The 52,049-nt window shown below is 58.2% G+C and carries 53 protein-coding genes, 2 tRNA genes, 1 pseudogene and 1 riboswitch; of the genes and pseudogenes, 19 read left to right on the top strand and 37 right to left on the bottom strand.

The window, feature by feature from the left end; translation table 11 throughout:
* Positions 1-153: 153 nt before the first annotated feature.
* The 3 genes from ADN00_RS03025 to ADN00_RS03015 form a co-directional block, all read right to left on the bottom strand.
* Entirely contained in the window at positions 154-1,161 is a 1,008-nt protein-coding gene (locus tag ADN00_RS03025) for an NAD-dependent epimerase/dehydratase family protein (protein ID WP_075061469.1), read from the bottom strand.
* A gap of 123 nt (positions 1,162-1,284) precedes the next feature.
* A complete protein-coding gene (locus ADN00_RS03020) occupies positions 1,285-2,997 on the bottom strand; it encodes a sensor domain-containing diguanylate cyclase (RefSeq protein WP_152966238.1) in 1,713 nt (570 codons plus the stop codon).
* A gap of 215 nt (positions 2,998-3,212) precedes the next feature.
* Positions 3,213-3,410 carry a hypothetical protein gene (locus tag ADN00_RS03015; RefSeq protein WP_075061467.1) on the bottom strand — a complete coding sequence of 66 codons (198 nt, stop codon included), beginning with the start codon at positions 3,408-3,410 and terminating at the stop codon, positions 3,213-3,215.
* A gap of 104 nt (positions 3,411-3,514) precedes the next feature.
* Between ADN00_RS03015 and ADN00_RS03010 the strand changes: the two genes are divergently transcribed.
* Positions 3,515-4,345 (top strand): CPBP family intramembrane glutamic endopeptidase, encoded by an 831-nt coding sequence (locus ADN00_RS03010; RefSeq protein ID WP_075061466.1) that lies wholly within the window; start codon positions 3,515-3,517, stop codon positions 4,343-4,345.
* Here the strand turns inward: ADN00_RS03010 and ADN00_RS03005 are convergent.
* From ADN00_RS03005 to ADN00_RS02995, 4 genes are all read right to left on the bottom strand, one after another.
* Positions 4,336-4,971 (bottom strand): HAD hydrolase-like protein, encoded by a 636-nt coding sequence (locus ADN00_RS03005; protein ID WP_075061465.1) that lies wholly within the window; start codon positions 4,969-4,971, stop codon positions 4,336-4,338. The two genes, ADN00_RS03010 and ADN00_RS03005, sit on opposite strands and share 10 nt — an antisense overlap.
* A gap of 228 nt (positions 4,972-5,199) precedes the next feature.
* Complete coding sequence (locus ADN00_RS19670) at positions 5,200-5,484, bottom strand: hypothetical protein (RefSeq protein WP_152966237.1); 285 nt, start codon at positions 5,482-5,484, stop codon at positions 5,200-5,202.
* Between the two features lie 70 nt (positions 5,485-5,554).
* The gene (locus tag ADN00_RS03000; RefSeq protein ID WP_075061464.1) at positions 5,555-6,016 is read right to left on the bottom strand and encodes a YcgN family cysteine cluster protein; all 462 of its coding nucleotides are present in this window, start codon (positions 6,014-6,016) and stop codon (positions 5,555-5,557) included.
* Positions 6,017-6,076: 60 nt separating this feature from the next.
* Positions 6,077-7,327, bottom strand: a complete 1,251-nt coding sequence (locus ADN00_RS02995; RefSeq protein ID WP_075061463.1) for an LCP family protein — start codon at positions 7,325-7,327, stop codon at positions 6,077-6,079.
* Positions 7,328-7,452: 125 nt separating this feature from the next.
* Between ADN00_RS02995 and ADN00_RS02990 the strand changes: the two genes are divergently transcribed.
* The gene (locus ADN00_RS02990) at positions 7,453-8,400 is read left to right on the top strand and encodes a DUF6498-containing protein (protein WP_075061462.1); all 948 of its coding nucleotides are present in this window, start codon (positions 7,453-7,455) and stop codon (positions 8,398-8,400) included.
* Between the two features lie 9 nt (positions 8,401-8,409).
* Here ADN00_RS02990 and ADN00_RS02985 read toward each other — a convergent pair whose 3' ends face one another.
* Together ADN00_RS02985 and ADN00_RS02980 are read right to left on the bottom strand one after the other, a co-directional pair.
* Positions 8,410-9,069: a nucleoside/nucleotide kinase family protein gene (locus ADN00_RS02985; RefSeq protein ID WP_075061461.1), complete on the bottom strand. Its 660-nt coding sequence runs from the start codon at positions 9,067-9,069 to the stop codon at positions 8,410-8,412.
* A gap of 23 nt (positions 9,070-9,092) precedes the next feature.
* Positions 9,093-9,620, bottom strand: coding sequence for a prolyl-tRNA synthetase associated domain-containing protein (locus ADN00_RS02980; RefSeq protein WP_082389838.1), 528 nt, complete (start codon positions 9,618-9,620; stop codon positions 9,093-9,095).
* Positions 9,621-9,828: 208 nt separating this feature from the next.
* Here ADN00_RS02980 and ADN00_RS02975 point away from each other — a divergent pair, with 208 nt between their 5' ends.
* Both ADN00_RS02975 and ADN00_RS02970 read left to right on the top strand, forming a co-directional pair.
* Positions 9,829-10,227, top strand: coding sequence for a DUF2177 family protein (locus tag ADN00_RS02975; protein ID WP_075061460.1), 399 nt, complete (start codon positions 9,829-9,831; stop codon positions 10,225-10,227).
* An 89-nt stretch (positions 10,228-10,316) separates the two neighbouring features.
* On the top strand, positions 10,317-11,018 hold the full coding sequence (locus ADN00_RS02970; RefSeq protein WP_082389837.1) for an SGNH/GDSL hydrolase family protein: 702 nt from the start codon (positions 10,317-10,319) through the stop codon (positions 11,016-11,018).
* A gap of 1 nt (position 11,019) precedes the next feature.
* On the opposite strand, the gene ADN00_RS02965 is transcribed toward ADN00_RS02970, so the two are convergent.
* From ADN00_RS02965 to ADN00_RS02955, 3 genes are all read right to left on the bottom strand, one after another.
* Positions 11,020-11,472 (bottom strand): GNAT family N-acetyltransferase, encoded by a 453-nt coding sequence (locus ADN00_RS02965; protein ID WP_075061459.1) that lies wholly within the window; start codon positions 11,470-11,472, stop codon positions 11,020-11,022.
* Positions 11,473-11,539: 67 nt separating this feature from the next.
* Positions 11,540-12,058: a pyridoxamine 5'-phosphate oxidase family protein gene (locus ADN00_RS02960; RefSeq protein ID WP_075061458.1), complete on the bottom strand. Its 519-nt coding sequence runs from the start codon at positions 12,056-12,058 to the stop codon at positions 11,540-11,542.
* Between the two features lie 42 nt (positions 12,059-12,100).
* On the bottom strand, positions 12,101-12,886 hold the full coding sequence (locus ADN00_RS02955; RefSeq protein WP_075061474.1) for a nitroreductase family protein: 786 nt from the start codon (positions 12,884-12,886) through the stop codon (positions 12,101-12,103).
* A 182-nt stretch (positions 12,887-13,068) separates the two neighbouring features.
* Between ADN00_RS02955 and ADN00_RS02950 the strand changes: the two genes are divergently transcribed.
* Complete coding sequence (locus ADN00_RS02950; RefSeq protein ID WP_075061457.1) at positions 13,069-13,782, top strand: lysophospholipid acyltransferase family protein; 714 nt, start codon at positions 13,069-13,071, stop codon at positions 13,780-13,782.
* Here the strand turns inward: ADN00_RS02950 and ADN00_RS02945 are convergent.
* Positions 13,779-14,408: a hypothetical protein gene (locus tag ADN00_RS02945; RefSeq protein WP_075061456.1), complete on the bottom strand. Its 630-nt coding sequence runs from the start codon at positions 14,406-14,408 to the stop codon at positions 13,779-13,781. The two genes, ADN00_RS02950 and ADN00_RS02945, sit on opposite strands and share 4 nt — an antisense overlap.
* A gap of 212 nt (positions 14,409-14,620) precedes the next feature.
* Positions 14,621-16,129 carry a thioredoxin domain-containing protein gene (locus ADN00_RS02940; RefSeq protein ID WP_082389836.1) on the bottom strand — a complete coding sequence of 503 codons (1,509 nt, stop codon included), beginning with the start codon at positions 16,127-16,129 and terminating at the stop codon, positions 14,621-14,623.
* Between the two features lie 230 nt (positions 16,130-16,359).
* Between ADN00_RS02940 and ADN00_RS02935 the strand changes: the two genes are divergently transcribed.
* Both ADN00_RS02935 and ADN00_RS02930 read left to right on the top strand, forming a co-directional pair.
* Positions 16,360-16,719 carry a DUF4180 domain-containing protein gene (locus ADN00_RS02935; protein ID WP_075061455.1) on the top strand — a complete coding sequence of 120 codons (360 nt, stop codon included), beginning with the start codon at positions 16,360-16,362 and terminating at the stop codon, positions 16,717-16,719.
* Between the two features lie 16 nt (positions 16,720-16,735).
* Complete coding sequence (locus ADN00_RS02930) at positions 16,736-17,581, top strand: alpha/beta fold hydrolase (RefSeq protein ID WP_075061454.1); 846 nt, start codon at positions 16,736-16,738, stop codon at positions 17,579-17,581.
* A 153-nt stretch (positions 17,582-17,734) separates the two neighbouring features.
* Here ADN00_RS02930 and ADN00_RS02925 read toward each other — a convergent pair.
* From ADN00_RS02925 to ADN00_RS02915, 3 genes are all read right to left on the bottom strand, one after another.
* Positions 17,735-17,821, bottom strand: a tRNA-Ser gene (locus ADN00_RS02925).
* A 33-nt stretch (positions 17,822-17,854) separates the two neighbouring features.
* Positions 17,855-19,249, bottom strand: coding sequence for an MBL fold metallo-hydrolase (locus ADN00_RS02920; RefSeq protein ID WP_075061453.1), 1,395 nt, complete (start codon positions 19,247-19,249; stop codon positions 17,855-17,857).
* Between the two features lies 1 nt (position 19,250).
* Positions 19,251-20,393 (bottom strand): ribonuclease D, encoded by a 1,143-nt coding sequence (locus ADN00_RS02915; RefSeq protein ID WP_075061452.1) that lies wholly within the window; start codon positions 20,391-20,393, stop codon positions 19,251-19,253.
* 234 nt (positions 20,394-20,627) lie between these two features.
* Here ADN00_RS02915 and ADN00_RS02910 point away from each other — a divergent pair, with 234 nt between their 5' ends.
* On the top strand, positions 20,628-21,305 hold the full coding sequence (locus ADN00_RS02910) for a response regulator transcription factor (RefSeq protein ID WP_075061451.1): 678 nt from the start codon (positions 20,628-20,630) through the stop codon (positions 21,303-21,305).
* Positions 21,306-21,312: 7 nt separating this feature from the next.
* Entirely contained in the window at positions 21,313-22,689 is a 1,377-nt protein-coding gene (locus tag ADN00_RS02905) for a sensor histidine kinase (protein ID WP_075061450.1), read from the top strand.
* A 74-nt stretch (positions 22,690-22,763) separates the two neighbouring features.
* Here ADN00_RS02905 and ADN00_RS02900 read toward each other — a convergent pair whose 3' ends face one another.
* Positions 22,764-23,564, bottom strand: coding sequence for a hypothetical protein (locus tag ADN00_RS02900; RefSeq protein ID WP_075061449.1), 801 nt, complete (start codon positions 23,562-23,564; stop codon positions 22,764-22,766).
* A 350-nt stretch (positions 23,565-23,914) separates the two neighbouring features.
* Positions 23,915-24,970: a P-loop NTPase gene (locus ADN00_RS02895; protein ID WP_075061448.1), complete on the bottom strand. Its 1,056-nt coding sequence runs from the start codon at positions 24,968-24,970 to the stop codon at positions 23,915-23,917.
* Between the two features lie 680 nt (positions 24,971-25,650).
* Here ADN00_RS02895 and ADN00_RS02890 point away from each other — a divergent pair.
* A tRNA-Arg gene (locus tag ADN00_RS02890) sits at positions 25,651-25,727 on the top strand.
* Positions 25,728-26,301: 574 nt separating this feature from the next.
* Here the strand turns inward: ADN00_RS02890 and ADN00_RS02885 are convergent.
* Complete coding sequence (locus ADN00_RS02885) at positions 26,302-26,547, bottom strand: SWIM zinc finger family protein (protein WP_075061447.1); 246 nt, start codon at positions 26,545-26,547, stop codon at positions 26,302-26,304.
* A gap of 280 nt (positions 26,548-26,827) precedes the next feature.
* Between ADN00_RS02885 and ADN00_RS02880 the strand changes: the two genes are divergently transcribed.
* Entirely contained in the window at positions 26,828-27,157 is a 330-nt protein-coding gene (locus ADN00_RS02880; RefSeq protein ID WP_075061446.1) for a DHCW motif cupin fold protein, read from the top strand.
* Between the two features lie 10 nt (positions 27,158-27,167).
* Here ADN00_RS02880 and ADN00_RS02875 read toward each other — a convergent pair whose 3' ends face one another.
* Both ADN00_RS02875 and ADN00_RS02870 read right to left on the bottom strand, forming a co-directional pair.
* Positions 27,168-27,848 carry a DUF4332 domain-containing protein gene (locus ADN00_RS02875; protein WP_075061445.1) on the bottom strand — a complete coding sequence of 227 codons (681 nt, stop codon included), beginning with the start codon at positions 27,846-27,848 and terminating at the stop codon, positions 27,168-27,170.
* Positions 27,845-28,750, bottom strand: coding sequence for an SDR family NAD(P)-dependent oxidoreductase (locus tag ADN00_RS02870; RefSeq protein WP_082389834.1), 906 nt, complete (start codon positions 28,748-28,750; stop codon positions 27,845-27,847). Before ADN00_RS02870 ends, ADN00_RS02875 begins: the two co-directional genes overlap by 4 nt.
* 110 nt (positions 28,751-28,860) lie before the next feature.
* On the opposite strand from ADN00_RS02870, the gene ADN00_RS20400 reads away from it, so the two are divergent.
* The 5 genes from ADN00_RS20400 (at position 28,861) to ADN00_RS02845 (ending at position 33,648) form a co-directional block, all read left to right on the top strand.
* The gene (locus tag ADN00_RS20400) at positions 28,861-29,685 is read left to right on the top strand and encodes an SDR family NAD(P)-dependent oxidoreductase (RefSeq protein WP_075061444.1); all 825 of its coding nucleotides are present in this window, start codon (positions 28,861-28,863) and stop codon (positions 29,683-29,685) included.
* A gap of 317 nt (positions 29,686-30,002) precedes the next feature.
* A complete protein-coding gene (locus ADN00_RS02860) occupies positions 30,003-31,760 on the top strand; it encodes an aldehyde ferredoxin oxidoreductase C-terminal domain-containing protein (protein WP_075061443.1) in 1,758 nt (585 codons plus the stop codon).
* A gap of 70 nt (positions 31,761-31,830) precedes the next feature.
* On the top strand, positions 31,831-33,018 hold the full coding sequence (locus tag ADN00_RS02855) for a tungsten cofactor oxidoreductase radical SAM maturase (protein WP_075061442.1): 1,188 nt from the start codon (positions 31,831-31,833) through the stop codon (positions 33,016-33,018).
* A gap of 10 nt (positions 33,019-33,028) precedes the next feature.
* Positions 33,029-33,271 carry a MoaD/ThiS family protein gene (locus ADN00_RS02850; protein WP_075061441.1) on the top strand — a complete coding sequence of 81 codons (243 nt, stop codon included), beginning with the start codon at positions 33,029-33,031 and terminating at the stop codon, positions 33,269-33,271.
* 8 nt (positions 33,272-33,279) lie between these two features.
* Positions 33,280-33,648 carry a MoaD/ThiS family protein gene (locus ADN00_RS02845; protein ID WP_236691466.1) on the top strand — a complete coding sequence of 123 codons (369 nt, stop codon included), beginning with the start codon at positions 33,280-33,282 and terminating at the stop codon, positions 33,646-33,648.
* A gap of 63 nt (positions 33,649-33,711) precedes the next feature.
* Here the strand turns inward: ADN00_RS02845 and ADN00_RS02840 are convergent.
* A pseudogene (locus ADN00_RS02840) lies at positions 33,712-34,092 on the bottom strand (YbaN family protein); the annotation flags it as partial.
* Here ADN00_RS02840 and ADN00_RS19665 point away from each other — a divergent pair.
* Positions 34,091-34,270, top strand: coding sequence for a hypothetical protein (locus ADN00_RS19665; RefSeq protein ID WP_152966236.1), 180 nt, complete (start codon positions 34,091-34,093; stop codon positions 34,268-34,270). The pseudogene ADN00_RS02840 and the gene ADN00_RS19665 sit on opposite strands and share 2 nt — an antisense overlap.
* On the opposite strand, the gene ADN00_RS02835 is transcribed toward ADN00_RS19665, so the two are convergent.
* From ADN00_RS02835 to msrA, 14 genes are all read right to left on the bottom strand, one after another.
* Positions 34,260-35,363: an aminopeptidase gene (locus tag ADN00_RS02835; protein WP_075061439.1), complete on the bottom strand. Its 1,104-nt coding sequence runs from the start codon at positions 35,361-35,363 to the stop codon at positions 34,260-34,262. The two genes, ADN00_RS19665 and ADN00_RS02835, sit on opposite strands and share 11 nt — an antisense overlap.
* Positions 35,364-35,434: 71 nt before the next feature.
* Positions 35,435-36,205 (bottom strand): sulfite exporter TauE/SafE family protein, encoded by a 771-nt coding sequence (locus tag ADN00_RS02830; RefSeq protein WP_075061438.1) that lies wholly within the window; start codon positions 36,203-36,205, stop codon positions 35,435-35,437.
* An 88-nt stretch (positions 36,206-36,293) separates the two neighbouring features.
* Entirely contained in the window at positions 36,294-36,656 is a 363-nt protein-coding gene (locus tag ADN00_RS02825) for a hypothetical protein (RefSeq protein ID WP_075061437.1), read from the bottom strand.
* Positions 36,657-37,035: 379 nt separating this feature from the next.
* On the bottom strand, positions 37,036-38,037 hold the full coding sequence (locus ADN00_RS02815; protein ID WP_075061470.1) for a response regulator: 1,002 nt from the start codon (positions 38,035-38,037) through the stop codon (positions 37,036-37,038).
* Between the two features lie 20 nt (positions 38,038-38,057).
* Positions 38,058-42,038: a histidine kinase N-terminal 7TM domain-containing protein gene (locus ADN00_RS02810; RefSeq protein ID WP_075061435.1), complete on the bottom strand. Its 3,981-nt coding sequence runs from the start codon at positions 42,036-42,038 to the stop codon at positions 38,058-38,060.
* Between the two features lie 98 nt (positions 42,039-42,136).
* Positions 42,137-42,478, bottom strand: a complete 342-nt coding sequence (locus tag ADN00_RS02805; protein ID WP_075061434.1) for a DUF190 domain-containing protein — start codon at positions 42,476-42,478, stop codon at positions 42,137-42,139.
* A 2-nt stretch (positions 42,479-42,480) separates the two neighbouring features.
* Complete coding sequence (crcB, locus tag ADN00_RS02800; protein WP_075061433.1) at positions 42,481-42,861, bottom strand: fluoride efflux transporter CrcB; 381 nt, start codon at positions 42,859-42,861, stop codon at positions 42,481-42,483.
* Positions 42,862-42,881: 20 nt separating this feature from the next.
* A riboswitch (Fluoride riboswitch) is annotated at positions 42,882-42,942 on the bottom strand.
* Between the two features lie 40 nt (positions 42,943-42,982).
* Positions 42,983-43,639, bottom strand: a complete 657-nt coding sequence (locus tag ADN00_RS02795; protein WP_075061432.1) for a class I SAM-dependent methyltransferase — start codon at positions 43,637-43,639, stop codon at positions 42,983-42,985.
* A gap of 22 nt (positions 43,640-43,661) precedes the next feature.
* Complete coding sequence (locus tag ADN00_RS02790; RefSeq protein ID WP_075061431.1) at positions 43,662-44,906, bottom strand: MDR family MFS transporter; 1,245 nt, start codon at positions 44,904-44,906, stop codon at positions 43,662-43,664.
* 117 nt (positions 44,907-45,023) lie between these two features.
* Positions 45,024-45,674, bottom strand: a complete 651-nt coding sequence (locus ADN00_RS02785) for a hypothetical protein (RefSeq protein WP_075061430.1) — start codon at positions 45,672-45,674, stop codon at positions 45,024-45,026.
* Positions 45,675-45,692: 18 nt separating this feature from the next.
* Positions 45,693-46,667, bottom strand: a complete 975-nt coding sequence (locus tag ADN00_RS02780) for a DMT family transporter (protein WP_075061429.1) — start codon at positions 46,665-46,667, stop codon at positions 45,693-45,695.
* 114 nt (positions 46,668-46,781) lie between these two features.
* Positions 46,782-47,411, bottom strand: a complete 630-nt coding sequence (locus ADN00_RS02775; protein WP_075061428.1) for an HAD hydrolase-like protein — start codon at positions 47,409-47,411, stop codon at positions 46,782-46,784.
* A gap of 36 nt (positions 47,412-47,447) precedes the next feature.
* The gene (locus ADN00_RS02770) at positions 47,448-47,864 is read right to left on the bottom strand and encodes a DUF1801 domain-containing protein (RefSeq protein WP_075061427.1); all 417 of its coding nucleotides are present in this window, start codon (positions 47,862-47,864) and stop codon (positions 47,448-47,450) included.
* Between the two features lie 21 nt (positions 47,865-47,885).
* Entirely contained in the window at positions 47,886-48,434 is a 549-nt protein-coding gene (gene msrA / locus ADN00_RS02765; RefSeq protein WP_075061426.1) for a peptide-methionine (S)-S-oxide reductase MsrA, read from the bottom strand.
* Between the two features lie 721 nt (positions 48,435-49,155).
* On the opposite strand from msrA, the gene ADN00_RS02760 reads away from it, so the two are divergent.
* Together ADN00_RS02760 and ADN00_RS02755 are read left to right on the top strand one after the other, a co-directional pair.
* A complete protein-coding gene (locus tag ADN00_RS02760; RefSeq protein WP_075061425.1) occupies positions 49,156-50,370 on the top strand; it encodes an MFS transporter in 1,215 nt (404 codons plus the stop codon).
* A 194-nt stretch (positions 50,371-50,564) separates the two neighbouring features.
* Entirely contained in the window at positions 50,565-52,004 is a 1,440-nt protein-coding gene (locus ADN00_RS02755; protein WP_075061424.1) for a histidine kinase N-terminal 7TM domain-containing diguanylate cyclase, read from the top strand.
* Positions 52,005-52,049 lie beyond the last annotated feature (45 nt).

The raw sequence follows: 52,049 nt of genomic DNA, 5'->3' as shown, positions 1-52,049 counted from the left end.
TGATCAGTATTGCCCATAATATGCGAAAATTGGCAGCCAGGTAGGCTACCAATTTTTTGTTTTTTCGTTTTTATTCGATTTGCAGCTAATTTTTGGGGCTGTTTCCAAATTCTTTAGAGACAGCCCCAGGCAGTTATCGAAATACCTTATTGATCAGGCGCTGGCCTGAAAATCTCGCCAGGCCTGCAAAAGCTCTTCCTCGCGCTGCGGGGTGAGGCCGGCGCGCCAGGCATGGTCAGCGGGCAGGGTTTGGCTCCAGGCGAGGGTGTCGGCCACCGTCTCGCGCAGGGGGCGGAAGGTAAGCCCGGCGGCCAGGGCTTTGCGGTTATCAATCTGGAAATAGCCGGGGTACGACGCGTCCCAGGTGGGCAGCCAGAAAGGCAGCTCGCGCCAGTGGGAGACTTTGTGGGTTTTGAAGAAGTCTTCGCTCACCCAGGTGAAGCGGGCGTCGCTGCCGCTGATCTCGCGCGCGGCGTTGAGCGTGTCGCCCAGCGTAACCGGCTCTTCCAGCCCGGCGGCGTTGAAGGTGCCGGTTTGGCCGTTTTCCAGCAGGCGCACAGCCCAGGCGGCCAGGTCGCGGGCATCGATGATCTGGAAAGGAGCTTCGGGGCCGCCTGGGACGAACATCTCGCCGCCCTGAGCGGCGCGGTGCAGCCACCAGGTGAAGCGGTCGGTGTTGTCGTGAGGGCCCACCACAATGCAGGGGCGTAAAATCACATTTCTGTCGGGCAGAATGCGGTTGATTTCGCGCTCGCACAAGGCCTTGAGCGGACCGTAGGTTTTCAGGTTAACCACCTCGACACTTTCATCGTCCAGGCGGCCCACTTCTGACCCTTCGTGCAGACCGCTCTGCTTGAAATCCGCGTACACGGCGATCGAAGATACGAATAAATACAGGCCAATCGAGTCTTTCAGCAAGTCGGCAGAGGCCGCAGCGTGGCGCGGGAAGTAGGCGCTGGTGTCGATCACCGCGTCCCAGGTGCGGCCCTGTAGCGCCGAAAGATCCCCGCCACGGTCGCCGGTCAGTTTTTCCGCCTGGGTGAACAGGTGCGGGTTCGACTGTCCGCGATTGAAGAGGGTTACCTGGTGCCCAGCATCGATGGCCGCTTGGGCCATCCAACGCCCCACAAATTGAGTTCCTCCGAGAATTAAAATCCGCATACCGGCTCTCCTTCTCTCCCGCGCTGGGCGCGGGCAGCGTAGCTATGAAATGCAAAACAAAACCTGGTCTTATTTTAACCACAAAGCGAGGCCTGACCAGACCATTGTAGGGGGAATGAGGGATTAATGGAGGGAATCGCCGCCCGGCAAGCGGTTGGCCTGCGGCTGCGCTTTGGGCTGAGCGTTACTGGCGGTGTCCTGCCAGACCAGCACGCGGTTGCGCCCGGCGCGTTTGGCGGTCATCAGCGCCTGGTCGGCCTTTTCCAGCAGATCATCGATCTTGCTGGGTGGCTGGTCGACCACGCCGGCCACGCCAAAACTGGCGGTGATGGAAAAACGCCGCGCGGCTACTTCAAATGCCTGCGAGCGCAGGGCTTTGCGCAGGCGCTCGGCCAGGTAGGCGGCCTTGTCGGTATTCGTCTCGGGCAGCAGCACCACAAACTCTTCGCCGCCGTAGCGCGCCAGCACATCCACGCTGCGCAGGCAGCCCTGGGCGCACTTCACCACTGCCGTCAGCACCTCATCGCCTACCAGATGACCATACTGGTCGTTGACTTCTTTGAAATGATCGAGGTCAAAGATGATAATCGAGAGGGCGTGCGGGTAGCGCGCCATGCGCTCCAGCTCTTTTTGGGCCAGCTCATACCAGTAGCGGCGGTTAAAACAGCCGGTGAGGTCATCGGTGATGGCGCGCTTCTTCAGCTCCAATTCAATGCGCTTGCGCTCTTCAATCTCTTCGCGCAGCTTCACATTGCGAAGCTGGTAAATTTCAGCTTCTTTGCGCGCGCTTTCCAGCCCGTGCGAGCTTTGCATGGCTTGCAGGCGCGCTTCCGATTCGTCTTGAAAGAGGTTTTCTTCAAGGGAGTGGTGGCGCTCAAAGTGCAGCAAGGCGGTGCGAAAATCGCCCACCTGCTTGTAGGTCTCGGCCAGCGCCTGGTGGATCTGGCACTGCAGCCCCAGCAGCTTTTTCTCTTCGGCCTGGTTGAGCACCTCTACCAGGCTGGCGAGCGCGTCTTGCGGATTACCCCGGGCGGCGGTGATCTGCGCCAGGCGCAGGCGGGCGGGCAGCTCGATGTGGCGGGCATCCACCTCACGGGTGATCTCCACACAGGCCTGGTAAAACCGCTCGGCCTGCTGGTGGTCTCCCAACGAAAAATGGACTTCGCCAATGCGCAGCAAGGCGGCGGCCTCTCCGCGCCGGCAGCCCAGCGTCTCGTAGATCTGCAAGGCGCGCATTCCGGCTTCCACCGCGGCGGCGGCGTCTTGCAGGGCGGTGTAGGCCTGGCAGGCGCTGTCGTAGGTGGAGGCGATGCCGGCCTGGTTGCCCAGCTCGACAAAAATGCGCCGCGCCGATTCAAACTGGCTGAACGATTCCGCCGCTGAACCGGTTTCCACCAGAATGTTGCCAATTCCGTTGTTAATTACCGCCTGCAGTTCTTCCATCTGCAGGGTGCGGCTTAAGTCACGCGCTTCCTGGAAGAGCTGCAGCGCGCTGGACAGGTCATTCAGGCAGTAATCGATCTGGGCCAGCAGCGCCATTGAACGCGCGCGGCCGTGCGAATCTCCGGCCTGTTCAAAGTCGTTCAGGGCTTTGAGGGCTTCGTCAAGAGCCAGATTGAAGTTGGTGAGGTGGGTAAGCAGACAGGCGCGGGTGTAATGGGTGTCGGCCCAGGCGCGCAGATGGGCATCGGGGTGTTGCACCTGGGGGCAGAGGCGGGCAGCCTGTTCGCAAAACTCCAAGGCGCGCCGGGGATCACACTCTCCCAACGCGCTGGCGTGCGCATTTAATGCACGAATTTGTTCCTCTAACCCGCCATGAACGGGTTGAGCAACCACAGTTACCCCCACTTCTTCCCAATCCTTCTCTAAATCGCCACCTCAGGCAGCCCCCTCTGGGTTCCAGCGGCGTTCCCACAGGTTGCAATGGGTCTCTCTTTGAAGAAAAGAAAACACCACACGGGTGGCTAATGCAACACGGTGTTAAAAATGTACCACAATTTCAAAAAATATAAGCGTTTTTTAATCTTTCTTATCAAAATACCCGCCTGCAATCAGAACCCAATTTCCAACCAGTTGGTTCCGAAAATCACCGAACCGGCCAGCAGAAGAAAGATCACCAGCAGAATCACGCCACAGCCGCAGCCCATGCAGCCACGCCCAAAACCAAAGCGTTCTTGCAGCCAGTCAAACAATTTATCCAGCAGAAAGAGCTTGAGAAGCCCCGATAAGCATCCAGGTCGGTTGTCCATCGCTATCTCCTTTTGAGGTTTGATTAATTCTCTATTGATCATACGCAAAACGCGGGCAAAAGTTTTGCGTATATAAAGTGATTTTATCGCAACGGAGGCAGGCTATGCAGCGCGAATCGTTTTTGAAAAGACCCCTGGCTTATTTTTTGCTCACCCTCGCACTATCTTGGGGGTGCCTGTTCGCCGCGATTGCCAGCGGCCAACCGATGGGGGCCAGCCCCACAACCTTTTTGTTTTACCTGGGCGCGGGCGGGCCTCTGATTGTGGGAGCCAGCCTGGCGCTGTTTGCGCAAGGAAAAGCCTACCGGCAGGCGTATTTGCGGCGCGTGGTAGACGTGAAACGCATTCGCGGCGCGTGGTGGCTGGCGGTTGTGCTGCTCTTCCCGGCGATTAACCTGTCAGCGATGGGCCTGGCGCAGCTCAGCGGCCTGGCGCGCGCCGATTTCAGCGCCGCGCTCGGTCTGCTGGCCGATCCGCTGGGGCTGCTTTCCAGCGCCTTGTTCTTGTTTTTCTTCGGGCCGCTGCCCGAAGAGCTGGGCTGGCGCGGCTACGCCCAGGAGCGGCTTAACCGGCGCGTATCGCCGCTGGCGGCCAGCCTGATCACCGGCGCGGTGTGGGCGGCCTGGCATGTGCCCATGTATTTGATCCCCGGTACATTCCAGCACCAATGGGGTTTTCTCAGCAGCATTTTCTGGATTCGCAGCGTCAGCATTGTGTTGGAGGCGGTGATTCTGGGCTGGGTTTTCACTCAAACGGACAGCAGCACTCTCTCCGCGATTCTGATGCACTTCGCGGTCAACTTCAGCGGAGAACTGCTGGATCTGCCGCTGGCAGCCGAATGGATGCGCCTGTGGCTGGTGGCCATGGTGGTGATTCTGGTTGTTGCGCGTTGGGAAGCCGGAAGAAGAAAACCGACGCGGGCGGCTCAACCCTGATGCCGCTCCAGCAAGGGCGGCAGGTCGCGAAAATCGGTAACGAAAAAGTCGGCGCGGGTTTCAAACGGGTCTGACCCAAAGGCGCAGGTGTAACGAACCCCGGCCGCCAGCGCGGCTTGCAGGTCCAGATCGCGGTCGCCAAGCGCCAGAGCGGTTGCGGGTTGCAGATCAAAGCGCTGAAGGGCGGCCAGAAAGCTGGCCGGGTTGGGCTTGCGCGGAAAGCCCATGTCGCCTGTTACCCAACCGGCGAACAGGCCGCGCAGGTTGAAGCCTTCCAGCAGGCGCAGGCTGGTCGACTCGGCGCGGTGGGTAACAATCACGTTCCTGCCGCCGCGCGCCACCGTCCAGCGGCATAACTCCGGCGCGCCGGGGAAGGGCGGCTGAGTCTTGAGGGGGATTTGCAAATAGGCCTGGTCGAACAGCTGCATGATCCGCGCCGCGTCCAGCCCGTGCGCGCTGGCCACCACGTTGGCGCAGTTGCGGTAGCTGACGCGGGTGAGGCTCAGCACCTGCTCATCGGGCAGATCAATATGGTAAGCGCGAAAAACGGATTGAAAAGCGCGCACCACTGCAGGGTAGGTGTCGAAAAGTGTACCGTCCAGGTCCCAGATAAGATCTTTGATCAATTTTTCCTCGTGAGTATTGCATGGCCTACGGGCCCTACCCCAAGTATTGGCTTGTGTTGGTGGGATTCGGGCGGATCATTCCGCTGGTTTACCTTTGCATGGGTTAATCCGCCCTGCTCCCACCCTGCTTGCCTGGGCTGGCGATCAAATGGTGCGTTGGCTGCGCGCCATTGGTAAGCCAGCAATCTGTTTGCACCATTGCCGACTCGGTCCGCAGCCAACGGCACCCTACAGGAAACCAGGCATGGTCGAGAATCGGCTTGTGTTGGTGGGGTTTGGGCGGGTGGGCGCGCCGGTTTGCCATTGAACAGGCTGCCCCGCCCTGCTCCCACCCTGCTTGCCTGGGCTGGCGATCAAATGGTGCGTTGGCTGCGCGCCATTGGTAAGCCAGCAATCTGTTTGCACCATTGCCGACTCGGTCCGCAGCCAACGGCACCCTACAGGAAACCAGGCATGGTCGAGAATCGGCTTGTGTTGGTGGGGTTTGGGCGGGTGGGCGCGCCGGTTTGCCATTGAACAGGCTGCCCCGCCCTGCTCCCACCCTACCGGATATGCTGTATTGTTTTCTGCGAAAATACGCCCGCTACCCCACCCAGTAGCCGATGTGGTCTTCCAGCTTGTCGGGGTCGACGGTTTTCTCATGCACCACTTTTCCGCGCACAGAGATGCCGGCTTTATGCACGCTCTCCGGGTCGCCGGAGACGAGGGGGTGCCAGTCGGGGAGCGGCTGGCCGAGGGCCAGCAGGCGATAGGCGCAGGTCTCAGGGATCCAGTCCAGATCGCGGCATAACTGCGGGTTGAGCACCAGGCAGGTTGGCACCAGGGTGGAGCGGTTCTGATAATTTGTGCATTTACAGTCCAGCAGGTGCAGCAGGTCGCACACCACGTTGGTGTAAAAGACCTCGTCGCTGTCTTCGTCTTGCAGCTTGATGATGCAGCAGCGCGCGCAGCCGTCGCACAGCGATTCCCATTCCTCGCGGGTCATTTCTTCAAGGGTTTTGGTTTCCCAGAAACGTTCAGACACGGGCAAACTCCATAACAACATATTCAGGCAGCGTCAGTGGCTGCCCGGTGTGCGAATTATACCCGTCTTTTGCCTGCCGCGTTATGGATAGGGCACCGGGGTGGTGCTGGTGGCGGTGGGGGTGATGGTGCGCGTGCGCGTGGCGGTGCGGGTGGGGGTGATGGTGCGCGTGCGCGTTACCGTACGGGTGGGGGTAATGGTGCGGGTTGGCGACGGGGTGAAGGTGGGCGTGTTGGTGGGCGTGGGTGAGACAGTCAGCTCGTATTGCAAGGTGGCCACATATTCGTTGGGCTCGGCCTCTTGCGAGACGAACTCTGCCGCTTCGGATATCATTTCAATCAGCCCCTCGCGGTCGGGCAGCAGCACCACTGCCGGTGCCGGGCCGGGCAGCTGCCAGGGCGTCAGGTCCTGATCCACCAGCGAGTAATACTGCACGCGCTCTTCCACGCCCAGGTTGAGCAGCAGCGGGATTGAATCGAGCAGGCTGGGCAGTTCCAGGCTGGTATCCACGCGCGGGGCGTACTTCTCAAACAATTCGGGCAGGCGGTTGAGCGTGCCGCCCTGCACCAGTTGGATCAGCAGGCGGCGCAGCGCCTCGTGTTGGCGGCGGTTGCGGCTGCTTTCATCCGGCCCGGTGCGGTAGCTGACATAGCACAGCGCACTGCTGCCGTTAAGCTTGCGGAAGCCTTCCTTCAGCCCGCCGCAGATCTCTTCATCTTCCTTTTGAATGTTCACAAATAAACCGCCCAGGTCATCCACCAGGCCGGAGAAATCGTCCAGGTGCAGCAGCACCCAATCGTCAGGGCGAATGCCAAAATTGTATTCGAGGGTCTGCGCCATCAGGTCAAAGCCGCCCAAGGCGTAGGCCACCTGCAGGCGCTGCATAGTCTGGCCGGGAATGTACACCATCAGGTCGGGCGGCAGGGAGATGACGCTGGCGCGCGAATGGGCCGGGTCATGCAGCACCAGCACTACCGCGTCGGTGCGCCCCACGTAGGGGGAGTTGCGGTCGGTGCCCAGCAACAGGATGGCATTGATGCCTTGAGGCAGTTGAATGCCCTGAATGGGCGGTGGGATGGGGGTAACCGGGTCCAGGCTGGGCGGGGGGAAGCTGCCCCACACGGCGGGGGGCGGGGTAATGGTGGGGGTGAGGGTGATGGTGGGCGTGTTGGACGGCGTGGCCGAGAGGGTGGGGCTGGCGCTGGGCGAAAGCTCTGCCGCGGGCGTGGCGGCAGGCGAGCAGCCGGCGGCCAGCAGCAAGCCAAAGATTCCCAGGGCGGTCATCCCCACCAGGAGCCACTGCCAGAAAGGACGGAAAGCGCGTGTTTTCATACGGTATGCGCATTATAGCATGAGCACGCCAGGCACAGAGACGGTAAAACTGCGGCCAATTTCTAGTCTGCTTGTTGTGGCGATCAATCGTTTCCGTTCCATGAACTTTTCGATACAATATCTCTATGCCCGCGAAAAAACTGCCGCCCCAATACCAATCTCTGGTCTACCAGGTGAAACGCGACCCGGCCAACGCCGACGCGTGGGAAGCGCTGGGCGATCGGCTGTCTGAAGCCGGGGACACCCGGCGCGCGGAGGAGTGCTACCGGCGCGTGCTGGCGCTGCGCCCCGATGATCTGGAAGCGCGCATCAGTTACCAGCACCTGCAAACAGGCGGCGCGGGCGACTCGCTCAACGGGGTGGACGCGCTGGTGAGCGGCCTTGAAAAGCTCTCGCTGGACCACCTGCCGCTGTGGTTTCAGGTTTTTCTGGCGTTTTTCAGTTTTCTGGTAACGCTGATGCTGGCCCGCCTGCAGAACTGGCAGACCACCGACCTGGTATGGAGCCTGTGGATCTCCAGCCTGACGCTGGGTTATGCCTATCTGCTGACCGGCATCGCGGCCAAGGCGCTGAGAGGCGGTATGGGGCTGGATGCTTCACCCGGCGGCAAGGTGATTCAAGAGCTGGCCCCCGCGCCCCTGCGCTGGTCGCTTTCCATCGGCGGCGCGCTCTTCACGCTGGCCTTTTTCACCATTCACTTTGGCATGTTTCACCTGGTGCATTCTGTGTTTCTCAACCAGTTCTTTCCGCTGGTGCGCGAAAGCGGCGGTTTCCCCAATGTGTTCGAGTTCATCCGCGTGTGTATAGTGAATTACTGGCCGGTGATTTTGCTCAGCGCGCTCTCGCAGCTCCCCAACTTTATCCGCGCCGCTGAAACTCAGCAAGACCGCATGTTAATGATGCCGTATCTCAATGTGGTGAAAATGCACCTCAGCATTTTTGTGTTTGCCGGGCTGAGCGCGCTGCAGGTGAGCAGCGCCGCCCTGGCGTACCTGCTGGTGCTGTACTTCTTCCCCTTTGGCGCGCTGGCCACGCTCTTCAAGCGGCCCAAGCCCGCGCCCGAAAATGCCTGATTTCCCTCTTTACTCCCGAATTTCCAGACTGGGGTTGGCCAGGTCATCATTGATGATGACCACGTTGGCCGTCTCGCGCGGGTGGCAGCCAGCCAGGTAGGCCTGCTGCGCCGGAATGTAGCGCTGCAGGTAGCGCTGGCGCACCGCGTCGCCCAGGTGGGCGCGGTCGCGGAGTTCGGCGCGCGCCAGGCAGGTCTCAAAATCGATGTGCACAAAAACGCGCAGATCAAACGCCCCGGCCAGTTCCGGGCGCGCCAGAAAAATGCCGTCAAACAGCAGCACGCAGTTGGCAGGCACTTTCACTTCGGGGGCCTGCACTTCGCGTTCCTGGCGCACGTTGTAGCTGGCTGTGCGCACCAGCCGACGGCCGCCCGGCCCCAGCGGATTGAGCAGCAGACCGCGCGCGGCTTCCAGGTCAAACGAATCGGCGAAGTAGCCCTCCGGTGATCCGGCCCCCTGGCGGTAGCGCACCTCTCGCGGGTTGTGAAAGCCGTCTATTGAGGCGCGCAACACCGGCCGCCCGGCCGCTTCGACCAGCGGTTTCAGCTCATCGGCCAGGCTGGTTTTGCCGGCGGTGTCGATGCCGTCGATTCCCACGCGCAGCGGGTGATCGAGACGATGGCGCAAAAGGTACTGCGCCAGCTCTTCCAACAGGTCTTCTCGGCGCATGCTCTTTCTCCTTTTTGTTCTGCTCAGGCGTCCGCTTCGGGCGCGGATGGCTCGCCCGCGCTCAGTTCGGGCAGGGGCACAATCAGCGGGGTGTGCCCGGTGAGGGCGAAGAAGCGCTCCAGGTCGGCGCGTGCCAGAATGAGCGTGGCGGTGTTGACCAGCGGGTGGCTGCGAATGGCCTCATTGCGCCACAAATCGGCGTCAATCACCAGCTCCACTTTGCTCTCCACATCATTGATTACCGCCAGCGCGTCCACCGCTCCAGGGGTTACCCCCAGGCGCTCCGCCAGACGCTCTTCCGAGGCAAACTTCAGCTTCGGCGCGCCCAGCAGATCGCCCAGCGCCTTCAAATCCACGCGCTTGCGCTCCAGCGACAGCACCAGGAAGGTGCGCCGGCCTTTTTTATCGGTCAAAAAGAGGTTCTTGCCCTCTTCGCCCGGCGCGTTTTGCAGGTAAAAACCCGACTCGGCTGAGGTATACACGGGCGGGTGCTCCACGCGCTGGTAGGGAATGGCGTGCTCGCGCAGGAATGCGATCATTTTTTCTTCCATAAAATCATTCTTCTCCGCCGCGAATTTCCCTCGATTATAGACGGATTCAAAAAATTCTGCCGGAGGTAAGCGCGCCTTAATACCATTGCAAAGGATATACGGAGGGTGGAAGAATACATCGCGAAGCGCATAAAATGAAAGGAGAAGCGCGGTGAAAAGCGCGCGCCTGGCGTTTTCTTGTTACCTGAATCGGCTTGGGAGGTCTGTTATGCTCATCTTGCTGCGCAATTTCCTCATCACCCTGGTTTCCTTTTTCGCTGTTGATATTCTTTGGCTTGGGTTGGTGGCCCGCACTTTCTACCGCAACCAGATTGGCTTTTTGCTGGCCCCGCGGACCAACTGGCTGGCGGCCGGGTTGTTTTATTTGTTTTACCTGGTCGGGCTGTCTTACTTTGTGTTGTATCCCGCGCTGGCGCAAGGAAGCTGGCAGGCCGTTCTGCTGAATGGCTGCATTTTTGGGTTTATGGCTTACATGACGTACGACCTCACCAACCTGGCCACGCTGAAAGACTGGCCGGCGCTGCTCGCCGTGGTGGATATCGCCTGGGGCACCGTGCTGACCGGCGTTACCGCGCTGCTCAGTTATTGGGTGATCGGTCTGTTTTAAGCCTTTATCCGATTTTCGGGGAAAGATCCCGGCATTGAGATTCAGCGGTCCTCAGTAAGAATGGGGAGCGCTTCCCTAATAAGGACGTGATGAAGCCAGGTTATTTGCGACTCTTTGGGGTGCTTTTGATGGCGGCCTTGCTGTCTGCCTGTGCCGCGCCAACCCCGCCCGATGATGATGCCGCGCGGCTGCTGGCGCTGGGCGATTCGTACACGGTGGGCGAAGGGCTGCCGGCTGAACAAAGCTGGCCCGCGCAGCTTTCGCGCGCGTTGGAAGCGGAAGATATAGCGGTGGGTGAGCTGCGGGTCATCGCGCGCACTGGCTGGACCTCGGAGGCGCTGCTTTCCGCGCTGCAAGAAGCCGATCCGCAGGGGACTTACGACCTGGTGACGGTGATGGTGGGGGTGAATGACCAGTTCAACAGCCTGTCGATTGACGCGTACCGCGCCAATTTGCGCGCGCTGATCGAGCGGGCGGTGATACTGGCCGGCGGCGATGCGGCGCGCGTGATCGTTTTGTCCATCCCCGATTGGTCCGCCAGCCCGGCGGGGGCGCAGTTTGCCGCGCAGCGCGTTCCGGTTGAGGTGGCGCGCTTTAACCAGGTATGCCAGGAAGAGGCGCAGCGCGCCGGAACGCGGTATGTGGATGTAACCCCGCTCTCGCTACAGATGAGTGAGCGCGAAGATTACAGCGCGCCCGACGGACTGCATCCCTCCGGGGAGCAGTACCGCGCCCGGGTGGATTTGATTCTGCCTGAAGCGCGGGCGGCGCTGGGCGGTTTGGATGAATGAATTAAGTGTGGAGAATTTTCTCGTAGACCTGGGCGTCTTCACCGCTGTGATAATAGTGCCGCCAGATGTCGATGGCGCGGTAACCGCTGCTTTCGTAAAGGTGTTGGGCGGCCAGGTTTGAGCGCCGCACGCACAGGCGCACCACTGGCAGATGAATGCGCGCTTCGATCTCGTTCAGCAGGGCACGGGCGATGCCCAGCCGGCGGTATTCGGGGAACACGCCAATGGTAATGATCCAGGCTTTGGTTTCTTCGCGGCGCTGTTCGGCGGCAACAAAACCCGCCAGGCGGCCGTCTATGCTGGCTTTGAAATGGGTATAATCTGGCAGCGACAGCACCCCGGCCAGGTCTAAAAGCGACCAGGCGTCCACGTCAAAACATACCCGCTCCAGCCGCTGCAGGGCTGGCAGGTCGCGCCAGTTCGCCGGTTCAATCAACCAGTGTGTCTCATCCATCGCTTTTTATCACCGGGCGGGCTTCCGCCCGGATATTCTTCGATTGTCCAGCACGATCCTCCAGCCCTTACTCGCTTTCAAATACCCAGCGAGTGGCGTCGCTGGGAAAATTGCGCCAGGCCAGCACGCGCTGGGGAACAATTTCATATAACCCGCCTTCATCCCACATCTCGGGGGTAGGCTCGTAACCGGGCCAGCCGGCATACTTGCCGCGGTAAATTTCATACAGTCCCAGGGCCAGCTCGCGGGGTGGTTTACCCACCGCGCGGCCGGTTCCTTCAATAATCACCACTTCTTCGCCGCTCTCTAGGTGCACCGAGACGGCCGGGTTGGCCATCAGATTGCGCACATGGCGCGTTTCGGGGCTGCCGTCAAAGTAAAAGCGTTCGTTGAACCACGCGCCCCACAGCGGAACGGTGTGCGGGCGGCCATCGGGGCGCACGGTGCACACCCAGAAGATGCGTTCTTTCTGGAGCTGCTCTTCCACAGTCTCCCACGGCAGCAGGGTATCTTCACCCTGCGGCACGCCGTAATCTTTCGGCATCAGCGGGCGGGATGCTTTGCGAGAATCAGATTTGGCATTCATGCGGTTAACCTCCTGAAGTGAAAGCCAATGCACGGATATGGATTACTCTTCTTCTCCGCACCAGGCGCGGAGCATGGCGCGCGCCGAACGGCTCATCTCCACCGAAAAATCGGCGGTAAATTTTCGCAGGTACACATGCTGCGGCAGGTTCTGCGCCCCGGCGATGTAATTGCCATTGGCATGATAGCGCTCTTCGATGGGCGCGGTCATGGCCTGCACGTCTTGCGGCTCCAGGCGATGGTATTGATCGCGGTGCAGGATGTATTCAGCCGGAAAGCGCGGCGAAAGGGCGGGCGGATCCTCGCGTTTGGGGTAGCCAAAGCACAGCATGCACACCGGCAGGGCGTAGCGCGGCAGGTTGAACAACTGGCGGTGAACTTCGTACTGTTCCAGAATATCACCGATATAGCATGAGCCCACCCCCAGCGATTCGGCGGCGACGACGGCGTTCTGCGCGGCGATGATTGTGTCGCTCATCGCCAGCAGCAAGTCGCCCTCTTGCGGCGCGCGCTGCGGCAGGCCCAGCTCGGCGGCGCGCTGCGGCGCAGCCGTGTACGCAAAGGCGTCCATCCAGCGCTGGTAGTCGGCTAAAAACACCAGCACCCACGGCGCGCGGGCGATGAAGGGCTGGTGGTCGCAAGTTTCGGCCAGGCGGTCTTTGAGGACCTGGTCTTCCACTTCGATGATCGAATAAAGCATCATATTGCCGGCCGTGGGGGCGCGGAAGGCGGCCTGCAAGATGGCTTCACGGTGCTCTGCGGCCAGCGGCTCGTCACGATAGCTGCGCACGGATCGGCGCTGATAGAGGACGTCCAGGGTTGGATTCATTGTTTCTCCGGTTTTGATTTCGATTGTCTTTATTATCGCATAAATCGCGCCTGGCTCAACCGGTCTGGCGGCGCTTTTCAACCCCTACACTCCACCCTCCGGCGGATGCCGCTCCACCCCCTGACTCTTTATGCTGAGACGGTAAAACCTAATTCAAAACCTCAGTTTTCAGGAGATCAAGCATGTTCAGCAGTTTATGGTATCAGAGCGGACGAATCCTTGCCAAGCAGTATGCCCAATTGGCTTTCCATCCCAATATTGAAATGCGCGCGCCCTTGGCTGATGGCGCAAAAATCCTGGCAGCCAACCACCCCTCCACCGTAGACCCGGTGATGATGACCACCCTCACCCGTGAGCCGGTGAGTATCTTAATCAGCGAGACGCTGTTCAAAGTGCCGCTGCTGGGTACCGGCCTGCGCTGGGGCGGGCACATCACCGTGCAGCACAGCAACGGCAAGGCCTGCCTGGAAGAGGCCTTACGGCGACTGAACGACGGGCAGACGGTGGGCATTTTCCCTGAAGGCGCTATAAGCCCCCTGAAAGGGGGAAGCCCCCTGAAAGGGGGATCTCACCGCGCCCACACCGGTGTGGCGCGCCTGGCGCTGGCCAGCGGCGCGCCGGTGGTGCCGGTAGGAATATCCATTGACCGCCAGCGCGTATGGCTGACCAAAACGATGGTGGACGGGCGTGAAGAGACCGGCACCTGGTACCTGAGCGGCCCGTATGCGATCACGGTGGGCGAGCCCATGTTTTTTGAGGGCAGCGTGGAAGACCGCGCGCGCGTGCGCGAGGTGGCCGATTTGATCATGCAGCGCATCAACCAGCTCGCATATGAGAGTGAATTGCGCGCGGCTGAGGCTGCAAAAACCCCGGCCAGGGCATGGCGGGCTGCTTAACCCCAGCGATCCAGGAATTGTTTGGCGCGTTTGCGCGTTTTGGGACTGGCGCAGTCGATTTGGCTGAAAGCCAGCCCTACCATGCGCTCGCGCTGCGGGCTGACTTCAATATAAAGGTCAAAGGCGTCCAGAACGTAAGAAACGATCAAGGCTGCGCGTTCGGCGTCCCGCCCGGGAGTGCTGGTCTTGAGCAGGCGCTCGGTGATGGTCGCTTGCAAGGTGGGACATGCGGCGGCGATCTGCCCGGCCGCGGCGGCGGTGTGCCCGGCCACCATCACGCTGGGGCTGTCGAGCAGCGCCAGAAACGCGTCCAGGTCCGCTTGCATGCACTCGCCCTGGTCCGCGGCAGACAAATTGGCCAGAGCGTGCACGGCCACATATTGCGAAAAACCGTTGCCGCTGGGCAGCAGTGCGGAGAACTGTCCCCAATGCGGCAGCAGGGTTTGGGGGTGCTGCTGGCTTAAAAAGAGTAACGCCTGCGAGCAGGTCTCTCGCACTTCTTTCTTTTGTTTTTGCGGGGCAATCCCGCCGAACAGCTCGCGCAGCAGGGTCTCGTCTTGCAGGGCTTGTTGGCCAATTTGAGCGGGAGACAAACCGCATTGGATGAGTTCTTCCAGGGTTGGCATGCCTTTTCTCCAATGATTGTGAGGGGTGGGTGTTCCATTGCAGATTATACTGCTTAAGGTTGGCTCGCTTCGCAGCGTTGGCAGCGGGCATGCTGTTATCCGCGTTGGTGATCTGATTATGGAAACATTGTAGCCGAGAAAACAACGAATAAAAATAGACAACCGGCTTCGTGATGAAAGCCGGTTGTGTTTGTAGAGTAAAGTTGGTGGGCTTATTTCAGTTCATTGCCAATGCTGATGCCCAGTTTGGGCAGCACCTGTTGGTGGAGCAGGGTGATGAGAATGGTCGCGCCAATCACCGACCCGAAAATGATCAGGGCGTTGGCGAGGTCGTTCATCAATTCGGGGTTGATCACCATCACCACCGAAAGGGAGAGCATCAACAAACCGCTGAATAACTTAAGTATGCGGCCGTGCTTTTCTTCAATTTTTGTGGCGCGCAGGGTAACCACCGCCACGCCAAAAAAGACCAGTTCGTCCAACTGGTAGATCAGCATATAGAGCAAGATCAGCCAGATAAATTCGGAGTGGGGCACGTTTTGCGAAACCAGCAGGTTCGACCAAAGCACCGGGAAGCCCGCAGTGCAGGAAAATTCCACCAGAGAGACGCCCGCCGCCAGCACAATGGTGGCGCCGATCAACGCCCAAATACTCTGGCCAGCGTTGAGCACGCGGCGCATACCTTTGTAAATGCCGGGCTTATCACTTTCAGCGATGGTGAAAGAAAGTCCTTCTTTATACCAGAAGTAATCTTTGATGTTGACCAGGGCAAAGAACATGGCCATGGTCGCGATGAGAATCTGAATCCATTGGATGAAGCTGACAAAGCTCAGAATGGTAAAGACCCCGGCGATGAAGATGGCATAGATGGCGGCGGTAACGGTGATAAAGGTCAGGCCAATGATGAGGACTTTTTTACGCGAGCCGGTGTGCAGGGTGAGCGCCAGCAGCACGCTGAGCACCCACACCGAGCAGGGGTTCACCCCGTCCACCAGGGCGATTAAGGCGGTGCTCGCCACAATCGACTGCTCCGCCAGGTTAACCGTGCCGAGAACCGGCAGGGTGAGGGTGTTGGCTTGCCCCTGGACGGGTTTTTCGATGGGACCGCTATAATTGGGATCGGGGGCGAAAGTGCTGCTGTTGCGAATCAAGATGCCGCTGGCGGCGTCGGGGGCTTTCGCCGGGTCGGCGGTGTACGACTGCAGTTTTTGCTCAATTTCGGCCTGAATCTGTTCGCTGAAGCCAATCCAGTACTGGTCGCCTATAAAGGTGGCCGGCACATAATTGGCCTCAAAGCCGTAGGCCTCGGCCATGCGTTCGTAAAGGACTTTATTGTCGTTGTTATACCAGGTTTCAAAGGAGTGAACGCTGATGGGCAGGCGGTTCAACGCCTCGGCCAGGTATTGCTCTTCTTCAGCGCAGTGCGGGCAGCCATCACCCCAGAAGAAGTAAATTTGAATTTTTCCGGTGGAATTGTTGAGGCTGTTGGGCAGGGGCAGGCCTGGCGAAGAGAGACCCTCAGCCGGCTCGGCGCAGATTTCCAACCCTCCGGCGGTCTGCGTTGAGCAGACGTAGTCCAACGGGTTAATGGTTGGGGTGGGTGTAACCGCCCCCTGTGGGGAAATGGTGGCGTCTGACTGGGCCGGGGTTGAAAAAAACGACAGCCCCGCGACCGCCGCGATGGCGATCAAAGCCAGAATGATGGTTTGTTTGCGAATCATAATCACCTGACGGTTCAATGTGTGCGGTATGTTTTGCGTTTTTCAAACAGAATTATATCTGAATATTCAGGATATAGGGAAACGCAAGGCGGCGCAAATAAGAGTTTTCTAATCCTAATCAGGCGGCGGGAACGAACGCGCTTAAAATAGATTTGATATGTTATAAATAACATAGTATAATAAAAACATATTTTCGACTGACCAACAGTTGATCTTTGAGGAGGACATTCATGAATTATCAAGTCGGCCAACGCGGTCTCATACAATGGGTGGAATTACTGCCCCACCAGGCGCTGATCACCAGCGAAAATGACGCCCTGGACTGGGTGGGCGTGTGCGGAGAGCTGCGCGCGCTGCGCCTTCTGGTGCATGAGAGCAACCTTCCGGAGGCTTTCTTTGATTTGCGCAGCGGACTGGCCGGGGGGGTGCTGCTGAAGTTTTCCAACTACCGCATGCGGGTGGCGGCGGTCGTTTCTGCAGAGCGCGCCAGCCAGGGGCGCTTTGGCGAAATGGTGCAAGAGACCAACCGCGGCAGCCAGTTTCGCGTGTTTCAAGATGCCACAGCCGCCAGAGAGTGGCTGGCCAAATAGCAGCAGGGAGGGAAAAATGAAGAATGAAATCGTGTTCAAGTCGGCGGCGGGGCGGCAGGCCATTCTGGGCGTGTACGACTCGGTTTTGGAAGGCTGGCCGGTACCTTTCCAGATGCGCCGGGTGGAGACGCGTCACGGTCAGACGTTTCTGATCGAATGCGGCCAGGCCAGCGCGCCCGCGCTGGTGCTGCTGCACGGCGCGGGTTCCAACGCTGCTTTCTGGCGGGGAGAGGTGGAAACATTGGGCCGCACCTGGCGCGTGCTGATCCCCGACATCCCCGGTGAGGCCGGCAAGAGCGAAGAGCGGCGCGCCAGCCTGAGCTCGCCGGCCTATGTGGAATGGCTGGAAGACCTTTTCGCGGCCGAGGGATTGGATCAGGTGGCCGTCGCCGGGCTTTCGCTGGGGGCGTGGATGGGGATGAAATTCGCCGCAGCGCACCCGCAGCAGGTGAGCCGCCTGGCGCTGCTGAGCGCCTCGGGAATTGCCCCGCAGAAAAATTCATTTTTGCTGCTGGCGGTGGCGCTGATGCTGTGCGGCGATTGGGGGCTGGAGCGCATGGCGCGCATGGTGGGCGGCGGCCAGCCCATGCCGCGCGAAGTGATGGACTACACCAAGCTGATTCACCGCGAGTTCAACGCGCGCCTGGAGGTGGTTCCGCTGTTGAGCGATGAGGAACTGGCGCGGTTGAGCATGCCGGTTCTGCTGTGGATGGGCGAGAAAGACGTGATGCTGGACAGCCGCAAGAGCGCGGCACGCCTGCGGGCGCTGCTGCCGCACGCCGAGGTGGAGGTGAGCCAGGGGGTGGGACATGTGCTGCCGCGCATGGGCACGCGGATAGGGGCCTTTTTGGAGGAGCGGTAAGCGCTGGGTTTGAGTGGTGAGGCGGCTTAAAAACAAAGACCCTATTGCTAGAGTCTTTTCAGCGGAGAGGGTCGCGAAGCACCCCCGCAGGGGGTGGGATTCGAACCCACGGTGGCTTAAAAAACAAAGACCCTATTGCTAGAGTCTTTTCAGCGGAGAGGGTGGGATTCGAACCCACGGTGGCCCGAAGACCACAACGGTTTTCGAGACCGCCCCATTCGTCCACTCTGGCACCTCTCCTCGAAACCGGTCTTGATTATACCAGCAAGACGGCTAAATTTCCACAACCGATTTCGGGCCGGGGAAGCTGACCGGGGCGATGTGCTGCTCGCGGATTTTAGCCATCAGGGGCAGCGCGCCGCGCTCTTCGCCGTGCACCAGGTAGATGTGTTTGAGCGTGTCGCGGCTGGCGGCGGCGTAATCCAACAGCAGGTCTTGCCCGGCGTGCGCCGAAAGACCGCCAATGGTAGCGACCTCGGCGCGGCGGTAGTATTCTTCTCCGAAGATGCGCACCTCGCGTGCCTGTTCGGCCAGCCGGCGCCCCAGGGTATCGGGGGCCTGCCAGGAAACGATCAGGATGGTGCTGCGCGGGTCTTCGATATTGTGGCGCAGGTGGTGCAAAATGCGCCCGGTTTCGGCCATGCCCGAAGCCGAGATGATCACCATGGGTTTGTGAATGTCGTTGATTGCTTTTGATTCATCCACCGAGCGGGTATAGACCAGCTCTTTGAAATACAGGGCTTTATGCCGGCCGTTGTCTATAAATTCCCAGGTTTCCTGGTCGAAGTATTCTGGAAATTCGCGGAAGATGTCGGAGGCACCGACGGCCAGGGGACTGTCTACGTAGACGGGGATGTGTGGCAGCAGTTGGTCGGCAATGGCGCGGTTGAGGTTGTAAACCAGCTCCTGGGTGCGGCCCACGGCGAAGGCCGGGATGATGACCTTGCCGCCGCGTTTGATGGTGCGGGCTACCACCTCGACAAATTCAGCATAGGCCGCTTCGGGGTCGCGGTGCAGTTTGTCACCGTAGGTGGATTCCATCAGCAGATAATCGGTGTTTTGCGGCAGCACCGGGTCGCGCAGCAGGGGCAGTTTATAGCGCCCAATGTCTCCAGAGAACCAGACGCGTTTTTGTTTTCCATTCTCGCGCACATCCAACACCACCGCGGCCGATCCAAGGATATGGCCGGCTTCCACAAAGCGCGCGGTTACCCCTTCAAAAGGTTCAAAGGGCCGGTCGTAGTCCACGGTCTCAAAGAGCGGCAGCACGCGTTCAACGTCTTCCACGGTGTAGAGCGGCTCTACGGGCGGTTGACCTTTGCGGCGGCGTTTTTTGTTGACGTAAACGGCATCTTGCTCTTGAATGTGCCCGGCGTCGCGCAGCATGATCTCTGATAGGCGCGCGGTGCCGCGGGTGGCGTAGATTTTTCCACGGAAGCCATTTTTTACCAGGTTGGGCAGGTTGCCGGAATGGTCAATATGGGCATGCGAGAGAATGACCGCGTCCACGTCGGATGGGTCAAAGTTAAAGGTCTGGTTGGCTGTGTAGGTGTCAGCGCGCTTGCCCTGGAAGAGACCGCAATCCAGCAGCAGCAGGTTGCCGTTGATCTCAAGCAGGTGTTTTGAGCCGGTAACGGTTTGGGCTGCCCCGTGAAAATGGATTTGCATCTTATTCCTCCAGACGGTGAAGCACAGATAAGATTTGAGTACCGAAATGTTCAAAACGCCAGGGAACGCTGCGCATGGTTTGCTGTAGCGCTTCCTCCGTTTGAGGGTTAGCACTAACGATATCATACAGGATGTCGCGGGGTAAAACCACATCCGACGGCACGCCCATCTCCAGGCCGGTGCTTTTTCGCCAGTTGCGCATGGCTTCCATGCGGATCAGATAGGCTTCATCTGGCTTGCGGTTGTATGCCGGCCGGCTGATGGGCGGGCGGGTAAGCCCCTGCTGCACGGCGGCGAGAAGCCCATCGGCGTGGCGCTGGGCCACTTTGGGGCTGAGATCGTCAATATCTTCCAGCTGCTGGTAGGTGGATGGCAGGGCGTGGGCGATGTTGACCAAGGCCTGATTACTGATCACTTTGAAAGTGGGCAGGTCGGCGGCTTGGGCGCGCCGCTCGCGGTACTGGTACAGCTCGTACAGCACGGTCATTTGTTGGGCCGAAAGGTCGTTCTTGCCTACCAGTTTGAAGCAGTCTGCCAGGTCGCTTTCGGGCTGCGGCACGGAGGTATCGCACAGGCGGATGAAGTCTTCTTGCGCCAGTTCCCAGCGTCCACTGTTGGCCAGCTCGTCCCGCAGACAGTTACGCAAAGGGATGAGAAAGTGGGTGTCGAACTGGGCGTATTCGCGCATGCTCTCATCCAGCGGCCGGCGGCCCCAATTGGCGCGCTGGTAACGTTTGTTCAAATGCACACCAAACTGGTCTTCCAGCATGGAGGCCAGCCCGATCTCTCCACGCCCCACAATGCGGCCGGCCATCATCGTGTCGAATAAATGGGCAAATTCAAAACCGAAATCGCGTTTGAGACAGATGATATCGTATTCAGCGGCGTGGAAGATTTTTTCAATGCGCGGCGAGGCAAAGATCTCCCCCAGAGGGGTGAGGTCGTTAATAGCCAGGGGATCAACCAGGAAGTCTCGCGCGGGGGTGGAGAACTGGATCAGGCAGACCTGCTCGCGGTAGGCAAACAGGCTGTTGGATTCGGTATCCACGGCCAGGATTTGATGATGATGGATCTCTTCGATCATGGCGCGCAACTTGTGGGGCTGGTCTACCCACACGGCTGGTTGAATGAGGGGAAGTTTCATGGGGTTGATTATAGCGCAAAATAGGGGCTTTTCGAGCGGATGTGGGTGCAAAGAGGGGCTGCACCGGGCAGGAGGGGATTAAACTTTGTCAATATCTCCAGTTTCTTAATGCTGGGGGCTTGTCTTTTCTCGATTCACTCTATAATAAAGTAGACCAATTTACTGCGAATCATTTACGCCTGTTTCACTTTTACTGGTGTTCATGGTATATATTAAATAAATCAGGAGGGAGCCATGAACGAACGCATATTGATCATCGAAGATGACGAAGCGATCGTCAAAGTATTGCAGCGCGGCCTGACCTATGAAGGGTACGAGGCAAGCGCCGCTCTGGATGGTGAATCGGGCCTGGTCATGGCGCGCGCCAATCCGCCCGACCTGGTCGTGCTGGACTGGATGCTGCCGGGCATGGATGGACTGGAGGTCTGCGAAAAACTGCGCGAGGCTGGCTCTGTCCCCATTCTGATGCTGACGGCCAAAGACACCGTGGATGACCGGGTAAAGGGGCTGGATGCCGGCGCGGATGATTATATGGTCAAACCATTTGAGCTGGAAGAGTTTCTGGCGCGCGTCCGCGCTCTGCTGCGGCGTACCCAGCAGGAGCGCGCCGTTGTGTTAACCTTTGAAGACCTTTCTCTGGATACCTCAACCCGCCAGGCCAGCCGTAAGAACCGCGTGATCTCGCTGACGGCCAAAGAGTATGACTTGCTGGAACTGTTTTTACGCCACCCCCGCCAGGTGCTGACCCGCGAGGTGATTTTTGATCGTGTGTGGGGCTACGATTTTGGCGGTGAAAGCAACGTGCTGGATGTGTACATTCGCTATCTTCGCCAAAAGCTGGAGAGCGGCGGTGAGGCGCGCCTGATCCACACGGTTCGCGGGGTGGGTTATGTAATGCGTGAAATCCCCTGATTCACCCATGTCTCTGCGTCTGCGGTTGACGATTCTCTATACGATTGTAGTGGGTATAGTATTGGTACTGGCCAGTGTGATGGTGTTCAGCCTGGTCAGTGCCTTTTTATTGGACCAGGTCAATACCAGCCTGGCCCAAACCGCGGCCAGTTTAATTGAGGTTTTGCGGGTGGATAATCGCAACCAGTTCGATATTCGCAGCGTGGCAAATTTTCGACCTGCTGATAATATTGTTTACCAGGTGTGGGGAGATAACCGCGTTTTGCAGATCTCTTACCCGTGGGCTCAGAAGGACCCGCTCGATGACCAAGGGTTATGGGCAGGGAAAATGGTCTTCACCGCCGACTATGCCCCTGGTTCCAACCTGCAGGTGCTCAGTGTGCCGCTGAAAACCGAGCGCGGCCCAAGCGGTGTGCTGCAAATTGGCTACAAGCTTGATTTGATTAACATGACCCGGCGCACTCTGGCATCGGTGCTGACGATGCTGACGCTGCTGGCCATGTTCATTGCCGCTTTCGCGGCCTGGATGGTGACCGGCCACACCCTGGAGCCGCTGGAAATAGTGACTAATGTAGCCACCCACATCATCCGCGCCGATGACTTGCAGCGGCGAATTCCTATCACCGGGCCGCAAGATGATGAGGTGGGCCGCCTGATCAACGCCTTTAATCAAACACTGGAGCGAATGGAATCGCTATTTAATTCACAGCGGCGCTTTTTGGCCGATGTGAGCCACGAACTGCGCACCCCACTAACGGTGATTAAGGGAAATATTGGGCTGATCCGAAAATATAAGAAGGTGGATGAAGAAACGCTGCTTAGCATTGATGCCGAAGTGGACCGTCTGACGCGCTTGGTAGGCGACTTGCTGCTGCTGGGGCAGGCCGAGACCGGCAAGCTGGTTTTGAACCTGGAAAAAGTGGCTCTGGATACCCTGCTGCTGGAGGTTTACCAGCAAATGAAAACTCTGGCCGGTGAGCGCGTGAAATTGGAAATTGTGGAGATTGACCAGGTGGAGGTGAGCGGCGATAAGGACCGCCTGAAGCAGGTGCTCCTAAACCTGGTAGGAAACGCCGTTCATTATTCGCGCGCGGGAGGTGAGGTGAAGTTGAGCCTGCGCCGCGAAGCGGCCCGCGCGGTGATTGTGGTGGAAGATGACGGGACGGGCATTCCGGCCGAAGATCTGCCGCATATTTTTGAGCGCTTCTATCGCGGCGAGAAATCGCGAACACGTTCGCCCGATTCGGGGTATGGTTTGGGGCTTTCAATTGCATATTGGATCATTGAAAATCACCAGGGCGGAATCGAAGTGGAATCAGAAATTAATAAAGGATCGCGATTTATCGTTTGGCTGCCCATTAATCCACCGGACCCGGTATTGTAAATCAAACAAGAAAAAAAGCAGAACCGCTCCACAAGAGATGTGGAGCGGTTTGCGTGTCAGTCGGGGAGAACAGATTACATCTGTCGTGTGTGGGTATAAGCACTGCGGTCACCAATGGGAGCGCTGCTTTCACTCGAAGCCATGTTGACGCTGTGGTAGGTGGGTTCTGCGCGGTTGGGGGTGATCTCTGGGACGGGGCTGTTGCCGGGCACCGGGCGGGGCATGGCACGTGAAGCCGGGCGAGGGGCAGAGCTGGCTGTCATGGGCATGGAGGGCATGGGGCGCTGTGAAGGCCGGGCGGGGTTGTGCGCCGATTGAGCATTTTCGAGGGCTGTGGAGCGGCGAGGTGAACGCGCGGCCTGGTGCCAGATGAGGCGGTCACCAGCCATGGAAAGCGAGCCGATGATCAGGATGCGGATGACCCACACCATGATGGCGACGAAAACTGGGACCACATCGATCAGCGTCTCGGCGTCGAGTACGGCCGCGCTTTGCACGTTGTGAGTCATAATCGCCATGGAAACGCCCCACCAGGTGAGAATGGCGTTCATTGTCGCCGCCAGCAGCCAGGCGCCAAACAAATACCAGACTTCTTTCGGCTCATTGTTGCCCTGCTCTGGAGTAAAGAGGCGCGCGATCCCGGCGAAATCAATGCCGCAAAAGGCGATGGTGAGGATGGTGGCCCAGTGAATGCCCATGAACTTCAAGTCACCTAACAGGTCGCGCAGCGCGTAATCGGTGGTGCTGTAGTTGAACATCTCGAAGGCGATCAAAGCGGTGAAGATGATGATGCCAAAGAGCAGACCGGGGCTGACGCGGAATTTCCGCAATGCTTGCATGAGCTGTTGGTTGGAGCGAATGCTTGAGAGGTTCATTTGACCTTCTCCTTTCTAATCAAACTTCTTCAAAAGTGGGCTGTTTATTGAACTACAGCTATTATAGAACAATAATTCTATTGAGTCAATAAGCAATTTAGAACACATTTCCTATTATAAACCAATAACCCCCGCGGTACTGGGGGCGTGGGAAGAATTATCAAAACCTTATCGGTGGGATGCGGGCGGGTCATCTCATATTTTTCCCTTTGGTTGAGCGTGTCTGATCTGCTCTCACCCTACCATTCGCCGCAGAAGTCATTGAGAAAGGTGAATCTGCTTTGAGTGGAGGCAGCGCAAAAACGCCACCTTCAATCAGAAGGCGGTGAGTTGATTTGGATTCAGAGCCGTTAAGGATTTGGCGAGGGGGTAGAGCGCAGCAATGCGGCGATTCGGTCAATCTCCGGCAGGTGAATGGTTTCTACCGCTCCGGCGTCGGCGGCTTGCGACAGCGCGGGCAGAATGGGAATCTGGATGCGCGGCGCGCTGCCGGTCAGGTCTGCCAGGTCATCCAGATGGCTGGGGCCGAACACCTCAATTTTCGCCCCCTGGCTGTCTGTGAAATAGCTCATGTTTTCCACCAGGGCAAGCAGTGGTACTTCTTTGTTTTGCAGCAGTTTGAGCGCCTTGCGCACCACCAACCCGGCCAGTTCTTGCGGCGTGGTAACCACCACCGCGCCGCTGACCGGCAGGTAATTCAACACGGCAATCGCCGCGTCAGACGTGCCGGGCGGCAGATCGACGATCAGCGTGTCGAGTTTACCCCAGATCGTGTCGCCCCAAAACTGGCGGATGGTGGCGGCGATCAGCGGTCCGCGCCAGACGGTGGGAAGGTCGGCCTCTTTGAGCAGCAGATTCGTAGAGACCACGCGCACCCCGCCGGGCGTAACGGCCGGCAGCATGCCCAACTCGCCGCCGCGCAGGCCACCGGGCGGCAGGCCGAATAATTTGGGAATGCTGGGGCCGGTGATGTCCGCATCGAGCAGGCCGGTTTTGGCGCCCTGCCGGGACAGGCTGGCCGCCAGCAGCGCGGCGATGGATGATTTGCCCACCCCGCCCTTGCCGCTCATCACCAGAATTACCTGGCCCACCTGGTTGAACTGCTTGAGCTGCGGCAGGCGCACATCGGCGCGGCGGGTGATGGATTTGATCTCTTCGGGGGAGAGCAGGCCAAACTCGATGTCCACCGCGCGCACGCCGTCCACGGCCAGCAAGGCGGCGCGGGCTGCGTCGGCCATGTGGCTGTGCAGCGGGCAAGCCGGGGTGGTGAGGGCCAGGGTAAAGCGCACTTCTCCGTCTGCGGAGCGGGACAAATTCTTCACCATGCCCAATTCCACAATGCTTTTTCCCAGTTCGGGGTCTTGCACGCTGCTGAGCGCTTCGATGAGCGGATGTTGGTTGGTCATGCGGCATTCTCCTGCTATGAAATCTCATTATACACCGGGCAAACGTTTGCTTTGTAACAGATTGATTGGCTGCGCGTTCTTAATTTATGGGAACCTTTCTGCAACCAGAGACGTCTAACCAACGTAGTTTAATGTGAAGAACAAGCCCACGCGGGGTTCTTACCGCCGGCAGCCTGGCCAGTCAGCCAGTGGATTCTCTCACCAAACAGACAGGAGAAATCCTCCCCTGTGTGGCGTAGCGAAACGGTGCGGGCAGGGTTATATAGTATATGTAGCGAAAAGGACTTCGCTTGGGCGGAATGGTTTTGAAGGTTATAGGAGGTGCAGCATGTCTTTCATCATTTATCCGGTTATTGTTGTGGTTGGACTGGTGTTCATCGCGCTCAGCCTGGCAGGTCTGCAGTCGGACCAATTCAATGCCAAGTAGCAGCTCGTTGAGGACGCGCATAGAAATGGTTGTTTCTGACCAACACAAAAGAATCGCCTGACCGCCCGCTCTGGAAACAGACGCGGGCTGGTGGGGTTTAATCACACTCAGGGTTCCGGCATGAAGGCCGGAATTTTTTATTTTCTTCGGGGTGGTTGGCGAAAAAAACAGATTTTTTGGTTTTATAACCTTGACGATTCAGGCAGGCGGGAGTATATTAAACAACGCCTGTTTGACAGGCAAAGAATGGAATGCCCTCGTAGCTCAATTGGACAGAGCGTTTGCTTGCGGAGCAAAAGGTTGCAGATTCGAGTTCTGCCGGGGGCACCAAACAAAGCGACCTGAAAGGGTCGTTTTTGGTTTAAGAACCCCTATACCACCCGAAGGGTGGCAGCCCGGCCTCCCCCGGCAAGCCAGGGGAGGTGACCTGCCGCCAACGCACCATTTTTTCCATCAGGCTTGTTCTGTTCAAGGCATCAATCCTTCGGGTGGCTTCCCAGCCTTCCCCGGCAAGCCAGGGGAGGCGACCTCCCGTCAGCGTTGGTGGAGTGTGCCAATTTTACGGCTAATTTTTTGGGGCGGACGGCCGTCCGCCTTTACAGAAGAACCGATTTTCTTTTCAAACGCCCAAAAAGCAACCCCTTGGAATGCAAAAACCCTTCGCCGCATGGCGAGGGTTTTCGCTGGAGAGAGGATCGTTTTTGGAAGAGAAGCAAAAACTAAAGTTGTTGCGTGATGTGCTTGCTTGCTGTTTTGATTGTAAGGAAGTTTGGTTAAGAGCAGGCGATGGGTGGGTTAAGCCTTTGTTAAGGGCGTGGAGGTTTTTAAGGAATAAAAAAAAACCCGCATGCTGCTGGCGCTGCGGGGTTTTAGGGGGTAAAAAAGGTTTCTTTTCTTCCTCTGGTTATGATTCTACTGGCGCGTCGGCCAGCATTTTTTCCAGAATGAACTCCAAAGCCATGGTATGGCTGCAGCGGCCGCGGGTGGCAAAGAAACTGCAATCACAATTCCATTTACCGTCTTCGTATTTCACCGTGTGATCGTTATTTTCTCCGTCTACGGTGACGGTGAAGGAATGAAAATGAAAGCGGTGTCGCTCATCAGCATAGCGTTTGGCTTTGTCGATTTTTCCGATCATTCCGTAGTCCATTTCGCAGTCTCCTTAAACAAAGTGGTTGAGATGGGGTTAAAAAAAGGCACGCGGCTACACCGCGTGCGCTGCTTGCTCTATGTCTGAAAACGTGTAAAAAATGAGTGTTAACATCCGTTAATAGAGTGTCCTTTTAATTTAAAGTATAGTAGCACTTTTCGTAAAGTCAAGTCAATCCATTTTCCATATTCTCATCTCTTTTTCATGATCGCGCTGCGCGGGCGCGGCGATGGGGGTAAAATAGGTCAGAACCGCAGCATACAAGAAAAGAGGTGCCGCCATGGATATGAAAAATTTCACCTTTGTGGTTACAGACTGGTCGCGGGTGGAGGTTACCCAGCATGCCGGTGAAACGGGTATGGCGACCTGGCGCACGCAGCAGTTTGATGGGATTCGCGTGCGCATGGTGGAGTATTCGCCGGGCTATCTGGCCGATCACTGGTGCGCCAAGGGGCACATTCTGCTGGTGTTGGAGGGGGAGCTGCACACCGAGTTGAAGGACGGGCGCAAGTTTGTGCTCAGCGCGGGGATGACCTACCAGGTGGGCGATAACGCCGAGCCGCACCGCTCCGGCGCGCCTTTCGGGGCCAAATTATTCATTGTCGATTGAGTAAGCAGGCTTATATTTCCACCCGGTCGGGCAGCTCGCGGGCATAGGTGATGCAGGCGGCCACGTCTTTTGGGGTGAACAGGGCTTTGGTGAGCTGCAGGCGCTGATTGGCGGCCATCAGGTGTTCAAACAATTCGGCGGGCTGGCTGGCCACCAGTGATTCGATGCTGTCTGCGCCGGCTTCGAGCAGCAGGCGGGCAAACACCGGCCCCACCCAGCCGGCGCGCGAGACGTCTGCCAGGCGGGTCAACTCCAGCAGCGCTTCGGCGGGCAGGCCGCTTTCGGCTTGCAGAGCGGCGCGCCCGGCGCGCGAACAAACCCGCGCGAAGAGCTGGCGGGTATCGCGCAGCCCCAGAGCGGCCAGAGCCTGGGTGTGGGCTGGGTCTACACCGGGAATATCTTTCAGCGCGATGGGGTTGGGAATGTAGCTGTTGGCCTGCCGGCGCAACAGGGTGAGATAGTCCTCAGAAAGCCCGCTGGCCTGGCTGAAGGCTTTGATCTTTTTGGGGGTGCTCAACGCGTCGATCACATCCTGCACATGATGCAAGCCCATTTGCTCCAGAATTGCAAAACGCTCTTCCACCGCTTCGCTCAACAGCTTGCGGGAGGGCAGCAGGTCTCCGCTGGTGAAGACGGCTTTCAAGCGCGCCAGGCTGAATTGGGTCAGGTCCATACCATACAAGGGGCTCATCCTTGCTCCTTTTTTGCATTGTTTTCATCGAGTCCGCACAATTCCGCGCTGGCCTGCCACAGATCGCGGGCCAGGCCGGGCCGCCGAGCGGCGCGGCTGGGGGTTTTGGGGGACAGGTCGCGCCAGTAATATTCCGTTGACGTCTGCAGGGCTTCTTCGGCGCACAGGTACAGCACGGTTTGGGCGGGCACTTCGGGCGGGCGGCCGCCCCGGCGGCGCACATTCCACGCCAGTCGAACCATCCAGTTGCGGTCTTTCATGCCGATTTTGGTGTTGATCAGCCCGGGGTCCACGGCGAAGGCGCGCACAGCGCTGCCGCTCTCGCGGCGGTTTAACTCGTAGGTAAACAGCACGTTCATCAATTTGGTGATCTTATACGACCATACAACGTTGTAGAAGATGGGCTCATTCAGCCGTTTGGGGTTGAAGATGGCGCGGTAATGCGAGGCCGAACTGACCGTGACCACCCGACCGAAAGGCGCGGCGCGCAGCAAGGGCAGCAGCCGGTGGGTGAGCAAAAAACCGGCCAGGTGATTGACCGCCAGGGCCAGGTATATGCCCTCTTCGGTGCGTTCGAGATGGGTAGAAACGATCCCGGCGTTATTGACCAGCGCGTCCAGGTGGGTGAATCCTTCTTCATCCAGCACGCAGCGAATCTCTTCCGCCAGGCGGCGCACCTCGCGTTGCAGAGAAAGCTCGGCCACCAGATAACGCACCCGCGCGCCAGGGACGTTGTGCTGAATATGCGCTGCGGCCTGCGCGCAGCGCTGCGGGCTGCGCCCCACGCCGATTACCAGCGCGCCGGCGCGCGCCAGGGCCACCGCGCTGGCCAGACCAATGCCAGAGGTGGCGCCGGTGACCACCGCGGATTTGCCTTGCATGGAGAGTGAGGAAGATTCCATGTCGAAATACTCCTTGTTTTTTATACTGCATCCGCTTTTAATTATCCATGAAATAGCAGATCCTGGCAGGATCAGAAGAAAATCTGCAGCACATTGAGGGATATGCGCTTATGAAGAATGTGATCTTAATCACCGGGGCGGTGGGCGGCATTGGCACGGCCATGTGCCGCGAGCTGGCCGCGCGCGGCTATAACCTGCTGCTGGTGGACCGGCGGCCGGACGAAGCGGGCCTGACCGAGCAAATTGCCCGCCAATATGGGGTGGAGACGCGCTTCCGCCTGTGCGATTTGAGCGACGCGGACGAGCGAAGCGCGCTGCTGCAAGATTTTGCCCGCGAGGAAATGCGCTTCAGCGGGCTGATCAACGTGGCCGGGCGCGATTTTGAGGGCGCGTTCTGTGAGAAAAGCCGCGAGCAGATGCTCTTTCTGACGCGGGTGCTGGTGGAAACCCCGGTTGATCTGGCGCACAGCCTGCTGGCGCTGCGCGATGAGCGGCAGCGCTTTTTGCTGATCAACATCAGCAGCCTGGCGGCTTTCTTCCCCATGCCATACAAGGCCACCTACGCCGCGGCCAAGCGCTTTATTCTGGACCATTCGCGCGCGCTGCATGTGGAATTGAAAGACATTGCCGATGTGCTGGTGATCTGCCCGGCGGGTCTGCCCACCACCGAAGAATCGCGGCGAAAAATAGCCGCCCAGGGCTTGTGGGGTAGGCTCACCGCCCAGCAGACCGAAAAGGTAGTGCGGCGGGCGGTGGAGCTGGCGTTGCGCGGCCAGGCGGTATATGTGCCGGGGGTGGCCAGCCAATTTCTCACCTGGCTGGGCGGTCTGCTGCCGGCGGGAGTGGTGGCCGGATTTGTGGGCCGGCGCTGGCGCGCGGCCCAGGCGCGGGTGGCGGCTGGCCTGTCGAAACCAATGCCGCCGGCCGCGAAATAAGACGAATGTCATCATTGACAATGACCAGGTCGAAACCTATACTTAAGTACAGGTATAGGCTGTTCATGTGCCTGTATTTCTCCGATTCGCTGATTCCCACGTGGATAAGTGAACGATAGGCATGGGGAGCAATCCTCATTGCCCGCCAGTGCGCAAAGGAGAATCACCCCTCTGCTGAGGGATGGTTTCCTATTGCGCAGTTTTTTAATGCGCAGCACAACCGCACACATCACACTTCCTGTTCAGGATCCATTCCCTTGAGGCGGATTTGCACCTTCAACCGATTCGATTCAATTTTGTAATTCAGGAGGAAAGCTATGTGGTTTGTACGCATCAATATGAAAGACCGCACCTGTAAGGTCGAAGAATCGCCCAAAGCCTACCACACGTTGGCTGGGCGAGGAATGACCTCCACGCTGGTCGCCGAAGAAGTACCCCCAACCTGTCATCCGCTGGGACCCAACAACAAGCTGGTCTTCTCTGCCGGTATTGTGACGGGCACCTCTTCCCCCACCTCGGCCCGTATCTCGGTGGGCGGAAAATCGCCGCTGACCGGCGGTATTAAAGAGGCCAACGCCGGCACCTCTTGGGGCCGCGACCTCGGTATCATGGGTATCAAGGCACTGGTGGTCGAAGGCAAACCTGCCGAGAAGGACATGGCGTGGGGCGTGTACATGACCTGGAAAGACGGCAAGCCGCACGCCGAGTTTTTTGATGCCACACAGTATAAATTCAAATCGCTGCCGGGTGTCTTCAAAGAGATTTATGCCAAATATGGCGAAGATGTTTCCGTTTGCTCGGTGGGCCCGGCCGGTGAATACGGCTACGCCAACTCGGGTATTGCCTTCAATGATATGAAGATGCGCCCCTCGCGCTACGCAGGCCGTGGCGGCCTGGGCGCGGTGATGGCCTCCAAGGGCCTGAAGTTCATCATTCTGAACAAAGACGGCGCTCCTGGGGTAGAAATTGCCGACAAATCCCTGTTTGATGAAGGCCGCAAGAAGATGATCGACGCGCTGCGCGAGCATGCCATCACCAAGCCGAAGGGTGGTTTGAACTCGTACGGCACGGCGGTGCTGATTAACATTCTGAATGAGGCTGGCGGTCTGCCGACCAAGAACTTCACCAGCGGCCGCTTTGAAGGCGCTCCCAAAATTGCCGGTGAAGCCATCTTCGATGGCAATAAAAAACGCCTGGGCAAAGAGGTCTACAACCATGCCTGCAGCCCCGGCTGCATCATTCAATGTTCCAACACCTGGTACAAAGAAGATGGCACCGAGCATACCTCGTGCATCGAGTACGAATCAGACTGGGCATTTGGCGCCAACTGCGGCATTGATGACCTGGACGTGATCGCCGAGCTGAATGAACTGTGCAATAACTACGGGCTGGATACCATCGAAACCGGCACTACCATTGGCGTGGCCATGGAAGCGGGCGTGATCGCCTTCGGCGACGGCAAGGGCGCTATCAACCTGGTGTATGAGATGGGCAAAGGCACGCCGCTGGGCCGCATCATGGGCGCGGGCACTGAGACGACCGGCAAAGCCTACGGCGTAAGCCACGTTCCGACGGTCAAAGGCCAGTCCATGCCGGCCTACGAGCCGCGCGCGGTCAAGGGCATTGGCATCACCTATGCCACCACCACCATGGGCGCCGACCATACCGCCGGCTACACCATCGCACCCGAAATTCTGGGCGTGATGGGCAAGCAAGACCCGCTCAGCCCAGAGGGCAAAGCCGCTCTCAGCCGCGCCTTCCAATCGACCACCGCCTTCATTGACTCGTCCGGTCACTGCCTGTTCATCGCCTTTGCCATTCTGGATATCCCCAGCGGGTATCAGGGCATGATTGACGAAGCCAACGGCGTGTTGGGCACGAAATGGACCGCCGACGATGTGATCAAGTATGGAAACGACGTGCTCAAGAAAGAGCGCGCCTTCAATGAAGCGGCTGGCATTGGCCCGGCGGCCGACCGCCTGCCCGAATTTGTGTACACCGAGCCGCTCCCGCCGCACAACCAGATCTTTGATGTTTCTGATGAAACGCTGGATTCGGTGTTTGGCGAAATGTAGTTGAAATTTCTCTTCGCAGGGCGTCTTCTTCGGACGCCCTGCTCTACTTATTTAATATTGGACGAAAAGCATGACAAATATCCGAATCAACCGCCAGGACGGCGCGAAAATCCCCCCCGAGTTTTTTGAGCGCAGGCAGATGCCAACCGAGATGAACTGCTGGTTGAGCGAGCGCGACGGCGACCTGATTCTGCACCCGCGCCTGCCCGACGCGCGCAAGCTGTACATTGAGGTAACCACCGGCTGCAATTTGCAGTGCGCCACCTGCATTCGCAATGTGTGGAGCGACCCGGATGCCGATATGACCCGGGCGACCTTTGAGTGCATTTTGGAGGATATCGACGGCCTGCCCGACCTGGAACGGGTGATTTTCACCAGTTTTGGCGAGCCGTTGACGCACCCCGGCATTCTGGAGATGATTGAAGCCGTGCGCAAGAAAGACCTGGCGGTTACCCTCGGCTCAAATGGCTTGATGCTGAAGCCCCACATTTCCCGCGAGCTGGTGCGCCTGGGCGTGGACCGGGTGATGGTCTCGGTGGACGGCGGCCTGGCTGAGACGTTTGAAAAGGTGCGCGGCACCTATCTGGAGCAGATTGTAGAAAACCTGCGCCAGTTCAACGCGATTAAAAGGGATATGGATTCGCTCTTCCCGGCCCTGGGATTTGAGACGGTGATCTTAAAGAGCAACGTTGCCGAACTAACTGAGATTGCCAGCCTGGCGGCGCAAATGAACGCCTCCAAAATTCTGGTGAGCAATGTGCTGGCCTACACCGAAGATATGTTCAAGGAACGCCTGTATGGATACGAGCCGGTAGAGCCGGAGAAGTTCCAGGCCTGGGCTACCCGCGCCGATGCCTGGGTGATGTGGGCCACGCTGGATTTGCCGCGCATGCACTGGGGCGCCGAACGGCGCTGCCGCTTCATCAAAGACAAGGCGATTGTGGTAGGCTGGGACGGCAAGGTGTCGCCGTGCTACGCGCTTTCTCATAATTACAGCTATTTCGCGGTGGACGGCACCAACAAGAAGGTCAGCCGCTACGAGCTGGGTGACGTGCACAAACAGAGCCTGGCCGAGATCTGGATGTCGGAGGACTATGTGCGCTTCCGCTCGGAGGTAAACGCGTTTCACTTCCCCTCCTGCCCGGACTGCGACCTGCGCGAGACCTGCGATTTGCGATTGACCAACGAGGGCTGCTGGGGCTGGAACCCCTCTTGCGCGGACTGTCTGTGGGCACAGGATATTGTCAAATGTCCGTAGGAGGGGCCGGATGCGCTTAAAGGTGAAACTGTTTGCCAGCTTAACCCGCTTTGCTCCCGGCGGCCAATCCGCCGGCATAGCGTTTGAAATGGATGTGCCCGAAGGCGCGTCTCTGGCGGATGTAGCGGAGTTGCTGCGCCTGCCAGCCGAGGAGATTAAAATTGCTTATGTCAACGCGCGCGCGCAGCAGTTAGATTGGCAGCTGCAAGATGACGACGAAATTGGCTATTTCCCACCGGTGGGAGGAGGATAACAACCAACATGGATGAAATGACTTTGGATGTGTGGCTGTACGGAAATCTGGCGCGTTATGCGGGCGATCCGAACGAGACCACGTTTGCCAACCCGCACCCGCGCCTGCCAGCCGGCAGCACGCTGAGCGATTTATTGAATCACCTGGGGATGGATACCGAAGAGCGCGGCATCACGTTTATCAACGGCGAGCTGTCGGCCATGCCGGGCATGCAGCCCGATCTGCAGCACGAATTAAAAGACGGCGACCGGGTGGCGTTGTTCCACCTGCGCTCGATGTGGCCGTTTCAGTATCGCAACGGCATCAAGATGCTCAGCGAGATGCAAAAGACGATGGAATCCAGCCCGGATATGGGCATTCACCACGCCTATAAATAGTTACAGGGCCTGGTCGAGCGTCGATTGACCCGAAGCGGCTTCAGCCTTTGGCTGGGGCGCTTCTTTTTTTAAGGTTTTAATAGTGAGAATGTGAATGGTAACAGCCGCGGCGATAGCCAGCAGCAAGACGCGCACCGGCCAGGAGTCAATCACCCCAAACGCGCTGTAAAGGATGGTTACCCACAGCAGCGAGATGGAGGTGATTTTCGCGCGCAGCGGAATGGCGCGGTACAGGCGGTAGTCGCGGATGAGGCTGCCGAAGAGCTTGTGTTCGATCAGCCAGGTGTAGAGGCGTTCGGAACTGTGAGCAAAAGCCGCCGCCGCCAGCAGGAAGAAGACCGTGCTGGGCAGCAAGGGCAGGACCATCCCCAGAATGCCGAGGCCGACAAACAGAATGCCGGCGGCGCTGAGGATGAATTTTTGAAAGGGGGTGCGTTTTTTCATGGCTGATATCATCAATATATATGATAAATATTATCTAAATTATACTATAAAATATATTGATCCACAAGCCACTCTCAACCGTCCCCAATTTGGATGGTACTTTTTGGGCGGCTTTAAAAAAATAGTGCCGGTCCGCCGTCCATGGCAGACCGGCACGGTGCTCACTGCTAGACCATAAATTTGCCGTTCTGGTAGAACAGGTCGCCATCCACGCGCATTTCGGTATCCACGCGCGCGTCGCAGATCAGGTCCCAGTGCAGGGAAGACTGATTCTTGCCGCCGGCCTCGCCGAAGCCCGCGCCCAGGGCCAGGTGGAAGGATCCGCCGATCTTTTCGTCGAAGAGAATATCTTTGCTGAACTCTTGAATGCCGAAGTTGGTGCCAATGCCCAGCTCACCCAAAAAGCGAGAGCCTTCGTCCATGTCCAGCATTTTGAGCAGGAAGTCCTGGTTCTTCTCGGCGCTGGCGCTGACCACTTTGCCGTCTTTGAACTCCAGACGCACGCTTTCCACTTCCATGCCGAGGTGGATGGCCGGGTAGGTGAAGCGCACCCAGCCGTTGGCCGAGGTTTCCACCGGGCTGGTGAAGATCTCTCCGCTGGGCATGTTGCAGTCGCCATCCGAATTGAGGAAGCGCCGGCCGTCGATGCTGAGGGTCAGGTCGGCGTTGACGCCCTGAATGCGCACCTGCTTGCGCCCGGTGAGCCAGTTGATCAGGCGCGCCTGGTCGTCGTGCACCTGCTGCCAGCATTTCACCGGGTCGGGCTGGTCGATGAAGGTGGCGGCGTAGAAGAAGTCTTCGTACTGCCTCAGGCTCTTGCCGCTGTCTTGCGCCAGAGAAAGGCAGGGGTAGTTGGTGAGCACCCAGCGCAGGTCGCCATTGGCTGATCGGCTCAGGTAGGTATCCATCCATTTGCGGCGGCCCGATTGGCGCACCTGCTGGCGGGCAGGGTCGATGCGCGACATGGCGCGAATGTTCTCGGGGGCGACAATGACCATGTAGACGTCGGCCTCTGAAATGATTTTCTCGTCGAGGGGAGAAAGCCATTTAAGCTGCTCGTCGCTGGCCTGCTCGTGCACCAGCGCTTCTAATTCATCGGAAACGATGGAAAAAGTGGGCTTGCCGCCCGCTTTGAGGATGGATGAATACAGCTCTTGCACCAGCGGCATGGCCGGCAGTCCGGCGCGGATATGCACCCAATCGCCGTTTCTCACTTTGGTGGAGTAATTAACCAGCACGTCAGCCAGTTTGGTTAAGCGTATGTCTGTCATCAGTTTGCCTCGTTATATGAAAGATGAACTTGCTGTAGTTTGATTGTACCAGCACAGCCGCGGCGGGGGGCTTAGCGCAGGAAGTAAATGACCGAAACGGCCACCCCAATGCAAACCACCGTCCAGCGCAGGGTTGGGGCGGGGATGCGCCCGGCCAGCTTGCCGCCCAGCGCGCCACCAATTAGCGAGCAGACCCACATCAGCAGCACCACCTGCCAGACCACGCTGCCCGAAAAAAGGAAGTAGATAGCGGCGGCGATGTTGACGCTGAAGGCAATCGCCTGTTTGAGAGCGTTCAGGCGGGTGAGTGAGTCGGTGAGTGCCAGGCCCAACACCGCCAGCACAATCACACTCAACCCCGCGCCGAAGTAGCCGCCGTAGATGGCGGCCAGCAGCACCAGCCCGGCCGACCAGAAGTGGTGGCTGCGCGGGGAAGACGGGCGCTGGCTGGCGCGGCGGGCCAGCCAGGCCTTGAGCGGCTCGCCTACGGCCAGCAGCAGCGAGGCCAGCAGAATCAGGTAGGGAACCAGATCGCGAAAGGCGCGCTCGCCGGTGTTGAGGAGCAGCAGCCCGCCGATGATGCCGCCCAGCGCAGAGACCGGCAGCAGCAGAGCGGCGCGCCCGCGCTGTTCTTTGATCTCTTTCCACTGCGCCCAGGTCGCGCCAAAATAGCCGGGGCACAGGGCTACGGTGTTGGTGACGTTGGCCGCCACCGCCGGAATGCCCACCGCGGTGAGGATGGGAAAAGTGATGAGGGTGCCGCCGCCGGCCAGAGCGTTCACCGCCCCGGCGGCCAGAGCCGCCAGGCCGACGAGCAAGTATTGCAGCCAAGTAAATTCCATACAGCCGTCCTGAAAAAAGAGTGATGGATAGTATACCCTGAGAGCAGGCGGTTGGCGGCGTTTGCCGGGGATGGTTGGCGGTTGGGGGTTATTCGACCAGCCAGTTTTTGGCCGCTTCGGCGTCTTCAAAGCGGATGTAGTTTTTATCGCCGGAGGCTTTGTTGATCAGGTCGAAGAAGGTTTTCTGCACACCGGTCAGCCCGATCACAGCGCGCTTGCGCACATAAGGGTTGAGCCTGACGGCCATGGCGCGCATCAGGTTGAAATTTTCTGGCGTGCCGCGCGTGCCGGTCACGTCGATGAGGGTGAGAACCGAGCCGGGTTTTTCGCGGCTCAACACTTCAAAGATCTCATCCATCTCTTTTTGCAGGTCTTTGCTTTCGACGCCAAAGTGCGAGTAATCGGCAAACCAGACACGTTTTCCTTGATGGGTGAACCAATGTGATTTCATACTTTCCCCTATGCAGCGCACATCTTTTTAGGAATGAATATGTTCATATTCTATGCTGATTAATGCCTAAATTACTCCAAAAGCCTGTTAAATTTGGATAAAAATGCCTCAAGGTGATGGAATTGATTGTGGCTGGGGGTAGACTCGCTGTTTGGGTGGCAGCTTCGGTTGTTTTTGTTTTGTTTCAGTTCGATTCGCGTTCAAATTGGCAACAGGCAGGCGGCACCCAAGGGTATGATGAGAGCGTTGGTGATTCCTTAAAGGCGCGCCTGCAGGTTTTGCAGAGGGGAACGCGCCTTTAGCTTTTAAGCAGGCGAGTGAGCCTGCCGGATTGGCTTATCAATAGTTTGATACGCCGTGATCTCTCCTTGCGCGGCAGCTATTGTTCTCGAAATTTATGCTGGACGGCAATGAACTGGTCTTCAACGGCCAGGAAGGCCCGCACCACTTGCGGGTCAAAATGCTTTCCGCTGCCTTCGAGGATGATCCCGCGCGCCACCTGATGCGGCATAGCCGCCTTGTACACGCGTTTCATCGTCAGGGCATCGTAGACATCGGCCAGGGCGACGATGCGCGCGCAGAGAGGGATTTCTTCACCTTTCAAGCCGCGCGGGTAGCCGCTGCCATCCCAGCGTTCGTGATGCGCCCAGGCAATATCGCGGGCAATGCGCAAAAACTCAGCATACGGATGCTGAATGAACACTGCGTCCAGGGTCTGAGCGCCAAGTTCGGCATGCTGCTTCATAATCTGCCATTCTTCATCGTTCAAGCTGCCCGGTTTGAGCAGCACATAATCGGGGATGCCGACTTTGCCAATGTCGTGCAGCGGGCTGGTTTGGTACATAAGTTCCGCGAAGCGCGGTGGGATATTGTCGTGAAAATCTGGCGCGTTGATCACCTGGCTGCTGAGTAAAAAGGCATACTCACGAATCCGCTCAAGGTGGTTACCCGTGTCGGTATCTTTGGATTCGGCCAGCTTGGCCAGACTTAACAGCGTCAGGGTGGTGGTTTCCAGCGCCAGCACGCGCTCGGCGTTACGCACGCGCAGGCTCAGCTCGGCGGGCTCGAAGGGTTTGGTTACAAAATCGTCTGCGCCAGCAGAAAGGCCGGTGAGCAGGTCTTCTTTGGAAGAGCGCACGGTCACCAGGATGAAGTAAACATATCCCAGGGGTGAATTCTGACGGATGCGCTTGCACAGTTCAATTCCATCCATCACCGGCATATTCCAATCGGAAATGACTACCTGAATGGTGTCTTGTTTGAGAATTTCCAGGGCTTCTTCACCGTTTTCAGCCAACACGGTCTGGTGGCCGTGGGTTTCCAATATTTTTTTGGCGGCAGCCTGGGCGATGATGTCGTCATCTACAATTAAGATTCTCATGGTGTGTTCGCTTTCTTGCATCAGGGTTGGGCAACAATAATAGCTTGGGCGGAACGGCTGAATTTTTGTGTTTCTTCCAATAATGCGGCGACCCGCGGCTCAATGGCGCTGGGAGACGCGGCACGGCTGGCCTCTTCGAGGGCCTCGCAGGCCTGGCGCAGTCCCTCGGCAGAGAGCGTCGCAGCAGTCCCTTTGAGCTTGTGCGCGGCTTTCATCAGGGCGTCGTATTGCTGGCTGCCAGCGGCGTCTTGAATGGATTGCAGGTCATTGGGCAGACGCTGGCTGGTCTTGGCAAGCAGTTCTACTGCCAGCTGGCGGTCGCCCATCAGGCGCTGGCAAAGGCGTTCAAAGTCGATGACGGGTGCGCTTTCGCCATGCGTGGCAAGGGATTGTGATTCTTGGATGGTGGGCGCGGCGCCAATAGGGGACTGTTGGCCCACCCATCGAAACACTTTTTCCAGCAGTTGGGGTAGATCAAAGGGTTTGGCAATGTAGTCGTTCATGCCGGCCTGCAGACATGTCTCCTGATCGCCGCGCAGGGCGTTGGCGGTCATGGCGATGATGGGTACTTGGGAATCAAGCACACCGGAGTGCGGCTGGCGAATCTGGCGGGTCGCCTCCAGCCCATCCATCTCCGGCATTTGCATGTCCATCAGCACCAGATGGAAAGGGTGTTCACGCAGAGCCTGAAGGGCCTGCAAACCGTTGTGGGCAATGCCCACCTTAAAGCCCTGCTGAGAAAGCATGGTGAAGGCAACTTCCTGGTTAATGGGATTGTCTTCGGCGAGCAGGATGTTGATGCGGCTGGCAACGAGCGGAAGATCATTGGGCAGGCTGGTCTGGTCGGGATGGGACTCTGCGAAGGAAGGTTTGCTGCACAGGGAGGAAAGAAGTTTCGGCAGGCGCGACCAGTGCAGCGGTTTGGTTTGCAAGGTGTGAAAGACAGAGTCGTTGAGGATGCTGCTGTCCATTGATGTTTGATCGTCGCTCATCAGGATGATTTTCAGGTCTGATAGGGACGGTAGAGAGCGGATCATGCGGCTCAGTTCCAGTCCATTTATCGATGGCATGAAATGATCGATGAAGGCGGTCTGAAAAGGCTGTCCGATGTCTACGGCATCGCCCAGCAGGCGCAGGGCAGAAGAGGCAGCCGGGGCATAGGTTACCTGGTGACCAAGGGCGGTCAGTTTTTCACACAGGATTTGACCGTGGACTGCGTTATCGTCGACCACCAGGATTTTGAAAGCGCACTGAGAGAGCGGAGCACCGAGCAGGCTGGTTTTTGGCTTGTCGCTGCGCAGCAGGGGGATAGAAAAAGAGAAAACCGAACCCTGCCCCGGCTGGCTGTGGACTTCAATGCCGCCGCCCATTTTTTCCACCAGGCGCTTGCAAATGGAAAGCCCCAGCCCTGTGCCGCCGTAATTGCGCGACATCGAAGCGTCTGCCTGAGTAAAGGGCTGGAAGAGCAGCTCCAGCTTGCTGGATTCAATGCCAATGCCGGTGTCGCGGACGGAAAAGTTTATCCAGGCTTCTTTGGGATGCATGGATTGGATCTCCGCAGAGAGAATTACCTCACCCTGGTGGGTAAATTTGATCGCGTTACTGACCAGGTTCGTTAAGATCTGGCGCAGGCGGCCGGGGTCGCCGATTAATTTTTCGGGGATGCCAGGACTGGCGGTGCAAATCAGCTCCAGACCTTTTTCTTGGGCGCGCAGGCTGAAGGAGTCGCCGATTTCTTCCAGAATGTTGGTAACGTTCAGCTCAATTTGTTCAAATTCCAGTTTTTCGGCCTCGATGCGCGAAAAATCGAGGATGTCGTTGATAATGGCGGTGAGCGATTCGGCACTGTGGTTGATGGTTTGGGCGAACCGTTTTTGTTGGTCGGTGAGACTGCTGTTGAGCAGCAGACTGGTCATGCCTACGATGCCGTTCAGCGGGGTGCGGATCTCGTGGCTCATGTTAGCCAGGAACTGGCTTTTTGCCAGGTTGGCGGCTTCGGCTTGGGCGGCCATTTCATTAGCCAGAGTGGTAGAGTGGAGCAACTGGTCGTTCATTTCCAGCAAAGCTTGCTCGTTGTTGCGGCGCTGGATGGCGCTGGCGAACAGGTCGCCCAGAATACGCAGGAGCTGAATTTCATCTTCTTTCCAGGCTCGGACGCGATTGACCGAGTCGAAACCGGTAAAGCCGATCAGGGTTGAAGAATGAACCATGGGTACGACCACCAGAGAGTGGATGCCCTGCGATTCGAGAATTTCTCGCTCGGTGCGCCAGGATTCGGGCAGCTCTTTAACCTGAGGAATGTAGATGTTTTCAAATTGCAGCAGCTTGCTCATCCACATCGGCAGGATTTCAGTAGGGATTTGCTGGAGATTGTCGATTTCAGGAGAGATACCCGCGGCGCACCATTCGTGAGAGTTGCTCATGGACGTTTTAGCGGGATCGAGCAGGAAGATGTAAGCACGGTCTACCTGACAAAATTCCCCAATTTTTTGCAAAGAGCGATTGAACGCCTGGTCCAGATCAGCGGTGGGCAAATTGACAAATTCGGTGGACAGCTCGACCAGTTTTTTCTCCAGGGCTTCGCGGTAAAGCAAGCTGGTCTCTATGGCTTTGCGTTCAGTAAGGTCGGTGATCACGGCGATGGAACCGTTGATCTGATCTTCATCCATGCGGGGAACCGCGTTCACCAATACAGGAATGATTTTCTCATCGGCCCCGCGCAGGCGCAGCTCAAAAGAGGTGCTTTCTCCTGCCAGACGGAGCTGTTTTTGAATCCTGAGCATGGGGATTTCTTGCGGGTCAACAAAATGGACAATTTCCTCTCCGAGAATCAGTTCTTCAGGCGCGCCAACCAGTTTTGCAAAGGCCGGGTTGACATAGTCGAACCTGTCATCACGGTCAGAGACGATAATGCCGTTATTGGTGGCGTTAGTCACTTTGGAGAAGAATTCACGCTGGGTTTGCAGTTCCAGCTCAGCCAGTTTCTGGGCGCTCACGTCGCGAATGAGCACCAGGTGACCGGTTATCTGCCCGCCGCGGTCAAGCAGGGGAGAAAGGCTTAGCTCCAGCCACTGATCTTCAAAGGTGAGTTCCAGTCGAAATTCGTTTTGCTGAATCAGGTTGTAATGCAGGCGGGTAAGGCTGGGAAAAAAGCTGGTGAACGGCTGTCCAATGGCTTTGGCATGCTCGCAGCGCAGGATGCGCATGGCAGCCGGGTTGATGTCGGCAATCACGTATTCCAGGTTCAGCACCAACAGTCCCTCGTTCATGCGGTCAAAAATGGCTTCGCGGGCGATGGGATTGAGGTACAGCATCTGTAAACGAAACAGGCCAAACACCAGCAGCACGCCGGTGACGGAAAAAGTGAGCGGGGTCAGATCCAGCCCCGGCCAGGGAGCAAGGTTAAAAACATAGAGGATATTGCCCAGGAAAGGGGCCAGCGCGCTGAAGATCATCAACACAGCCTGGTTGCGGTAATGCCTGTGCGAGCGAACCGCCATTTGGATGAGAAAACCAGCTCCCAACACGGTAGCCAGGTAGGAATAGCCGGTGTGCAGCCAGAATGCTGGTCCGTAGCTGTAAATAAGCCAGGCTCCCGGCGAATTGGAGATGGGGCGGATGGACGACCAGATCAGCCCGTGGTGTTCATTGGTGATGACGAGCAGCATGGTTAGTGTGGGAATGATCCACAACAGGTGTCGGGTTGGCCGCCGGGTCCAAAATGGGTGCTGAGTGTAAAAGGCTGTGAAGGTCAGCCAGGCAACGGGCAGGCTGACAATGCCGATATAGGAGATTTTTGCCCAGAAGACCCTGGCCTGGTACGAGATGGAAGCGAATTCGCCGGCAGAGGCCAGCGCCCAAATAAAGGAAGCGGCCATGACAAAGGCCAGGTTCTTTTTGATGCTGCTGGAAAGCGTCCGCATGGAATAAAGGGCCACAGAGAAAGAAATAGCCGCGGCTGAGACCATGAGGATAATGGGAATATTGGATTGCTGCTCCATGGCACACCTTGAGTGGGTAAGGGTTGTCCTGGAGGTTATTTTCGGTTGAAATGGGAAATACTTGACCGTTTTTAGGAAATTAACGACAAAAAAAGGTGCTATTCACGCGGGCGCCCGCGATAAAGCCGTACGGTGGCTTTTTCGAGGGTAACCAGGCCTTCGACAATGGCATTTTCGACGCGCGCCAGGAACTCTTCCAGGTTTTCTTTGCTGTCTACAATTTCCACCACCACCGGCATGTCTTCTGAGAGCATCAGAATTTTACTGGTCTGAATGCGGCTGCTGGGGCCAAAGCCCATGATGCCGCGCAGCACCGTGGCGCCGGCCAGCCCGGCCTGGCGAGCCTGGATCACCAGCCATTCATACAACAACTTGCCTTCGTGCTTATCGGCTTCGCCAATAAAGATTCTTAGCAGGTAGCCATTTTCTTCCAGCCGCATCTTCAGCTCCAAATCTGGCCGGCCAGCAGGCGGCCCATCCAAACCATACCCAATCCGGCGAGTAAGTGCATGCCTATATTGATTAAGCATAGGCTATTTTCGCCGCCGCGCAAGAGGTTAAACGATTCATTACTGAAGGTGGAAAAGGTAGTAAAAGCTCCCAGCAGGCCTACCATCAGAAAGGTGCGAAGTTCGGGGGGGAAGGGACGCAGTTCAGCGAGTGCCGAAAGCAACCCAATGATAAAGCATCCCAGCAGGTTGACGATCAGGGTGCCGTAGGGAAAGTTGACATTTCGCAGCGCGGATTGAACAAACGAGCTCAACCCATAGCGCATAATGGCCCCCAGGAATCCTCCCAGGCCAATGACGATGATTTGCTTCATTTCTTGAAAAACTCCTGTGCAAAAATCCAGGAGTCATCAGCAATAAAGCAATTAACGGTGGACTCCATCACCAATAAAAAATCCGCCCCATTATACCCCAAGCTATTGGTGTATGGACGGCTTAAACTTTTGAGGCCAACACGTATTCGTTGCGTGGAATGGTTTGCAGGGCGGCCGTCTGCCGGATTTGAAAGCCGTTTTGCTCGAACAGGCTGTGCAGCTGGGCTTTGCGATAGTAGCGCACAAAGGGAATGACGCCCAGCCAATGCAGCGCGCGCTGCAGGCTGAGCCTGACGCGGATATGGAAGGGCACGGGTTCGGCGTAGCAGTCGGTGGCGGTGATGAGGCTGCCGCCGGGTTTGAGCAGGCGGCGCGCTTCTCGCAGCAAGGTGTGCGGCTCTTTAACAATGTGCAGGATATTGAAGAGCAGCACCGCGTCAAATGAAGCGTCTTCATAGGGCAGAGCGTAGCCGTCGTAGACCTGGAACTGGACGTTCTTCACGCCTTGCTGGGCGGCTTTGCGCTGGGCGATGGTGATCATCTGCGGGGTGATATCAACGGCTTCGATCTGTCTGACGTGCGGGGCCACTCCCAGGGTAATCAGGCCGGTTCCGCAGCCGATTTCCAGCACGCGATCTTCGCGGCTGACAGCCTGGATGCTTTTTTCAATCGAATTGCGGTAGGCTTCCTCAAAGTTGGCCAGCACATTGTTGTCGTAGCTGGCGGCCATTTTTTCCCAGATGGATTTTTCTTTCCGCTGGCGGGTGAGGTCTTCCATGTAAATCTCCAGGGATGAACGCTTATCCGGCGGCTGATTCCTGTTCGGCGGGGGCGAAGCGCGCCTGCGCGCCCAGGCGCACGTGCAGCGCATAAAATGCCAGGGCAGCCGCGGCGCACAACACGGCACCGATGTACCAGAGCAGGTTGGGGTTGTAATTGTCGAGAATGACGCCGGCCATGCCGGGGCCGATGGTGGCGGGCAGCATCCACATCAGCCCAAAGACGGCCATGTAGCGCCCGCGCATCTCTTCGGGGGCAAAGTTGGCGGCCAGCGCCTGTGAGGTGGGCACCACCAGCATCTCGCCCAGGGTGATGATCATCACAGCCAGCACGAACAGCACATAATGCGAAACCACGCCAAACATGCCAAAACCGACCATGTAAAAGAGCGTGCCGGCGGCCATCATCGCAAACGGCGGGCGGTACTTCATCCAGCGCGAGATGGAGAACTGGAATAGAATCACCACAACGGCGCTGGCAGTGAGCAGAAAGCCGTAGCCCTGCGGGTCGATGCCATGCTGGTCGCGCAGGTAAACCGAGAGCGAATTGTAGAGCTGCTGATAGACCAGTCCCATGAGGATGCCGGCGAAGAGGAAGGCCATGAAGGCGAAGTCGCGCAGGGCAACCGCGTAGCCTTTGAAGGTGTCCAGCATGCTTTCGCGCTGGCTCTCTTCGCTGCTCTGCGGTTTGGTTTCTGGCATGAAGAGGAAGAAGAGCAGCGCCACCAGGCAGCTAACGGCCGCGTCGATGACAAAGAGGGCAAAGAACGATTGGTTGGCGACGATGCCGCCAATGGTGGGACCGATGATCCAGGACATATTGGAGACCACGCGCAGAATGCCGAAGCCTTCCTGGCGCTGGTTCTCGGGCAGGATGTCAGCGATCATGGCGGAGTGGGCCGGGCCGGCCATATCGGAGAGCAGCCCAATCACCACCGCCAGGGGGATGAGCATCGAAAACTCGTTCACCAGGCCCAGCGAGAGGGTGCTGAGCGCGCTGAAGATGAGACCGAAGAGGATCAGCTTACGGCGGCCAAATTTATCGGTCAGCGCGCCGCCGATGAAGCCGCCCAACAGCCCGAAGATGGAAAAAAGCCCCAGCACCATGCCGGCCTGGGTCATGCCCACACCGAACTTCTGGGTGATGTAGAGCGAGAAGAAAGGAAAGAGCAGGGTGCCGCCGATATGGTCAATAAAGGAAACGCCGACGACGATCCAAAACTTTTTGGGATATTCACGAAAGGTGCGCTGTAATGTGCCGATCAAGGGAAACCGTCCTGAGAAAAAAACAATGCGATATGGGTATCATAACACAGGCAAACGGCTTTACCACAGGCCAGGTGGCCAGGCCAGTTGGGGAAAATTGGGCTGGAAATGGGGGCGTCAGGGCAGAGCGGCGCGCCTTAATCGCTGCGAGGCGGGACTGAGCAGGTAGAAGCCGCCGTTGCGGTGCAGAATGGGCACGCGGCGGCGGCGCGTCTGGAAGACCTCGCACAGCTCCAGCGAAAGGTCCGCGTAGCTGTTCAACTCGTCCGGCCAGCGGTCGAACAGCTCGTCAAAGGCGGCCACAAACTGCTGGCGGTATGTGTCGCTGACCGCCTCCAAATGCTGGATGACCCAGCAGACTTTTTCATATTCCCAATAGCAGGCCAGCCCGATGAAGCGGTAGTCTTCGCTGACGAAGGGGAAGAAGGGAAACTGGCGGCAACTCAGCGCTCGGAAGTCGCGCTGGCAGTGCCGGGGTCCCTGGCAGGCCAGCAGGAGCATGTTCTCAGGCAGGCCATCAATCTCGGCATCAGGATCAAAGGCTGGCTGGCCGCATTCCTCCGGCCGCCAGCGGTGCCATAAATTGGTATTGCCTTGCAAGTATTCCCATTCCTGCCGGTAGGCAGCCGGCACGGCCTGGCAGATGTCGCAGCAGAAGGGTTTGCCGCTGGGGTTGTTTGGCGCGCATAACTGCCCGCAGTCGAAATCCGCGATGGGGGCGTTGAAGCGCGCGTAGAGCTGATCGAAGGGAACACGGGGGGCGGGCATGGGTCTCTCCAGAGCGATTTATGAGGACAAACTGGCGGGTTCCACGGCGGCCGGGCTGGGCGCGCGGCGGCCCTCAAACACGCGCAGCAGCACCACGCCGCCAATGATCAACGCGCTGCCGAAAATCTGGTCGAGGCTGAGGCGCTCGCCGAGGAAGAAGAAGGCGATGAAGATGGTCAGCACGGGTTCGACGGTGGCGATCAGGTTGGCGGTGCTGGAGGGCAGGAAGGAAAGGCTGACCATGTAGAGGCCGTAGCCCATCAGGGTGGGAACGGCGGCCAGCAAGAACAGCAGACCCCAGCCCTGCCAGGCGCTGCCAAACCAGAGGAAGCGGGCGGGGTCGTCCAGCGTGGCGGGGATGGGGAAGGGCAGCAGGTTAAGCAGGCCGAGGAAGAAGGCGGCGAAGAAAAAGGTGTAGGCTAGCGTGCTCCAGGGGTTCAGCCCGCGCTGTGAGGCCGAGCGGCCCATCAGGCTGTAGGCGGCGTATCCCAACCCGGAAAGCAGCCCGGCCAGAATGCCGGAGAGGTTGGCGCTCCACACCTGGGGGGTGTAGGCCTGGGAGACAAACACGCAGCCGGAGAAGCAGATCACCACCACCAGCAGGCGCAGCGGGGTGAGGCGCTCTTTGAGCAGCCACCAACCCAGCAGGGCGGTGAAGGCGGTGGAGCAGTAGACCAGCACATTGGAAACGGCCGCGCCGTTGATGGCCACCGAGAGGGTCCACAGGGAATTGAAGGCGCACAGCAGCAGGCCGTACAGCACCAGATAGCCGAGCTGGGCGCGGGTAACGCGCAGCAGGGCGGGTTTCACCAGGGCGAGGACGGTGATCAGCACGACGGCGGCCAGCGCCGCGCGCCAGAAGGCCAGCAGCAGAGCGGGCGGCTGGTAGGTGGTGATGAGGTAACGAATAAAGATGGCGGTGGTGGATAGAAAGACCGTGCTGAGCAGGGCGATGGGGTATCCACGCGCGAGGTTGGTGGAGGGCTGGTTCATGGGAAGCTCCGGGGAATCAAATCTGCATGGGATTGTAGCCGATTCCGCGGGGCGTGGATAGTGGAAAAGGAAAGAAGTTCGCAAACTGGGGCAGCCTGAGTCCGCGGGCGGGCGTCAGGATGCGAACAGGGTGAGGATGTCTTCGAAGCGGGTGAAGACCTCTTCTGGTTGGCCGGCCTGCAGGGCGGCCAGAGTATTGTAGCCCCAACTGACCGCGCCAAAGGGCATGCCCGCCTGGCGGGCGGCCTGCAGGTCGCGCAGCTCGTCGCCAATGTAGATGGCCTGGGACGGCGGCAGGTTCATGCGCCGGGAGACGCGCCGCAGCACACGCGCTTTACCGTGAATGGGCACGCTGCATTCAAAACGCTGGATGAGGGCGCAGGTCTGCGCGCCCAGCACGCTTTCCACGTTTTCGCGGGCGTTGGAGCTGACGATGGCCAGCCGCGCGCCGCGATCAGCCAGGCTTTGCAGGGTGGAAGCCACGCCGGGGAAGGGATGAATCTGGCGCGCGTCGGCGCGCATGCGGCGGCGCATGTCGCGGGCGATGATGGGAATTCTCCAGAAAGGCAGCGAGCGTGCCTGAATCACGCGCTGGCCGTCGCCAGCGCGCAGCAGGTCGATTTCTTCGGGGCTGAGCGGCTTGAGGTGGTGCGCCTGCATCACCTGGTTGATCACGCCGTTGAGCCAGGGGAAGGAATCGGCCAGGGTGCCGTCGAAGTCGAAGATGCAGAGTGGATAGTTCACCGGTCTGGTGTGTATTGTACTGGATTTTTGGCGCGGCTAGGCGCTGCTGGCGCGCATGAGTTTGATCGACAATTCGATGAGTTCCCGCAGCACGCCCTGATTCACATCTTCCAGTTTCTTGATATACAAGCAAGACTTGCCGGTTTTGTATTTGCCCAGTTTCGCCACCAGGCCGTCGTACTCGTCGAAGCCAGACATGAAATAAAGGGTCAGGTTCTGCTTGCGCGGTGAGAAGCCCACCAAAAACCATTCACCCTGGTGCCCGCTGGCGTATTTGTACTGGTACTTGCCAAACCCCACCAGGCTGTCGCCCCACATGCGCGGGGGCTGCCCGGTGATCTCGGCCATCATATCCAGTATGGCGAAGCTGTCTTGCTGCTTTTGGGGGTCTTCAACCTTGTTGAGAAACGCTTCCACCGGTTGGTCGTTGATTTTGGTTTTCAGTTCGTACAAGGCCGCCTCCTTGGGTAAAGGTCAGGCTTTGAGCCGTTCCAGGTACAGCTTGCGGAATTTGGCCACTTTGGGGGCGATCACCACGCGGCAGTAACCCTGCCCGGGGTTGCGGGCGAAGTACTCCTGGTGATAGTCTTCGGCGGGGTAAAACTGGTCGAAGGCGGTTACCTCGGTGATGATCGGATCGGGCCACAGTTGGGCGGCTTCCAGCTCGCGGATGAGGGCTTCGGCAGTCTCTTTTTGGGCGGGACTATGGTAAAAGATGGCCGAGCGGTACTGCGTGCCCACGTCCGCGCCCTGGCGGTTGAGGGTGGTGGGGTCGTGGATGGTGAAAAAGACCTCCAGAATCTGGCGGAAGCTGATCTCTTGCGGGTCGAATTGAATTTGAATCACTTCGGCGTGCCCGGTGCGGCCGGTGCACACCTCGCGGTAACTGGGGTTGCGGACGCTGCCGCCCGCGTAACCAGAGACCACATCTTTGACGCCTTTGAGCTGATCGTAGACGGCTTCAAGGCACCAGAAGCAGCCTCCGGCCAGGGTGGTGGTTTCGAGGGTTGGTTGGACGTTCATGGTGTTTCTCCTGCAGCCGCGCGGCGCGCGGTAAATTTGGATAGTTTATATCTATATTATATAGGAATTGGAGGGGGATGCCAGAGCGGTGTATGAGGCGCGGCTTGCACCCGCTCTGCGGTAGGGTGGTGTTGAGGGCGGATAATCTGCTTTGAGTCAAAACTAATCTTGAACCCGCCCGAAACCCACCAGCATTGGATAGCGGCGCATCACAGCTCGCGTGATTTTCGGGCGGATGGCCATCCGCCCCTACAGAAGAATGGGGTTCTGGCGTAGGGTGGTGTTGAGGGCGGATAATTTTCTTTGAGTCGAAAGATTGCCGTCTCCGCCCTCAACCCACCGTTTCCTTATGGGTACCAAGAAAGATGGTGGGTTACGGGCGACCTCAAGATAATTTAATGAACTGATTTGTTTTGGTCGCCCTCCACACCACCCTACTCTGCTGATCATTAGGAATCGAAGGCGGTGTGGCTGCTGGCGAGATAAGATGTTAGGTTCAGGACATTGACGAGGAGATTTTGCTTACAGCCCGTTGTCCGCCCGAAACCCACCGTTTCCTTATGGGTGCCAAGAAAGATGGTGGGTTGCGGGCGACCTCGAGATAATTTAATGAACTAATGTGTTTTGGTCGCCCTCCACACCACCCTACCCCGCTGCCCCTGCGTGCGGGGATTGGTTTTTGCGGTAAAATCAATCTTTAAGTTTATTAGAGGAGACGCGCATGGCTTCGACGACGTTAACCAAAACCCGCTCGAAACTGGGTTTGATTTTGCTGGCGTATATCGCTTTTATTTCTTTAGGGCTGCCGGACGGCTTGCTGGGGGTGGCCTGGCCTTCGATGCGTAAAGATTTCGGCATGCCGCTGGACGCACTGGGGCTGATGCTGATTGCCAGTATGATCGGCTATTTAACCTCCAGTTTCTTTAGCGGCAAGGTGATGGCGCGCCTGGGGGTGGGACGCCTGTTGGCGGTGAGCTGTATGCTCACCGGGGCGGGGCTGATCGGCTACACGTTGGCGCCGGCCTACTGGCTGATTGTGGCGCTGGGTGTGGTGGGCGGCCTGGGCGCGGGGGCGATTGACGCCGGGATTAATACCTACATTGCCTCTGAGCACGGCGAGGGACTGATGCAATGGCTGCACGCCAGCTTTGGCATTGGTGTGACCCTGGGTCCCATTATCATGACGGCCGGGATTAACCTCTTTCAGACCTGGCGCACCGGTTACCTGGTGGTGGGCAGCGCGCAGATCGCGCTGGCGGCCTGTTTCGCGGTGACGGCCGGGATGTGGAAGCGTGAAGACGGCAGCGCGAAGCAAGAAGAAGACAAACGCCTGCTGGATTACAAGACTTCGATGCGCGAGACCGTGCGCCAGGTGGGCGTGTGGGTAAGCGTGCTGCTGTTCTTCGTCTATGTTGGTGTGGAATTGACCCTGGGACACTGGTCTTACAGCCTGCTGACCGAGTCGCGTGGTATTGCGCCAGAGACAGCCGGCCTGTTGGCGGGCGGTTACTGGGGCATGTTCACGGTGGGGCGCGTGCTGGCCGGTCTGTACGCGCAAAAGGCCGGCACCGACCTGCTGCTGCGCGGCAGCATGCTTTCGGCACTGGCGGGGGCGCTGCTGTTGCTGTGGAATCCGTCGGACACGGTCAGCCTGATCGGCATCGCTGTGGTGGGCTTTTCCATCGCGCCCATCTTCCCGGCGCTGGTCTCCAGCACAGGGCGGCGGGTAAGCGCGCGGCACGCGGCCAACACCATCGGTATGCAGATCAGCGCGTCTGGGTTGGGCGGCGCGCTGCTGCCGGCCCTGGCAGGCGCGCTGGCGCGGCGCATCTCGCTGGAGGTGATTCCCGTGTTTCTGGTGTCCCTCATCGTGCTGCTGCTGGTTCTGTACTTTGCCTCTTTGTGGATGGGCAAGCGCCAGGCGGCGTTGGATTAATCCATCATGGGTGGTTTTCTCATGCCTGCGTGAGCAGGCATTTTTTTAAGAGGCAACGCTTCGTTATTGCGCACCGATTGTGGCGGGGGCAGAGAGGCAAAGTTTTAGATTGTTTTTACAGTGTTGGATACCTAAATGGGGTATAACCATATCAGGGAAAATAGAGAAAATTCGGAGAAGGTGACTGATCGTCAATGGTTTATACGCCGGGATTATGGCTCTTTCTGCTGGCCGCGCTGATCACGATGGGAGTGATTGGCTTTAGCTGGCGCTACCGCCAAACCGACACGGGCAAGGCTTTTCTGGCATTAATGGTCTGCGGCCTGGTGTGGGTGGTTTTCTTTTGCTTTGAAACGGCTTCCCCCGCGCTGGAGGGCAAGCTGTTTTGGGCCAAAATCCAGTTTTTGGGGATCACCTTTCTGCCCACGGCCTGGGTCTTTTTGGTGCTGGCGCTGACCGGCCAGAAAGCGGCGCGCGGCGTTAAAACCGCTTTGCTTCTGTTACCCGCCCTGACCAACCTGGTGATCTGGACCAATCCGCTGCACCACTGGTTTTATGGAACCCCATTCATCAGCAGCACGCTGGCGCCTTTCCCGGTGCTGGTGCAAGATTACCAGTTCTGGTTTTATTATGTGCACGCGCCGTTGAACTACCTGATCTTGCTGGCGGCCCTTTTTCTGCTGGTGAAGGCCATGGTTCGCATGGAGGGTATGTACCAGACGCAGGCGCAGCTGCTGCTGGTGTCGATCCTGCTGCCGGCGATCACAGATATGCTGTATGTATTGGGTTACTCGCCGGTGCGCTACTACAACTACACCACAGCGGTGTTCAGTCTATCGGGGGTGATTCTGGCCTGGACGCTGTTCCGCTACCAGTTTTTGGATCTGCTGCCCCTGGCGCGCGACGTGATGATCGGGCAGATGAGCGATCTGGTGATGATTCTGGACCACAAGACGCGCATCAGTGAGGCCAATCCGGCTGCCCGCGATGTGTTCCACCTGCCGAAAGAGTTTGTGGGCAAGCAGCCCACAGAAATTGGCAGCCGCGATCTGCTGGAGGTTGCGGGACTGCTGGAGCAAGGTGTGGCGCACAAAGACGTCCAATTTGAGGCGCAGCCCGGCCGCACGTTTGACCTGCGCATTCAGCCGGTGATGAAAAGCGGTGGTCTGGTGATTGGCTGGGTGATCACCGCGCGGGATATCAGCGAGCGCGTGGAGTTTCTTAACCGCCTGCAGGCGCTGGCCACCCGCGATGATCTGACCGGTATCTACAACCGCCGCCACTTTTTGGAATTGTGCCAGCGCGAAATGTACCGCGTTCAGCGCCTGAAGGACTATCATGTGGCGGTGATGATGATTGATCTGGATCATTTCAAGCTGGTGAATGACGCGCACGGACACGCCATCGGTGACCGCGCGCTGGCCGCGTTTGCAAACGCCGTTCAGGCGGAACTGCGCGTGATGGACATTTTTGGCCGGCTGGGCGGTGAGGAGTTCGCCTTGCTGCTGGTGGATGTGGACGAGAGCGCGGCCCGCGCCGCGGCCGAACGACTGGGGCTGTCTCTAAAGAATTTGGAAACAGCCCCAAAAATTAGCTGCAAATCGAATAAAAACGAAAAAACAAAAAATTGGTAGCCTACCTGGCTGCCAATTTTCGCATATTATGGGCAATACTGATCA

Origin of the sequence: Ornatilinea apprima (assembly GCF_001306115.1) — a bacterium.
In the GTDB taxonomy this organism is placed as follows: Bacteria; Chloroflexota; Anaerolineae; order Anaerolineales; family Anaerolineaceae; genus Ornatilinea; species Ornatilinea apprima.
The sequence above is the reverse complement of the archived record's forward strand: the minus strand, read 5'-3'. Positions and strand labels throughout refer to the sequence as shown.

Coding starts and splice junctions, on each gene's coding strand:
- ADN00_RS03000 (WP_075061464.1), bottom strand. CDS start 6,016: ATGTTGTTATGGAGTTTGCCCGTGTCTGAACGTTTCTGGGAAACCAAA.
- ADN00_RS19665 (WP_152966236.1), top strand. CDS start 34,091: ATGGCTGATATCATCAATATATATGATAAATATTATCTAAATTATACT.
- ADN00_RS02980 (WP_082389838.1), bottom strand. CDS start 9,620: ATGGAAGAAAAAATGATCGCATTCCTGCGCGAGCACGCCATTCCCTAC.
- ADN00_RS02860 (WP_075061443.1), top strand. CDS start 30,003: ATGTGGTTTGTACGCATCAATATGAAAGACCGCACCTGTAAGGTCGAA.
- ADN00_RS02935 (WP_075061455.1), top strand. CDS start 16,360: ATGAATTATCAAGTCGGCCAACGCGGTCTCATACAATGGGTGGAATTA.
- ADN00_RS02910 (WP_075061451.1), top strand. CDS start 20,628: ATGAACGAACGCATATTGATCATCGAAGATGACGAAGCGATCGTCAAA.
- ADN00_RS02805 (WP_075061434.1), bottom strand. CDS start 42,478: ATGCGGCTGGAAGAAAATGGCTACCTGCTAAGAATCTTTATTGGCGAA.
- ADN00_RS02875 (WP_075061445.1), bottom strand. CDS start 27,848: ATGAGCCCCTTGTATGGTATGGACCTGACCCAATTCAGCCTGGCGCGC.
- ADN00_RS19670 (WP_152966237.1), bottom strand. CDS start 5,484: ATGGCAAACCGGCGCGCCCACCCGCCCAAACCCCACCAACACAAGCCG.
- ADN00_RS02870 (WP_082389834.1), bottom strand. CDS start 28,750: ATGGAATCTTCCTCACTCTCCATGCAAGGCAAATCCGCGGTGGTCACC.
- ADN00_RS02855 (WP_075061442.1), top strand. CDS start 31,831: ATGACAAATATCCGAATCAACCGCCAGGACGGCGCGAAAATCCCCCCC.
- ADN00_RS02825 (WP_075061437.1), bottom strand. CDS start 36,656: ATGAAATCACATTGGTTCACCCATCAAGGAAAACGTGTCTGGTTTGCC.
- ADN00_RS02965 (WP_075061459.1), bottom strand. CDS start 11,472: ATGGATGAGACACACTGGTTGATTGAACCGGCGAACTGGCGCGACCTG.
- ADN00_RS02850 (WP_075061441.1), top strand. CDS start 33,029: ATGCGCTTAAAGGTGAAACTGTTTGCCAGCTTAACCCGCTTTGCTCCC.
- ADN00_RS02960 (WP_075061458.1), bottom strand. CDS start 12,058: ATGAATGCCAAATCTGATTCTCGCAAAGCATCCCGCCCGCTGATGCCG.
- ADN00_RS03015 (WP_075061467.1), bottom strand. CDS start 3,410: ATGGACAACCGACCTGGATGCTTATCGGGGCTTCTCAAGCTCTTTCTG.
- ADN00_RS02950 (WP_075061457.1), top strand. CDS start 13,069: ATGTTCAGCAGTTTATGGTATCAGAGCGGACGAATCCTTGCCAAGCAG.
- ADN00_RS02880 (WP_075061446.1), top strand. CDS start 26,828: ATGGATATGAAAAATTTCACCTTTGTGGTTACAGACTGGTCGCGGGTG.
- ADN00_RS02905 (WP_075061450.1), top strand. CDS start 21,313: ATGTCTCTGCGTCTGCGGTTGACGATTCTCTATACGATTGTAGTGGGT.
- ADN00_RS02995 (WP_075061463.1), bottom strand. CDS start 7,327: ATGAAAACACGCGCTTTCCGTCCTTTCTGGCAGTGGCTCCTGGTGGGG.
- ADN00_RS02975 (WP_075061460.1), top strand. CDS start 9,829: ATGCTCATCTTGCTGCGCAATTTCCTCATCACCCTGGTTTCCTTTTTC.
- ADN00_RS02955 (WP_075061474.1), bottom strand. CDS start 12,886: ATGAATCCAACCCTGGACGTCCTCTATCAGCGCCGATCCGTGCGCAGC.
- ADN00_RS03025 (WP_075061469.1), bottom strand. CDS start 1,161: ATGCGGATTTTAATTCTCGGAGGAACTCAATTTGTGGGGCGTTGGATG.
- ADN00_RS02780 (WP_075061429.1), bottom strand. CDS start 46,667: ATGAACCAGCCCTCCACCAACCTCGCGCGTGGATACCCCATCGCCCTG.
- ADN00_RS02795 (WP_075061432.1), bottom strand. CDS start 43,639: ATGGAAGACCTCACCCGCCAGCGGAAAGAAAAATCCATCTGGGAAAAA.
- ADN00_RS02885 (WP_075061447.1), bottom strand. CDS start 26,547: ATGGACTACGGAATGATCGGAAAAATCGACAAAGCCAAACGCTATGCT.
- ADN00_RS02810 (WP_075061435.1), bottom strand. CDS start 42,038: ATGGAGCAGCAATCCAATATTCCCATTATCCTCATGGTCTCAGCCGCG.
- ADN00_RS02835 (WP_075061439.1), bottom strand. CDS start 35,363: ATGACAGACATACGCTTAACCAAACTGGCTGACGTGCTGGTTAATTAC.
- crcB (WP_075061433.1), bottom strand. CDS start 42,861: ATGAAGCAAATCATCGTCATTGGCCTGGGAGGATTCCTGGGGGCCATT.
- ADN00_RS02970 (WP_082389837.1), top strand. CDS start 10,317: ATGAAGCCAGGTTATTTGCGACTCTTTGGGGTGCTTTTGATGGCGGCC.
- ADN00_RS02830 (WP_075061438.1), bottom strand. CDS start 36,205: ATGGAATTTACTTGGCTGCAATACTTGCTCGTCGGCCTGGCGGCTCTG.
- ADN00_RS02845 (WP_236691466.1), top strand. CDS start 33,280: ATGGATGAAATGACTTTGGATGTGTGGCTGTACGGAAATCTGGCGCGT.
- ADN00_RS20400 (WP_075061444.1), top strand. CDS start 28,861: ATGAAGAATGTGATCTTAATCACCGGGGCGGTGGGCGGCATTGGCACG.
- ADN00_RS02815 (WP_075061470.1), bottom strand. CDS start 38,037: ATGAGAATCTTAATTGTAGATGACGACATCATCGCCCAGGCTGCCGCC.
- ADN00_RS02755 (WP_075061424.1), top strand. CDS start 50,565: ATGGTTTATACGCCGGGATTATGGCTCTTTCTGCTGGCCGCGCTGATC.
- ADN00_RS02900 (WP_075061449.1), bottom strand. CDS start 23,564: ATGAACCTCTCAAGCATTCGCTCCAACCAACAGCTCATGCAAGCATTG.
- ADN00_RS02990 (WP_075061462.1), top strand. CDS start 7,453: ATGCCCGCGAAAAAACTGCCGCCCCAATACCAATCTCTGGTCTACCAG.
- ADN00_RS02930 (WP_075061454.1), top strand. CDS start 16,736: ATGAAGAATGAAATCGTGTTCAAGTCGGCGGCGGGGCGGCAGGCCATT.
- ADN00_RS02940 (WP_082389836.1), bottom strand. CDS start 16,129: ATGATTCGCAAACAAACCATCATTCTGGCTTTGATCGCCATCGCGGCG.
- ADN00_RS02760 (WP_075061425.1), top strand. CDS start 49,156: ATGGCTTCGACGACGTTAACCAAAACCCGCTCGAAACTGGGTTTGATT.
- ADN00_RS02895 (WP_075061448.1), bottom strand. CDS start 24,970: ATGACCAACCAACATCCGCTCATCGAAGCGCTCAGCAGCGTGCAAGAC.
- ADN00_RS02785 (WP_075061430.1), bottom strand. CDS start 45,674: ATGCCCGCCCCCCGTGTTCCCTTCGATCAGCTCTACGCGCGCTTCAAC.
- ADN00_RS02985 (WP_075061461.1), bottom strand. CDS start 9,069: ATGCGCCGAGAAGACCTGTTGGAAGAGCTGGCGCAGTACCTTTTGCGC.
- msrA (WP_075061426.1), bottom strand. CDS start 48,434: ATGAACGTCCAACCAACCCTCGAAACCACCACCCTGGCCGGAGGCTGC.
- ADN00_RS02945 (WP_075061456.1), bottom strand. CDS start 14,408: ATGCCAACCCTGGAAGAACTCATCCAATGCGGTTTGTCTCCCGCTCAA.
- ADN00_RS02915 (WP_075061452.1), bottom strand. CDS start 20,393: ATGAAACTTCCCCTCATTCAACCAGCCGTGTGGGTAGACCAGCCCCAC.
- ADN00_RS02920 (WP_075061453.1), bottom strand. CDS start 19,249: ATGCAAATCCATTTTCACGGGGCAGCCCAAACCGTTACCGGCTCAAAA.
- ADN00_RS03010 (WP_075061466.1), top strand. CDS start 3,515: ATGCAGCGCGAATCGTTTTTGAAAAGACCCCTGGCTTATTTTTTGCTC.